Annotated in this window: 51 protein-coding genes and 2 pseudogenes; 29 read left to right on the top strand and 24 right to left on the bottom strand. The window is 63.9% G+C overall.

From position 1 onward, the window contains the following. Positions 1–68: 68 nt before the first annotated feature. The 8 genes from PKKP23_RS19815 to flhD form a co-directional block, all read right to left on the bottom strand. Entirely contained in the window at positions 69–2108 is a 2040-nt protein-coding gene (locus PKKP23_RS19815; protein WP_126878127.1) for a methyl-accepting chemotaxis protein, read from the bottom strand. A gap of 242 nt (positions 2109–2350) precedes the next feature. After that, on the bottom strand, positions 2351–2887 hold the full coding sequence (locus tag PKKP23_RS19810) for a chemotaxis protein CheW (protein ID WP_017772156.1): 537 nt from the start codon (positions 2885–2887) through the stop codon (positions 2351–2353). Positions 2888–2932: 45 nt separating this feature from the next. Beyond that, positions 2933–5257, bottom strand: coding sequence for a chemotaxis protein CheA (cheA, locus tag PKKP23_RS19805; RefSeq protein WP_126878126.1), 2325 nt, complete (start codon positions 5255–5257; stop codon positions 2933–2935). A gap of 117 nt (positions 5258–5374) precedes the next feature. Next, complete coding sequence (locus PKKP23_RS19800) at positions 5375–5752, bottom strand: response regulator (RefSeq protein ID WP_017772158.1); 378 nt, start codon at positions 5750–5752, stop codon at positions 5375–5377. Between the two features lie 88 nt (positions 5753–5840). Beyond that, a complete protein-coding gene (gene motB / locus PKKP23_RS19795) occupies positions 5841–6875 on the bottom strand; it encodes a flagellar motor protein MotB (protein ID WP_126878125.1) in 1035 nt (344 codons plus the stop codon). Positions 6876–6897: 22 nt separating this feature from the next. Beyond that, the gene (gene motA, locus PKKP23_RS19790) at positions 6898–7758 is read right to left on the bottom strand and encodes a flagellar motor stator protein MotA (protein ID WP_017772160.1); all 861 of its coding nucleotides are present in this window, start codon (positions 7756–7758) and stop codon (positions 6898–6900) included. 308 nt (positions 7759–8066) lie between these two features. Further along, the gene (gene flhC / locus PKKP23_RS19785) at positions 8067–8618 is read right to left on the bottom strand and encodes a flagellar transcriptional regulator FlhC (RefSeq protein WP_017772161.1); all 552 of its coding nucleotides are present in this window, start codon (positions 8616–8618) and stop codon (positions 8067–8069) included. 45 nt (positions 8619–8663) lie between these two features. Next, on the bottom strand, positions 8664–8990 hold the full coding sequence (flhD, locus tag PKKP23_RS19780; protein WP_026120916.1) for a flagellar transcriptional regulator FlhD: 327 nt from the start codon (positions 8988–8990) through the stop codon (positions 8664–8666). A 693-nt stretch (positions 8991–9683) separates the two neighbouring features. Between flhD and PKKP23_RS19775 the strand changes: the two genes are divergently transcribed. Beyond that, positions 9684–10748 carry a glycosyltransferase family 4 protein gene (locus PKKP23_RS19775; RefSeq protein ID WP_126878124.1) on the top strand — a complete coding sequence of 355 codons (1065 nt, stop codon included), beginning with the start codon at positions 9684–9686 and terminating at the stop codon, positions 10746–10748. A gap of 336 nt (positions 10749–11084) precedes the next feature. On the opposite strand, the gene PKKP23_RS19770 is transcribed toward PKKP23_RS19775, so the two are convergent. Further along, positions 11085–11384 (bottom strand): H-NS histone family protein, encoded by a 300-nt coding sequence (locus PKKP23_RS19770; RefSeq protein WP_026120917.1) that lies wholly within the window; start codon positions 11382–11384, stop codon positions 11085–11087. A gap of 283 nt (positions 11385–11667) precedes the next feature. Here PKKP23_RS19770 and aqpZ point away from each other — a divergent pair, with 283 nt between their 5' ends. From aqpZ to PKKP23_RS19755, 3 genes are all read left to right on the top strand, one after another. Next, the gene (aqpZ, locus tag PKKP23_RS19765; RefSeq protein WP_017772165.1) at positions 11668–12414 is read left to right on the top strand and encodes an aquaporin Z; all 747 of its coding nucleotides are present in this window, start codon (positions 11668–11670) and stop codon (positions 12412–12414) included. A 249-nt stretch (positions 12415–12663) separates the two neighbouring features. Further along, a complete protein-coding gene (locus PKKP23_RS19760) occupies positions 12664–13371 on the top strand; it encodes a histidine phosphatase family protein (RefSeq protein WP_233411858.1) in 708 nt (235 codons plus the stop codon). Positions 13372–13725: 354 nt separating this feature from the next. Beyond that, positions 13726–14055, top strand: coding sequence for a PXPV repeat protein (locus PKKP23_RS19755; protein ID WP_126878123.1), 330 nt, complete (start codon positions 13726–13728; stop codon positions 14053–14055). 171 nt (positions 14056–14226) lie between these two features. Here the strand turns inward: PKKP23_RS19755 and PKKP23_RS19750 are convergent, their stop codons facing one another. Together PKKP23_RS19750 and PKKP23_RS19745 are read right to left on the bottom strand one after the other, a co-directional pair. Continuing rightward, entirely contained in the window at positions 14227–15048 is an 822-nt protein-coding gene (locus tag PKKP23_RS19750; protein ID WP_126878201.1) for a Cof-type HAD-IIB family hydrolase, read from the bottom strand. A gap of 116 nt (positions 15049–15164) precedes the next feature. Beyond that, entirely contained in the window at positions 15165–16049 is an 885-nt protein-coding gene (locus tag PKKP23_RS19745) for a glucosamine kinase nucleotide-binding domain-containing protein (RefSeq protein WP_126878122.1), read from the bottom strand. A 191-nt stretch (positions 16050–16240) separates the two neighbouring features. Here PKKP23_RS19745 and PKKP23_RS19740 point away from each other — a divergent pair, with 191 nt between their 5' ends. Both PKKP23_RS19740 and PKKP23_RS19735 read left to right on the top strand, forming a co-directional pair. Then, on the top strand, positions 16241–16837 hold the full coding sequence (locus PKKP23_RS19740; RefSeq protein ID WP_017772170.1) for a DNA-3-methyladenine glycosylase I: 597 nt from the start codon (positions 16241–16243) through the stop codon (positions 16835–16837). A 475-nt stretch (positions 16838–17312) separates the two neighbouring features. Continuing rightward, positions 17313–17738: a hypothetical protein gene (locus tag PKKP23_RS19735; RefSeq protein ID WP_017772171.1), complete on the top strand. Its 426-nt coding sequence runs from the start codon at positions 17313–17315 to the stop codon at positions 17736–17738. 190 nt (positions 17739–17928) lie between these two features. Here PKKP23_RS19735 and rpsU read toward each other — a convergent pair whose 3' ends face one another. Further along, positions 17929–18141: a 30S ribosomal protein S21 gene (gene rpsU / locus PKKP23_RS19730; protein ID WP_017772172.1), complete on the bottom strand. Its 213-nt coding sequence runs from the start codon at positions 18139–18141 to the stop codon at positions 17929–17931. Between the two features lie 369 nt (positions 18142–18510). Further along, on the bottom strand, positions 18511–19452 hold the full coding sequence (locus PKKP23_RS19725; RefSeq protein WP_126878121.1) for an aldo/keto reductase: 942 nt from the start codon (positions 19450–19452) through the stop codon (positions 18511–18513). A gap of 292 nt (positions 19453–19744) precedes the next feature. Between PKKP23_RS19725 and PKKP23_RS19720 the strand changes: the two genes are divergently transcribed. From PKKP23_RS19720 to fliT, 3 genes are all read left to right on the top strand, one after another. After that, complete coding sequence (locus tag PKKP23_RS19720) at positions 19745–20563, top strand: flagellin domain-containing protein (RefSeq protein WP_017772174.1); 819 nt, start codon at positions 19745–19747, stop codon at positions 20561–20563. 260 nt (positions 20564–20823) lie between these two features. Further along, positions 20824–22260 carry a flagellar filament capping protein FliD gene (gene fliD, locus PKKP23_RS19715; RefSeq protein WP_126878120.1) on the top strand — a complete coding sequence of 479 codons (1437 nt, stop codon included), beginning with the start codon at positions 20824–20826 and terminating at the stop codon, positions 22258–22260. Between the two features lie 45 nt (positions 22261–22305). Beyond that, entirely contained in the window at positions 22306–22602 is a 297-nt protein-coding gene (gene fliT, locus PKKP23_RS19710) for a flagellar protein FliT (protein WP_017772176.1), read from the top strand. Between the two features lie 167 nt (positions 22603–22769). Here the strand turns inward: fliT and PKKP23_RS19705 are convergent, their stop codons facing one another. From PKKP23_RS19705 to PKKP23_RS19690, 4 genes are read right to left on the bottom strand one after another with little or no spacing between them, the layout of a single operon-like run. Then, positions 22770–24752 (bottom strand): O-linked N-acetylglucosamine transferase, SPINDLY family protein, encoded by a 1983-nt coding sequence (locus PKKP23_RS19705; RefSeq protein ID WP_126878119.1) that lies wholly within the window; start codon positions 24750–24752, stop codon positions 22770–22772. Further along, positions 24749–27055 (bottom strand): tetratricopeptide repeat protein, encoded by a 2307-nt coding sequence (locus PKKP23_RS19700; protein WP_126878118.1) that lies wholly within the window; start codon positions 27053–27055, stop codon positions 24749–24751. The genes PKKP23_RS19705 and PKKP23_RS19700 overlap by 4 nt, the downstream gene beginning before the upstream one ends. Before the next feature lie 13 nt (positions 27056–27068). Continuing rightward, complete coding sequence (locus PKKP23_RS19695) at positions 27069–28937, bottom strand: O-linked N-acetylglucosamine transferase, SPINDLY family protein (RefSeq protein WP_240659070.1); 1869 nt, start codon at positions 28935–28937, stop codon at positions 27069–27071. After that, on the bottom strand, positions 28934–29620 hold the full coding sequence (locus PKKP23_RS19690) for a glycosyltransferase family protein (protein ID WP_126878117.1): 687 nt from the start codon (positions 29618–29620) through the stop codon (positions 28934–28936). The genes PKKP23_RS19695 and PKKP23_RS19690 overlap by 4 nt, the downstream gene beginning before the upstream one ends. Before the next feature lie 373 nt (positions 29621–29993). Between PKKP23_RS19690 and PKKP23_RS19685 the strand changes: the two genes are divergently transcribed. From PKKP23_RS19685 to PKKP23_RS19645, 9 genes are all read left to right on the top strand, one after another. Next, the gene (locus PKKP23_RS19685) at positions 29994–30857 is read left to right on the top strand and encodes a hypothetical protein (protein WP_126878116.1); all 864 of its coding nucleotides are present in this window, start codon (positions 29994–29996) and stop codon (positions 30855–30857) included. Positions 30858–31024: 167 nt separating this feature from the next. After that, the gene (locus PKKP23_RS19680) at positions 31025–31450 is read left to right on the top strand and encodes a sugar 3,4-ketoisomerase (protein ID WP_126878115.1); all 426 of its coding nucleotides are present in this window, start codon (positions 31025–31027) and stop codon (positions 31448–31450) included. Between the two features lie 49 nt (positions 31451–31499). After that, a complete protein-coding gene (locus tag PKKP23_RS19675; protein WP_240659069.1) occupies positions 31500–32609 on the top strand; it encodes a DegT/DnrJ/EryC1/StrS family aminotransferase in 1110 nt (369 codons plus the stop codon). A gap of 17 nt (positions 32610–32626) precedes the next feature. Beyond that, on the top strand, positions 32627–33577 hold the full coding sequence (locus PKKP23_RS19670) for a glycosyltransferase family A protein (RefSeq protein ID WP_017772184.1): 951 nt from the start codon (positions 32627–32629) through the stop codon (positions 33575–33577). An 81-nt stretch (positions 33578–33658) separates the two neighbouring features. Beyond that, positions 33659–34324 carry an acetyltransferase gene (locus tag PKKP23_RS19665; protein WP_126878113.1) on the top strand — a complete coding sequence of 222 codons (666 nt, stop codon included), beginning with the start codon at positions 33659–33661 and terminating at the stop codon, positions 34322–34324. 18 nt (positions 34325–34342) lie between these two features. Next, the gene (locus tag PKKP23_RS19660; RefSeq protein WP_017772186.1) at positions 34343–35293 is read left to right on the top strand and encodes a polysaccharide deacetylase family protein; all 951 of its coding nucleotides are present in this window, start codon (positions 34343–34345) and stop codon (positions 35291–35293) included. A gap of 15 nt (positions 35294–35308) precedes the next feature. Continuing rightward, entirely contained in the window at positions 35309–36247 is a 939-nt protein-coding gene (locus tag PKKP23_RS19655) for a GNAT family N-acetyltransferase (RefSeq protein WP_126878112.1), read from the top strand. Positions 36248–36276: 29 nt separating this feature from the next. Next, positions 36277–37098, top strand: a complete 822-nt coding sequence (locus PKKP23_RS19650; RefSeq protein ID WP_017772188.1) for a phytanoyl-CoA dioxygenase family protein — start codon at positions 36277–36279, stop codon at positions 37096–37098. Then, positions 37095–38189 (top strand): FkbM family methyltransferase, encoded by a 1095-nt coding sequence (locus tag PKKP23_RS19645; protein ID WP_161978122.1) that lies wholly within the window; start codon positions 37095–37097, stop codon positions 38187–38189. The genes PKKP23_RS19650 and PKKP23_RS19645 overlap by 4 nt, the downstream gene beginning before the upstream one ends. Before the next feature lie 31 nt (positions 38190–38220). Here PKKP23_RS19645 and PKKP23_RS19640 read toward each other — a convergent pair whose 3' ends face one another. Continuing rightward, a complete protein-coding gene (locus PKKP23_RS19640) occupies positions 38221–39252 on the bottom strand; it encodes an aldo/keto reductase (RefSeq protein ID WP_126878200.1) in 1032 nt (343 codons plus the stop codon). 123 nt (positions 39253–39375) lie between these two features. On the opposite strand from PKKP23_RS19640, the gene PKKP23_RS19635 reads away from it, so the two are divergent. From PKKP23_RS19635 to PKKP23_RS19615, 5 genes and pseudogenes are all read left to right on the top strand, one after another. Beyond that, a complete protein-coding gene (locus PKKP23_RS19635; protein WP_126878110.1) occupies positions 39376–40284 on the top strand; it encodes a LysR family transcriptional regulator in 909 nt (302 codons plus the stop codon). Between the two features lie 304 nt (positions 40285–40588). Next, positions 40589–42880, top strand: coding sequence for a nitric-oxide reductase large subunit (locus tag PKKP23_RS19630; protein WP_042302097.1), 2292 nt, complete (start codon positions 40589–40591; stop codon positions 42878–42880). 66 nt (positions 42881–42946) lie between these two features. Beyond that, the gene (locus tag PKKP23_RS19625; RefSeq protein WP_017772193.1) at positions 42947–43258 is read left to right on the top strand and encodes a metal-sulfur cluster assembly factor; all 312 of its coding nucleotides are present in this window, start codon (positions 42947–42949) and stop codon (positions 43256–43258) included. Between the two features lie 4 nt (positions 43259–43262). Next, positions 43263–44468 (top strand): hypothetical protein, encoded by a 1206-nt coding sequence (locus tag PKKP23_RS19620; protein ID WP_240659068.1) that lies wholly within the window; start codon positions 43263–43265, stop codon positions 44466–44468. A gap of 42 nt (positions 44469–44510) precedes the next feature. Then, positions 44511–44750 (top strand): annotated as a pseudogene (locus PKKP23_RS19615) (DUF2249 domain-containing protein); the annotation flags it as partial. 287 nt (positions 44751–45037) lie between these two features. Here PKKP23_RS19615 and PKKP23_RS19610 read toward each other — a convergent pair. After that, on the bottom strand, positions 45038–45445 hold the full coding sequence (locus tag PKKP23_RS19610) for a putative zinc-binding protein (RefSeq protein ID WP_126878108.1): 408 nt from the start codon (positions 45443–45445) through the stop codon (positions 45038–45040). Between the two features lie 251 nt (positions 45446–45696). On the opposite strand from PKKP23_RS19610, the gene PKKP23_RS19605 reads away from it, so the two are divergent. From PKKP23_RS19605 to PKKP23_RS19595, 3 genes are all read left to right on the top strand, one after another. Continuing rightward, positions 45697–46167 carry an Rrf2 family transcriptional regulator gene (locus PKKP23_RS19605; protein WP_026120924.1) on the top strand — a complete coding sequence of 157 codons (471 nt, stop codon included), beginning with the start codon at positions 45697–45699 and terminating at the stop codon, positions 46165–46167. A gap of 69 nt (positions 46168–46236) precedes the next feature. Continuing rightward, complete coding sequence (locus PKKP23_RS19600; protein WP_126878107.1) at positions 46237–46653, top strand: PAS domain S-box protein; 417 nt, start codon at positions 46237–46239, stop codon at positions 46651–46653. Between the two features lie 64 nt (positions 46654–46717). Beyond that, complete coding sequence (locus tag PKKP23_RS19595) at positions 46718–47920, top strand: NnrS family protein (protein ID WP_420873240.1); 1203 nt, start codon at positions 46718–46720, stop codon at positions 47918–47920. Between the two features lie 70 nt (positions 47921–47990). On the opposite strand, the gene PKKP23_RS19590 is transcribed toward PKKP23_RS19595, so the two are convergent. Together PKKP23_RS19590 and PKKP23_RS19585 are read right to left on the bottom strand one after the other, a co-directional pair. After that, positions 47991–49766 carry a methyl-accepting chemotaxis protein gene (locus PKKP23_RS19590; RefSeq protein ID WP_126878106.1) on the bottom strand — a complete coding sequence of 592 codons (1776 nt, stop codon included), beginning with the start codon at positions 49764–49766 and terminating at the stop codon, positions 47991–47993. A 608-nt stretch (positions 49767–50374) separates the two neighbouring features. Beyond that, complete coding sequence (locus tag PKKP23_RS19585; protein WP_126878105.1) at positions 50375–50848, bottom strand: hypothetical protein; 474 nt, start codon at positions 50846–50848, stop codon at positions 50375–50377. A gap of 814 nt (positions 50849–51662) precedes the next feature. On the opposite strand from PKKP23_RS19585, the gene PKKP23_RS19580 reads away from it, so the two are divergent. Together PKKP23_RS19580 and PKKP23_RS34580 are read left to right on the top strand one after the other, a co-directional pair. Beyond that, entirely contained in the window at positions 51663–52394 is a 732-nt protein-coding gene (locus PKKP23_RS19580; protein WP_126878104.1) for a DsbA family protein, read from the top strand. A gap of 222 nt (positions 52395–52616) precedes the next feature. Beyond that, a pseudogene (locus PKKP23_RS34580) lies at positions 52617–52763 on the top strand (sugar ABC transporter ATP-binding protein); the annotation flags it as partial. Between the two features lie 424 nt (positions 52764–53187). On the opposite strand, the gene PKKP23_RS19575 reads toward PKKP23_RS34580, so the two are convergent. Continuing rightward, the gene (locus PKKP23_RS19575) at positions 53188–54177 is read right to left on the bottom strand and encodes a sulfotransferase family 2 domain-containing protein (protein ID WP_126878103.1); all 990 of its coding nucleotides are present in this window, start codon (positions 54175–54177) and stop codon (positions 53188–53190) included. A gap of 19 nt (positions 54178–54196) precedes the next feature. Here PKKP23_RS19575 and PKKP23_RS19570 point away from each other — a divergent pair, with 19 nt between their 5' ends. Next, the gene (locus PKKP23_RS19570; RefSeq protein WP_126878102.1) at positions 54197–54469 is read left to right on the top strand and encodes a hypothetical protein; all 273 of its coding nucleotides are present in this window, start codon (positions 54197–54199) and stop codon (positions 54467–54469) included. Positions 54470–54613: 144 nt separating this feature from the next. Here the strand turns inward: PKKP23_RS19570 and PKKP23_RS19565 are convergent, their stop codons facing one another. Further along, positions 54614–55654: an acyltransferase family protein gene (locus tag PKKP23_RS19565; RefSeq protein ID WP_240659067.1), complete on the bottom strand. Its 1041-nt coding sequence runs from the start codon at positions 55652–55654 to the stop codon at positions 54614–54616. A 557-nt stretch (positions 55655–56211) separates the two neighbouring features. Next, on the bottom strand, positions 56212–56619 hold the full coding sequence (locus PKKP23_RS19560; protein WP_126878100.1) for a hypothetical protein: 408 nt from the start codon (positions 56617–56619) through the stop codon (positions 56212–56214). Positions 56620–56972: the final 353 nt, after the last annotated feature.

The raw sequence follows: 56972 nt of genomic DNA, 5'->3' as shown, positions 1-56972 counted from the left end.
CGTTCGTGGGGACATGCCTTGCAGTTGCCTGCAACTACTTGTGAATTGCCTGCAACGCAGCATGCCTGCTAGAAAGTTTCCCAATCCGCATCCGAGGCGCTCGTCTCGCTTGCGCGCGACGCGGCGGCGGATGCACCTGTCTTCGGTCTCAAGAGCGGCTCGGCGCGAGGCGCCAGCGCCGCTTTGGCGGCCGGTGCGGCGGCTGCGCGGGTAGCGCGGGCCGGGGCGGCGCGGGTCGCGCTGCCGGCTGCGCTGCTCCGGGCTTCAGTCGCCGCCTCGGCTGCGGCCTCGGTTGCGACTTCGCCTGCCGCGGCTGCGCCATGCGCTTCGACCGCTGCGGGCTTGTCTGCTGCCTTATCCGCCGCCAATGCCGGCGCGCTACGTTTGCTCGTCGCCGGGCGCGACGTCGTCGCCGTCGCGGCCGTCGTCACAGCCTTTGCCTTCGTCGATACAGCCTTCGCCGACGTCGCCAGCGCGCCGCTCGTGTTCGAACCCTTCGCCGACGTCACGGCCGCTGCCGGCCGCGCGCTGTACGACGCCTGCTGGCGCTGGCCGCCCGTCACGCGCCAGCCGCCCACTACGGTCTGAAGCTGGCGCGTCTGCTCTTCGAGCGATGCCGCCGCAGCGGCGGCCTGCTCCACGAGCGCCGCGTTCTGCTGTGTGACCGTATCCATCTGCACGACGGCGCGGTTCACCTGTTCGATGCCGCTCGACTGCTCTTCGGACGCGGCGCTGATCTCGCCCATGATGTCCGTCACGCGGCGCACGGCCTGCAGGATTTCGTCCATCGTGGTGCCCGCGCGGCCCACCAGTTCAGAGCCGCTGTCCACCTTGCCGGCCGCGTCGCTGATGAGTTCCTTGATTTCCTTGGCGGCACTCGCGCTGCGCTGCGCGAGGCTGCGCACTTCGCCCGCCACCACGGCGAAGCCGCGGCCCTGCTCGCCGGCGCGTGCGGCTTCCACCGCCGCGTTCAACGCGAGTATGTTGGTCTGGAACGCAATGCCTTCGATCACGCCGATGATGTCCACCACCTTGCTCGAACTCGTCGCGATGTCCTGCATGGTGTGAACCACCTGGCTCACCACTTCGCCGCCGCGCGTGGCGATGTCCGACGCGTTCACGGCAAGCTGGCTCGCCTGGCGCGCGTTCTCGGCGTTCTGCTTCACCGTGCCGGTGAGCTGTTCCATGCTGGAGGCCGTTTCCTGCAGTGAGGCCGCCTGCTGCTCGGTGCGCTGCGAGAGGTCCGTGTTGCCCATCGCGATTTCGCGCGCGCCGGTGTCGATGGATTCGGTGCTCGTATGCACAGACTTCACCATCGTCGTGAGGCTGTGCTGCATGCGGCGAATGCTGCCGAAGAGCCGGCCGATTTCGTTGTCGCTGCGCACTTCAACGGGCTGCGTGAGGTCGCCCGAGGCCATGCGCTCGAAGCAGTTCACGGCGTCGGCGAGCGGCTGCACGATGAGGCCGCGCAGCATCAGGCGAATCGCCACCACCATCACGAGCGCCACCGCGATTACCGCGCCGATCAGCGTCTGCATCAGGCTGATCTGCGATTGCGCACCCGCCTGCTGGTTCTCGGCGTGGTCCTGAAGCGCCTTCACGATCTGCGCGGCCGTGTTGTCGTAGGAGACGAACATCGGGCTGATCTTCGTGTCCGCAATGGCGTGGTACGCGTTGAGGTCGCTTGCGCGCAGCGCGGCGAGTTCGGCGTCCACGCCGTCGCGCAGCAGCGCCGTGCGCTTCGTGCCGAGTTCGTCGAGCGTTGCCTGTTCGATGCCGGCCTTCGGCGTATCGAGGAATGTCTTCCAGTTTTCGTTGGACTTGCCGTACAGCTCCTGGGCACGGTCCAGCACCTTCTTCGCTTCGTCCGTGTTGCCGCCCGCCGTCAGCGTGCTAACGCGGTCGATCGCCACGCGCGTGCGCAGCATCAATGAAGACGCATCGTTCAGCGCGCGAATGGCCACGAGGTCGCCGTGCGCGATCGTTTCGATGGAGCCGTTCGCGCGCGAAAGCGCGACGAGCCCCAGCGCGCCCACCACCAGGGTCAGCGCGACCAGAATGAGTCCGACCACCGTCAAGGTCGTGCGGATCGACCACTTCTGCAACATCGTCATACTCCTTGCCTGAGCTGCAGTTGCCCTGCCTGAAAACCGTGCGCGCACGTGCGCGTGTCCATACCCCGTTCATTCCATGTGGGCGTTGCGCCGCTTCTCATCAACTGCGTTCTGGCGGCTTGCACCCTTTTTCACTGCTTTTCCCCGGTCAGGCAACGAACGCCCGCCTGCTGCGAGCCCGCAGGCATCCGTCACCGCCGACTGCACCCCCCGGCGTAACTTTTAATGCGCCCGGCTTATACGCCCAGCGCTTCGATGAGCGCCATTTCGCGGCTCGTCATCAGCTTTTCGATGTCCATCAGGATCAGCATGCGGCCGTCCACGGTACCGAGGCCCGTGAGGTACTCGGTGGTGAGCGTCGCGCCGAATTCCGGCGCCGGCATGATCTGGTCGGTCTGGAGCGTGAGCACGTCGGAGACGCCGTCCACCACCATGCCCACCACGCGATGCGCGACGTTCAGGATGATCACCACGGTCTGGTGGTCGTACTCGACGCGGCCCAGGTGGAACTTGATGCGCATGTCCACGATCGGCACGATGATGCCGCGCAAGTTAATGACGCCCTTGATGAAGTCGGGCGCGTTCGCGATGCGCGTCACGCTTTCGTAGCCGCGAATTTCCTGCACCTTCAGGATGTCGATGCCGTACTCTTCCGCGCCCAGCGTGAAGACGAGGAATTCCTGACCGCCCGCCTCGGCCTGCTGCGCGTCGCGGCGATGCGCGAGGGCGCCGCCGCCCGCGCCGCTGTTCTGGATGGATTGGACTTCTGCCACGTTAGCCCCCAAACGGTTGGGAAAAGGTTCAGTTAATAGGTCTGCTTATGCGAGCGCCGCGAGCGAACCGTGCGCGGCGCGCGTCTCGCGGTTCAATGCCGCCACGTCCACGATCAGGGCGACACTGCCGTCGCCGAGAATGGTCGCGGCGGAAATGCCGTGCACCTTGCGGTAGTTCGTTTCGAGGTTCTTCACCACCACCTGCTGCTGGCCGACCAGTTCGTCGATCAGCATCGCGAAGCGCCGGCCTTCCGTCTCCAGAATGGTGACGATGCCCTGCGTCGGATCCGTACGCGCGCCTTCCACCGAGAACACTTCGTGCAGCGCCACGAGCGGCAGGTACTCGCCGCGCACGCGCACCACGCGCTCGCCGTTGGCGACCGTGTAGATGTCTTCGTTGCGCGGCTGGAGCGACTCCATCACGAAGTTGAGCGGCAGGATGAAGATCTCGTTGCCCACCTTCACCGACATGCCGTCGAGAATGGCGAGCGTGAGCGGCAGCACGATGCGTGTGGTCGTGCCCTTGCCCGCGTGCGAGGTGATCTCGACGTGGCCGCCCATGGCCTGGATGTTTCGCTTCACGACGTCCATGCCCACGCCGCGGCCCGAGACATCGGTGACTTGCTCGGCGGTGGAGAAGCCCGGCATGAAGATGAGTTGCCAGACTTCGTCGTCGCTCATCGTGTCGGAGACGGGCAGGCCTTGCTTGACCGCCTTCGCGAGAATCTTGTCGCGGCGCAGGCCGGCGCCGTCGTCGCTCACCTCGATCACGATGTTGCCGCCGTGGTGCGCGGCTGAGAGCACGAGCTGGCCCGTGCCGTCCTTGCCCGCGGCGCGGCGCGCTTCCACCGTTTCGATGCCGTGGTCGAGGCTGTTGCGCACGAGGTGCGTGAGCGGGTCGATGATGCGCTCGATCAGGCTCTTGTCGAGTTCCGTGGCCTGACCGAACGTGACCAGTTCCACTTCCTTGCCGAGCTTCGAGGCGAGGTCGCGCACGAGACGCGGGAAGCGGCTGAACACGTAGTCCATCGGCATCATGCGGATGGACATCACCGCTTCCTGCAGGTCGCGCGCATTGCGTTCGAGCTGCGCCATGCCGTTGAAGAGCCGGTCGTGCAGCGCCGGGTCGAACGTGCTGGTGGTTTCGGCCAGCATGGCCTGCGTAATGACGAGTTCGCCGACGAGGTTGATGAGCTGGTCGACCTTCTCGACGCCCACGCGGATGGAGCTGCCTTCGCTGCCCGCTGCTGCGGCGGCGGGGCGCGCCTTGCGCTCTTCGGCCGTGGCGGCGGCAGGCTTGGCCGCCGCAGCGTGCTCGGCCGGCGCGGCGGCCGGTGCCGGCGCGGGAACAGCAGCGGGTGCCGATGCTGCGGGCGCGGCCGGCTGGCTCGCCGGCGCGCTCGCTGCGGCATCGGTTTGATTCGAAGAAGTGGCGGGCGGCGGCGCAACGGGTTGCGTGGCGGCCGCCGCCGGCAACGCCGGTTCATGAGCGGCAGCGGCAGGCGTTCCAGGTTCGCCCTGCTGTTCGCCCTGTCCCGGCGCGGAGCCGCGGCCAATCGAGATCTGACTTTCGTCGATCACGAAACAGCACACGGCAACGATGTCGTCGGACGGTACGTCGGTGTCGACCCACAGTGTGAGGTCGTTTCCTTCTTTTACCTGTCCGGCAATGTGACCGAGGTTGCCCAGTTCTTCGACGAGCAGTTCCTGGTCCTTTTCCCCTACGCCCCGTAGCGTAATTTTCAGGTGGGGTCCTTCTGCCGCGTCGGCGCCGGCGGCTGCGCCTGCGCTCGACGGTGCGGCTTGAATGGCTTCATCGACAACGTGGTCGGGCACGCCGTTGGCCGACCCCGGTCCGCTCGCGGCCGGTTCGGCCGCCGCGGCTTGCGGTGCGGGTGCGGGTGCGGGTGCTGCCGGCGCAGGTGCCGGTGTCGGTGCCGCTGCGGCAGGCTGAGCCGCTTCGGGCGCGGGCGTGCCGCGGCTTTCGGCGTAGAGCCGCTCCAGCTTCGCGCGCACAGCGGCTGCCGCGGCGGCGTCCGGTTCGGCGCTCGCGCGGTAGTCGGCGAGCTGGCCCGAGAGCACGTCCTTCGTTTCGAGGAACGTGTCGATCATGTCCTTGCGCAGCACGAGTTCGTTGTTGCGGGCGCGGTCCAGCAGCGATTCGAGAATGTGCGTGGTTTCGGTGAGCGCCGTGAAACCGAACGTGGCCGCACCGCCCTTGATGGAGTGCGCCGCGCGGAAAATCGCTGCGAGGTCTTCGGGGTCGGGCCGGCCGATGTCCAGATTGAGCAACAGCTGCTCCATCTGCGCGAGCAGTTCGTCCGCTTCGTCGAAGAACGTCTGATAGAACTGTGTGATGTCGAGTGTCATGCCTGGGTCACCGCGAAATATCTGGTCTGTGCTTCGTATGCCGTCTGTTGCTGTCTGTTGCTGTCTGTCGCCGCCTGCGAGCCTGGCCGGGCCGTTCCTGGCCGGACCTTTCGCGTGTCAGGACGCTTCCTGCTCCGACAGCGACGCGACGAGGTCCGTCAGCAGGTCCGGGTCCACGGGCTTTTCGATCCAGCCCGTCGCGCCCGCCGCGCGCGCCGCGTCTTTGAACGGCTCGCTGTCTTCGGTCGTCAGCAGCAGGATCGGCGTGGTCTGATACGCCGGATTCCTGCGTAGCCGCCCGATCAGATCGAGACCGCTCACGCGCGGCATGTGCTGGTCCGTGAGCACGAGGTCGAACTGGACCGCCAGCGCGTTTTCGAGCCCTTCTTCACCATCCGACGCCACCGTGACCTCATAGCCGGCCGCCGTCAGCGTGGCGGAGATGATTTGCCGCATCGCGGCCGAATCGTCGATCGCCAGAATGTTCCTGATCATGAAGTCCTCACTGCCCTGCCTGTTCGTGTTGCTGCGCTTGTTCCTGCTTGTTCCTGCTTGTTCCTGCCTGTTCCTGCGTCTGCGTCCGTTACTGCTGCGCCGGTTGCTGCCCCTGTATCAGCGGCGGCGGCGGCCGCGCCTGCACCGGTGCCGGCGCCGCATCCGGCGCGATCTTCGGAATCAGCTGCCGGCCTGAGCCCGCGGCGTCGTCCGAGAGCGTCGTCGTGGTCGTGTCGTCGCGCATCAGCGCCTCTTCCGACTTCTTGTTGAGCACGATGATGCTGATACGGCGGTTTTCCGGCGCGAGCGGATCGTCCTTCACGAGGTTCTGCGTGGAGGCAAGGCCCAGCACGCGCAGCACCTTCGATTCGTCCATGCCGCCTGCAATCAGCTCGCGGCGCGACGCGTTCGCGCGGTCCGCCGAAAGCTCCCAGTTGCTGTAGCCCTTCTCGCCGCCCGCGTACGGCACGGCGTCGGTGTGGCCCTGCACGACGAGGCGGTTCGGCACGTCGTTCAAGGTCTTGCCGATTTCGCGCAGGATGTCGCGCATGTACGGCTCGACCTCGTCGCTCGCGGTCGCGAACATCGGCCGCTTCTGGGTATCCACGATCTCGATGCGCAGGCCCGTGAGCGTCGAGTCGATGCGAATCTGCTGCTTGAACTGGCGCAGCACCGGGTTCGCCTCGATGGCGGCCATCAGCTTCACCTGCAGGTCATGCAGACGAGCCTGCTCGCGGCGCTCCAGCTCGCCTTGCAGCTGCTTCATGGTCTGGTCTTCGGCGTGCGGCTGGCTATGCTGCGCGCGCGACGTCGAGCCGTCGCTCATGCGCGTAATGCCTTGCTGGTCCGTCGAGATGTCGCGGCCGCCGCCGCGCAGGATGCTCGAGTCCTCCGCGCTGCGGTCACCGCCCCAGAGCGTGATCTTGAGCGGCTGGTTGAAATACTCGGCAATGCCCTTCAGCTGCGTGGTGGACGCCGAACTCAGCAGCCACATCAGCAGGAAGAACGCCATCATCGCGGTCATGAAGTCCGCGTAGGCGAGCTTCCACGCGCCGCCGTGATGCCCCTTCTTCGCGGGGGCAGCACGCTTGACGACGATGGCGCGGTCCTTGTCCTTGCTCATTGGATGCTCCGGCGCGCCTTGGTTACTTCGCCTTCACGCGACGCACGTGCTCTTCGAGCTCGGCGAACGAGGGACGCTCGGTGGAGAAAAGCACCTTGCGGCCGAACTCCACGGCAATGGCCGGGGCGTAGCCGTTCAGGCTCGCGAGAATCGTCACCTTGATGCACTGGAACATCTTCGTAGACTCGGTCACGCGCTGCTCCGCGAGGCTCGCGAGCGGGCCGATCAGACCGTACGAAAGCAGAATGCCGAGGAACGTACCGACAAGCGCCTGCGCGATCATCTCGCCCAGCACCGCAGGCGGCTTGTCGGCGGAGGCCATGGTGTGCACCACGCCCATCACCGCGGCCACGATACCGAACGCGGGCATGGCGTCGCCCACCTTCGCGAGCGCATGCGCGGGCGCCTCGCCTTCGGAGTGATGCGTTTCGATCTCCTCGTCCATGAGGCTTTCGATCTCGAAAGCGTTCATGTTGCCGCCCACCATGAGGCGCAGGTAATCGGTCAGGAATTCCACGATGTGGCGGTCGGCCAGGATCTTCGGGTATTGCGTGAAGATCGGGCTCTTGTCCGGATCGTCGATGTCGGCTTCGAGCGTGAGCGTGCCTTCCTTGCGCGCCTTGGCGAGCAGGACGTAAAGCAGGCCCATCAGCTCCATGTACACGTCTTTGTTGTATTTCGACCCTTTGAAAAGGGTCGGAATAACGCGTGCCGTTGCCTTGATGGTCTTGATGCCGTTGCCGAGGATGAACGCGCCGAAACCGGCGCCCGCGATCATCAGTACTTCGACCGGCTGCACCAGCGCGGCCAGATGACCGCCCTCCAGCGCGTAGCCGCCGAAGACGGACAACAGCGTTACGAGTGTTCCCACGAAAATCAGCACTGCCGAGCCCTCACAAGAATCGACCGAGGCCGTCGTTGGCCGCGTCGTTTACCCGGTTTACGGCAGTGCAGCGGAAAACTTTGGTGGAAAAGGGGACCGTCGCGCCGGTGTAAACCCAGAGGCGGCGGCGGCTTCCGGGCGATCCGGGCGCGCCGCCAGTCAAGGCTGACCTGCCGATGCACTTGACCGGTGCATCGGCCCGCCCGTCGGGGGCGACAGGCGGTATCTGCTTTACGGCTTCACTGGGCGCGAACTTGAGGCGCCGTGGCGCGAAAGCCTTACCGGCGTAAGGACTGGTGGGCTTTGGCTCAGGAGGCAAGCAGCGGGGTTTCGGCCGCCATGGCCGGCTTTTTCGTCTTGCCCGCGCGTGAAGGCGGCTGGCACAGGCCGCAGACGAAGCCCTGCTGGGGATCGTGCGCATGCGCGACGAAATGCCCGCCGCAGCGCACGCAACCGGTTGTCTGGAGCATGCCCGAGTCGAAGAAGCGCACGAGTGTCCACGCCCGCGTGAGGCTCAGCACCGGCTCTTCGCCCTGTAACTGCACGTGCTCGAGGTAGAGCCGGTAGCTCTTCACGATGGACTGGATGGTCTCGCAGCCGCCGTGGTCGATCATGAACCGGTAGATGTTGTAGAACAGCGACGAGTGGATGTTGGGCTGCCAGGTCATGAACCAGTCCGTCGAGAACGGCAGCATGCCCTTGGGGGGCGAAACGCCCTTCAGCTCCTTGTAGAGCTTGATGAGCCGGTCGCGCGACAGGCCTGTCTCGGCTTCGAGCAACTGAAGGCGTGCGCCCAGCTCGATCAGCTCGATCGCGAGCGTGATCTCGCGAACCTCGAGTACCACACTCTTATAGGCCATGCGCCTCGTGTCCCGTATGCGGGTGGTGCGCGCGTGGAGCGCGCATCAACCGATCTGCTCGACCGGCTGGCCCGCCATCAGAATGGCGGAATGCGTTTGCGCGTGCGCAAGCGTTTTGCCCTTGTCGGCGAGCGAGGAAAGAATGGCGTGGTCGTCGAAGCGGAAGCGGCACAGCATCTGGTTCGAGGCCGCCAGCCGCACCGTCTGCGCGAGCGAGAGGTTGGCCAGAACGTCGGCGAGCTGCTCGGAGATGCCCATGCGGAACATGCCCATCGGTTTGTCCTCGCGCAACAGGCGCTGGGCGAGCAACAGGTACGACAGATTCACTTCCTTGATCTCAGTGAGCATGTCACTGGTCGTGGTGGCGCTCATGGTTCCCCCGAAATCGAAGCTGGCTGGTCAGGCCTCTAGCGGAAACGTTTGCTCGCCCGCTTCTGCGCAATACAGAGCGAACGGCCCGTTTATGGTCGTGGGAGCATTGTGGCCAAAGGGAAATGGATCGGAAATCGGACAGACGCCCCGGCGCTTTGCCGGAAAACTCCATAAATGCTGTCAGATTTTTTCCTACACGCGGGCTGGAAGGTAATGCCAGGAAAGGATTGGGGAGTCAGGCGAAGATAAAGCAGATGCAAAAGGCATTTTTGGCCGAATTTGCGTTGGAATTTCGGCGCGCGGCGCGCGAATTATAGAGATTTTTCATGGGCCGGACATCCGTCTGTTGTAACAGCGGCCGGCCAGGACGCGAGCGCTCCGGCGCCTTGTCGGGTGCCCCTTCGTGCCTTGTTGTGCGTGCGTTTGCCGACGTCGCGCGGGGTTGGCCGGGGCGCCATTTCGCGCTGTAACAACATTAAGCGAATGCAAAATACCTCGAATTGGGCGGCTCAATCCCGATAATGAGCCTTAAGGGATAACCCGACATTGCATCGGACACGGGCTGGCCTGCGCCAGCAACCGCGGCAAGCTTTTTGCTCCGTGTCGCCTGCGTTGTATCCCCTTTTATCCGGTTGCTTTGCCGTGCGAACGCACACTGTCGCGGCACAATCGCCCTCTCAAGGAGATCACAGAATGCGAATCGCACAAATCGCGCCGCTATATGAAGCCGTTCCGCCGAAGCTCTATGGCGGCACCGAGCGTGTCGTGTCCTATCTGACCGAAGCCCTGGTGGAACTGGGTCACGACGTGACGCTTTTTGCGAGCGGCGATTCGGTGACTTCCGCGAAGCTGGAAGCGGCGTGGCCGCGCGCCCTGCGGCTCGACCCGACCATTCGCGACGCCATGGCGCCGCATGTGCTGCTGCTCGAGCAGGTGCGCCGCGTCGCACACGAGTTCGACGTGCTGCACTTTCACCTCGACTACCTGCCGTTCCCGCTGTTCTCGTCGCTCGATACGCCGTTCGTGACCACGCTGCACGGACGGCTCGATCTGCCGGAATTGCAGCCCGTTTTCGACGCCTTTTCCGAAGCGCCCGTCGTTTCGATTTCGGATTCGCAGCGCCAGCCGCTCAAGCAGGCGAACTGGCTGAACACGGTCTATCACGGCCTGCCATCGCAGCTGCTGACGCCGCAGGCACATCGCAAGCCGGAGTACCTCGCGTTTCTCGGGCGCATCTGCCCGGAAAAGCGCGTCGACACGGCCATCAAGATTGCGGCCCAAAGCGGCCTGCCCTTGAAGATTGCGGCGAAAGTCGACAAGGTCGACGAGGAATATTTCAAGCGCGATATCGAGCCGCTGCTTTCGCAGGCGCACGTGGAGTTCGTCGGTGAGATCAACGAGGCGCAGAAGCCGGAGTTTCTCTCCGGCGCGAAGGCGCTGCTGTTCCCGATCGACTGGTCGGAGCCGTTCGGCCTCGTGATGATCGAGTCGATGGCCTGCGGGACGCCCGTGATCGCCTTCAACCGCGGGTCGGTGCCCGAAGTGATCGACCAGGGACTGACGGGCTATATCGTCGAGGACGTGCAGGGCGCCGTGGCGGCGTTGACGCATATCGACGAGCTTTCGCGTGATGCCATCCGCGCACAGTTCGAGCGCCGGTTCACGTCGAAGACGATGGCGCAGAACTACCTGGATAGCTACGCTACTTTGCTCGAGGCTACGCGCCGGCCGGTGTTGCGGCGGGTGGCGGCAGGTTGAGGGGACGGGCCGGCGTGACCGCCGGCATACCCAAATGCAGCCGCGCGCTCCCGTCTTTTAGCTTGCGGCATATTACGGTTCAAAAAGAAGTCTTGCGGGCGGCGCAATGCTGCCGCCCCTCGCCGTCTTGGGCTGTCATGTAAATACCGGGCGATTGCCGCAGTGAATCGTTTGCCTGGCGTTAAATGACAAAGATTGTCGATATTTCATGAAAAGCCGTCCATCAAGGACGGCTTTTTTCATTGCCGCGGTTGCATGACAACATGAAAAAGCCGCTCCGCCCGAAGAGGCGGAGCGGCCTGGATGCCATCCGCTGCGTGCGCAGCCGCACACTAATTACTGGGTAATCAGGAAGCGCTCGCGATTTTTGCCGGCAATCCACTTCGGCGGCTTGCCCCGGCCGCTCCACGTGCTGCCCGTCTTCGGATCCTGGTACCGCGGCGGCAGGGGTGCCTTCTTCGGCGGGCGGCCACGGCGGGCGCCCGTGGGGAACCCCAGGTCCTGCGCGGTCAGGCCGTATTCCGTGATTTTCTGGCGAATCGACGCAATCACGTCCGCCACTTCAGTTCGCCGTGCCTCGTCGGCCTGAGCCTGGAGCTGGGCGATCTGAGCCTTGAGTTCTGCGTACTGCGACATTTCCATTCTCCCTTTTCTTTGAAACAGGTTGGCGGCAGATTAACCGCAAATAAGGGAATTCGCAATGCACGATAATACCGCACCGCCGATATCGTCAGATAATTTATTGGTTATCGGCAAGTGTTAAATTTACTGAAGGGCATCCGCAAAATAGTAAACGCTTTCTCTCTGGAATTTACAATCCTTGACATCCCGCAGCGTGCAATCTCCGTAGAATCCCCTGCGCACTTGGCATTGGCATTTTGCGATGCCGTCATATCGACCTTACTTGAGATCACGCACCATGCACCTCTCCAAACGACTCGCGGCCGAACTCATTGGCACCTTCTGGCTGGTCTTCGGCGGCTGCGGCAGCGCTGTGCTCGCCGCCAATTTCGCAGGTCCGGTTCATGGCCTTGGCATCGGTTTCGTTGGCGTTTCGCTCGCCTTCGGCCTCACCGTACTGACCATGGCCTACGCTATCGGGCATATTTCGGGATGCCATCTGAACCCGGCCGTGAGCGTCGGCCTTGCCGTCGCCGGGCGCTTCCCCGCCAAGGACGTGATTCCCTACATCGCGGCACAGGTGGTGGGCGCCGTGCTGGCCGCATTCGTGTTGTCGCAAATCGCGCTGGGCAAGCCGGGCTTCGACCTTGTCGCAAGCGGCTTCGCGACCAACGGCTACGGCGAGCACTCGCCGGGCCATTACACGCTCGCTGCCGCGTTTCTCTGTGAAGTGGTGATGACGGCGTTTTTCCTCTTCGTGATTCTGGGTGCTACGGACACGCGCGCGCCGGCCGGTTTCGCCCCGATCGCGATTGGCCTGTGCCTCACGCTCATTCACCTTGTTTCCATTCCGGTCACCAATACGTCGGTGAATCCGGCACGCTCGACCGGTCCCGCGCTGTTCGTCGGCGGTGATGCCATCGGCCAGCTTTGGCTGTTCTGGGTGGCGCCGATCATCGGCGCCGTGATTGCCGGCGTGATTTATCCGCTCGTGGCCGGCAAGAAGCCGGAAAGCCAGGCAGTGTCCGCTGCTTCGGCTGCGTGACCAAGCCATGTGAGCCGCGACTCGAGGCGGCTTTAGCGAGGCGCCAAGTGGCTCTCGCGGCAGATTGAACTTATGTGTATGAATGGGCGCTTCGGCGCCCGTTTGTTTTTTCGCCGCTCTTCCGCTCCGGTTGGCAGCGCTCGTCGTGGTCGCGAATACACAGGCGCTGACGGGCACCAATAGGCCGAAAGAAGTGCCGAATCGCGCTGCTAGAATCGTTCGACCTTGATCCGACCTCTGGTGCCCACCATGCCCCGTTCGACCGCCTTTCTGCCCGCTATGGCGTTATGCCTTGCCGTCGCCGCTGGCGCGGCAATAGTGCCTGTCGCAGCATGGGCCGCGTCGGGCGATGTAGAGACGCTCGTGTTCGTGCGCCACGGCGAAAAGCCTGCGGAAGGACTCGGACAACTCGATTGCCAGGGCCTCAACCGCGCGCTCGCGCTACCCGCCGTCATTGCGGCGAAGTTCGGCAAACCGGACGCCATCTACGCGCCCGATCCCGGCGAAAAGAAAGACGACAACGGACGCGCATGGAATTACGTGCGCCCGCTCGCCACCATCGAGCCCACCGCAATCGCCTTCGGCATGCCGGTTCAAACGCCCTACGGTTATTCGCAGATCGAGCAGCTTGGCAACACGCTGGTGGATCCCTCGTGGCGCAACAAGACCGTTGTTGTGGCGTGGGAACACCGCCTCATCGAACAGCTCGTGCGTCGGATGGTGACGGCGCATGGCGGCAATCCCGACGACGTGCCGAAGTGGGCGAGCAACGATTTCGACAGCATCTACGTTCTCAAACTCGACTGGCGCAATGGCTCACCACAGGCGTCTTTCAAGCATGACCACGAGGGACTGGACGGCAGGGCGACCGACTGCCCCTGTGCGGCGCTGCCAGGCGGTGATGCGGTTCAGTCGTCCGCGTCGGGTTCTGCGGCGGCATCGGCACCGGCACCATGAGGACGCCTTGGCCCGGTATCCGCGCTGCTTTTCGGGCGCACCAGCAAGCCCACATCCGATCGCATTTAAAGAATTGGTACAGATGTAAGGCCGGTTTACGGCAGCCGTAGGCAATGTGAGTTACGGCCCGATCGCCGGCGCGTCACCACATCGCCACGCCCCCGCGCTGCGCCGCGGAGCGCGGCACTTTCGCCCCTACCCCGCACGCCCGGAACATCGTCGGTTCGATATAGACCTGCTATTCGACACCGCGACGTACGCTTGCACCCCGTAACATCTCGTCGCAGAACGCCCTGCTCGCCGCGCGTAGATTGAACCTGTGCGACAGACACGTCGCGTCACAGGAGAACAATCATGAAGCGCATCGTCACTCAAGTGCTTGTTGCAGCAGGTCTCGCGGCTGGAGCGTGCGGTGTCGCCGAAGCGCACACGGATCTCAGCATCGGCCTTTCCCTGGGCGCACCGGCGCCCGTCTATGTGCAGCCTGCGCCTGCCTATGTGGAACCGGCACCGGTTTATAGCGCGCCACAGCCTGTCTATTACGGACGCCCGCGCTGGCACGACGACTGGGACCATCGCGGCGGGGATCGCCGGGGCTGGGATCGCGACGGCCACGGCTGGCGTGGCGGCGATCGCGGCGGCTGGGATCACGACCGCGGCCGTGGATGGGGCTGGCGCGGGTAAGCGGTGCAGAGCGGTCCCGAACAGGACGGTGCAGTGTGGGCACGTGCGATGCGCTCTCGCGCTCGCGGCAGCTTGAGCTGTGCCCCGTCCTGCTGTTCGGTCCTCTCCGCAACTGATGGCTGTCCGCTGCTAACCCCCTTTCCGCTGCGGACGCCTCAGCCGGCCGCTTCCCTACGACGCCAGTTCGTCATCCAGTTCGAAGAGCTTGCGTAAATGGTGTGCAACGCCAGCTTCGAAGTTGTTGCCGATACGCGGTACGTGTGGCAGACGGGCAATCAGCTTCGGGTTGGCGTTGTTCATCATGAACGGATGCCCCGCGGTCTCTAGCAAATCGATGTCGTTCAGGTTGTCGCCGAACGCGACACAACGCGATGCATCCACGGTGAGGCGAGCCAGCACCGCCTGAAGCGCGCGCCCTTTGGATACGCCGGCTGCCATGACTTCCAGGCAATCGGGCAGCGAATAGGTGATGTACGCGGCGTCGCCAAATTCACGTTCGATGCGCGCGGCGATTTCGGCCAGATCCGCCGGCTCGCCGACATAAAGTACCTTGGCGATGTCCTCGCCGCTGTGGCCCGTCAGGTCCATCACCTGATACGTGAAACCGGAGTCCTGGTGAAAAGCCAGAAGCTGCGGCGCTTCGCGGTCGATCAACCACGCGTCGTCGGCGAAAAGACTCACGATCACACGTCCATGCTTGCCCACGATTTCGGGCTGCACGATGCGTCGCACTGTGCCGGCATCCAGATCGCGTGCGTGAATCACCGTATCGTCGGGTGCGTGCACGCGCGCGCCGTTGGAGGTAATGAGATAGGAGCGGATGCCGAGCACATCGCGGATACCCGCCACGTCGGCATAGTGCCGGCCGGTCGCGATCACGAACTGCAATCCTTTCGCCTCCAGCCGGTTCACGGTTTCCACGGTAAAAGGGTCCACCTGGTGATCGGCGTTGAGCAGGGTTCCGTCGAGATCGGTGGCGATAACCTGATACATGAAAAACGTCCGGCAGTTTGGAAAGCAAAAATGGTAGCACCGAGGGGCGGCGTTCTCAGCGCGCGGCGCCGGTCGCTCGCCGCTCAGCGTCGCGATCTGCGCCGGCGTCTCCGGGCTCACGCCATACCGAGCCTTGCCGCCTCCTGCTGTGCGAGGCGCAGCGCACCACGGGCCGAATCGGCAAACGGCGCGCGCAAGCGCATGCCAAACGCTTTGGGCACCCATTGCGCGAGCGGCCCGGCCAGTCCACCGGATAGGGCCACCGGCAGACTGCCCGACGGATCGAGCGCCGCAATGAGCTTGCCGATTTCCTCGCCCGCCTGCGCAAGCAGACTCGCAGCAAAGGGATGCGCGCGATGCGCAAGCACGATGGGCGCGAGACGCGCATAGGCTGTCTGGTTGGCCTCGCACAGCCATACGATCAGACTGTCGCGATCGTGCGCACCCACCTTTTCGAGCAATGCGGCAGCGAATGCGTCGGCAGGCGCGCGCCCATCAAGTGCGTGCTGCGCGTAACCGATCGCGTGCAGACCCAGCCATGCGCCGCCCGCCTCGTCCCCGGAAGGAAACCCATAACCGCCGGCCATACGGCACGCGCCCGCCTCGTCCAGTACAGCCGCGATACTGCCGGTGCCCAGCGCCACCACTACCCCGGGCGCGCCACCGTGGGCACCAAGCAACGTGGTGTACGCATCGCTTTCTACCGCGAGTGCCGCCACCTGCGGCGCCTGCGCACGAAACGCGGCAAGCCAGTCGCGATTGTTGACGCCGGCCAGACCGCAGCCCAGCACGCAACGCGACCAATCGAGCGGATGGTTCGCCGCCGCGAAGGCATCGCGGCAGCCGGCCTCGATGGCTTGCCACGCGAGCCCAATGCCCAGCCCGAGACCTGACGGTCCGCTGGACGCCTGCGCGAGCTCGACGCCCTGCGCGTTCCCGAGCACGACGCGCGTGCCTGTACCGCCGCCGTCGACGCCAACCAGATAGAGAGTGGATTCCATGTTCATCGCGAGAGCCGCTCGCCAAAGCCAGGTTGAGCCCGATATCGAGCCGTGCCGCAGAGACTATCTGCTCCGAAACGTCCCGGCAATCGGCCGAACGGCCGGGTTGCGCTGCGGGCTCGATCCGCTATGCTTGGTTCGCCCGACCCGCAAACCCCGCGAGATCGGCGCAGACGGACGGAGGCCGCCACGTGACACAGCGATGCAACTGGGCAACAAGCGATGCGCTCGCGCATTACCACGACACCGAATGGGGCGTGCCGTCCCAGGACGACCGCCATCTCTTTGAAATGCTCGTGCTGGAGGGCGCGCAGGCAGGGCTGTCGTGGTCGACGATTTTGAACAAACGCGAAGGCTACCGCCAGGCGTTTGCGCAGTTCGACGTGGATGCGGTGGCGCGCTTTACGCCGAAGCAGATCGAGACGCTGATCGCCAACCCCGAGATCGTGCGCAATCGCGCCAAGATCGAATCGGTCGTGGTCAATGCGCGAGCCGTACAACAGATTCGCGCCGAGCACGGCTCGCTCGCGAACTTCGTGTGGTCGTTCGTCGATCACACTCCGGTTCAGAACGACTGGGAGACCTATGGCCACGCGCCGGCTTCCACCGATATCTCCGATGCGCTCAGCAAGGCGCTCAAACGCTACGGCTGCAAGTTCGTCGGCACCACCATCTGCTATGCGTTCATGCAGGCCGTGGGCATGGTGAACGACCATCAGCGGAACTGTGCGTGCCGCGCGTCCTGCGCCGCGCTCGGCAAGAAAATGCGCGCGAAGAAGGCGGGGTGAACGCGAGCAAGCCCACGGGACTGTATCCGGATCGCGCCGCCGCTCGTGCACTTGAAGAGAACCGCGGATAGGCGTGTGTGCCTCACATGCAGCGCCAAGGCCTTTGGTGTTTGCGCAACACTCTCGCCCGATGAACGCCCACACTCGGGAAAGTCCTCACAGGCGCTCCGTCGATGCTGGCAAATGCCTGCGCCGCAAGGCTTTGCAGGCAGCGGCGACGCATCTGTACTGCCGCAACGTCACATAGCAGGTGATTGCCGCCTCACCGAACGCTTCATCTGCGGTACCACAACTCGCTATAACTACGACCGTCGCGACGGTGTGCGCCGCGTAATCGGAGGCTCGTCATCCAAGCGTCGAACTAAGGGACTTTTGTCCGTTTCGTCGAAGCTTTGCGCGGCGTCGATCGCGGGATACTGACCACATCCCGTTACACTCAAACAATGGCCAGGCGCACGGCGCAGGGAACAAGCAAATGACAAATCTGAACTTCCTGACGCACCAGGAAATTTTCAATCAGGCTGTTGGCCATCTATTCGGCCAGGGCCGCGCTGCGCTGCTGCCCCGTGGAGGCGGCGCCTATCGGGGCTACTGCGGAGGCTGTCCTGTGGGCAGTTTCATCAAGCCGCGCGATTACATGACGGCCATGGAAGGTATTCCCGTGCGCTACATCGGAAAGTCGTCCGACGAAACGCCCGCCTACATGGATGTCGGCGTCGCCGCGTTGAAACGCGCACTGCTGCGTGCACGCATCAACGTCTACGATCCCACGACGGTCGAACTGCTCAGTTGCCTGCAGAACGTGCACGACGTCTTCGGCACATGGGAATGGCAGGAGCGATTCACCTCCATCGCGCGCCAGTTCGGGCTCTCGCCGGACCGCGTGAAAAGCGCCGCGTAATCGCGCTTCGCGCGCCGGCCCGTCCATGGCGAGCCACGCCGACACACCAGCGCGAATCCGCCCTTCGCGGCACACCAGAAGACACCAGGCAACAAACACCAAGAGAGAAGCAATAAAAAACGGCGGTGCGAGCTACAGAGCTCGCACCGCCGTTTTCGTCCCGCCTGCCGGCGTGGCCGGCGAAGACTGCTTAGTGCAGCTTCTTCGGCAGCATCTGGCTGCGCAGACGCTTGTGCAGACGCTTCACCGCAGCCGCCTTCTTGCGCTTGCGCACAGCGGTCGGCTTTTCGTAAGACTGGCGCTCGCGCAGTTCGGCGATCAAGCCATTCTTTTCGATGGTGCGGCGGAAGCGGCGCATTGCCACTTCGAACGGTTCGTTTTCCTTCAAAACAATCGTCGTCATGTCATTCCTGAGTCAATTTACGGTTCAAGGCGTGGCGGCAAAGCCGCCCACGCACCGGCCCTCCGGTCGCTCCAGCGCGGTGTTCCACATTGAAGCGAAAGGCAAGGCGGCCACGGAGGCCGGAATAGAGAAGTGGGGGAGTTCACTGCGGAACACGGTCAGACGCGTCTTGCAACTACACGTAACTCCACGCCTGACCGCCGGTTTGGCTGGCAAAACTGGCCGGCAAAACATATAACAGCGGGCCACCAAACCGGGCAAGGATCTCAATTCGCCGGGTAGGATAGCAGAAAAACCCAGCCCCGGCCACACTTTCGTCAGTCGGCTCAGGCACTTGCGTCGCGCCTGGGCCGATGTCGGGTACGGAAGTCACGCGCTCGCGTCATTCAGCGCCTGGATATCGGCGGGATCGAGTTTCAGGTGAACGGCCGCCACCAGGCTCTCGAGCTGCCCCAGCGAGGTCGCGCTCGCAATGGGGGCCGTAACGCTGGGCCGCGCCATCAGCCACGCGAGCGCCACTGCAGCGGGCGTCGCGCCCCGGCGCTCGGCCACATTGTCGAGCGCGCCGAGAATGCGCATGCCGCGGTGGTCCAGATACCGTTCCACCCGTCCGCCACGCGCACTTTTCGCGAGATCCGCGCGGGACCGGTACTTGCCTGTCAGAAACCCGCTCGCGAGGCTGTAGTACGGCACCACGCCCAGCCGTTGCGCCAGCGCGACAGGCTCGATGTCGGCCTCGTAGCCCGCCCGGTCGTACAGGTTGTATTCGGGCTGAACCAGCTGATACTGCGGCAGGCCGTTGCGCCGCGACACATCGAGCGCCTCTTCCAGGCGCGCCCCGCTGTAATTGGAGGCGCCGATCACACGCACCTTGCCCGCCTCGATCAGCCGCTGGTAGGCCCCGAGCGTCTCTGCGAGCGGCGTCTCGCCATCGTCTTCGTGGGAAAAATAGACGTCGAGATAGTCCGTCTGCAGGCGCCGCAACGAATCTTCGGCCGCCAGAAGGATGTTGCCGGCCGAAAGTCCGCGCCGCTTCGCGTGCTTGCCCACCTTGGTCGCGAGCACAACCTTGTCGCGCTTGCCGCTCTTCGCGAGCCACTTGCCGATGATCGTTTCCGACTCCCCGCCTTCGTTGCCCGGCACCCAGGCCGAATAGACGTCGGCGGTGTCGATGAAGTCGAGCCCCGCGTCCACGAAGGCGTCGAGAATCGAGAACGAGGTCGCCTCGTCGATCGTCCAGCCGAACACGTTGCCGCCGAACATCAGCGGCGCGACCTGCAGCGACGACGTACCAATGGTGCGTTTCTGCATGACACAACTCCACGAGTCCCGTTGACAGAACGTTCAGCATACGCCGCCTCGCCAAGCCTCACAGCCGCGCCAGCAGTGGGCGAGAGGCGCGTCGAGTGAGGCTGCGCGCGCCCAGGCGGCCCACCTCGCTGCAAGCAAGGCGTAAGTTCCCGCCCCGATTTGCGAAGCACGTCCCTAAAGTTTTCCGCAACCGCCGCCGACAACCAGGAAAGACGGTCAGCGCCAGCCAAGAAGCGCATCGTCTACAACCGAACCAGCCTACATCCGAGGCACATACCAAACGAGGAAGCAAATGCTGAACATCAACACCAACATTCTGTCGTTGACGACGCAGACGAACCTCTCGGGCTCGCAAAGCGCCCTGTCGCAAGCCATTACGCGTCTGTCGTCGGGCAAGCGCGTGAACACCGCCGCTGACGACGCCGCCGGCCTCGCGATCGCGACCAGCCAGACCGCCGCCATCAACGCACTGAATCAAGGCGTGATGAACGCGAACAACGGCATTTCGATGGTGCAGACCGCTTCGGGCGCGATCTCGTCGACCGTGGCCAACCTGCAGCGTATCCGCCAGCTGGCCGTGGAATCGGGCGACGGCTCGCTCGGCTCGGCAGCGCAAGCGAACCTGCAGACTGAAGTCACGACGCGTCTGACGGAAATCAACCGCGTTGAAACGCAAACGACGTTCAACGGCCAGAGCGTGCTGGGTGGCCTCGGCAGCGTGAACTTCCAGATCGGCGCATCGGCCAACCAGACGATCACGGCGAACTTCGGTTCGACGACGTGGAACGCGTCGGGCCTCGGCGTTTCGGGCATCGACATCTCGACCACCTCGGGTGCCCAGAACGCGATCACGGCAATCGACGCCGCGCTGGCGCAAGTCAACAACTTCCAGGCAACGCTGGGTGCAACGCAGAACACGTTCCAGTCGGCCATCACGAACACGCAGACGGAATCGACCAACCTGAGCGCCGCCCAGTCGCAGATCGTCGACGCGGACTTCGCTTCGGAAACGGCGAACCTCTCGAAGGCGCAAGTGCTGCAACAAGCCGGTATCTCGGTGCTCGCGCAAGCGAACTCGCTGCCGCAGCAAGTGCTGAAGCTCCTGCAGTAAGCATGACCTGCCGGGCGCGCGCCGCTTGCGGGCGCGCCCGGCGCCGCGCCTGCTGCAGCATGCAGGGCGCGGCGGCGTGGAAAGAACCACACGCAACACAACACGAAGAACAACGCGGAGAGCGGCATCGGGAGGCACGGCCTCCCGATGTGCATTGTCCGCATGACAGCAACCCGCTGGCACTCGACCGGAAACGGGCACGCTCCCGCTTACATCCGGGCGCCGCGACCTGACCCCGCTCGTTACGAACGGAGCTACGCATGACCACGACCACCTCGACGACGTCCTCCACCGATGTAAGCGCGCTGCTCGCGCAAGCGGCGCAGTCCGTCATCAGCGGCGCGACCAAGTCGACGCTCGACGTGAACTCGCTCGTCTCGGCCCTCGTAACCGCGAAGACCGCGGGCCAGGCCGCGACCCTTACGAGCGCGCAGACGAGCGACAACACCGAACTCTCGGCCATCGGCCAGATCCAGTCGTCGCTTGCCGCGCTGCAAACCAAGCTTTCCGGCCTCTCGGACGGCACCTCGCTCACGCAGCTGACGGCGACCCTCTCGGGTACCGGCATCACCGCGACGCCCAAGAACGGCGTCGCTGTGCCCGGCTCGTACTCGATCAACGTGCAGCAGATCGCGACGGCCAACAAGATTTCGTCGGGCGCCTATGCGAGCAGCGCGACGCTTGGCACCGGCACGGTGACCATCGGCGTGGGCAGCAGCTCGATGACGGTGAATCTCACGTCGGCGAACAACACGTTGAGCGGCCTCGCCTCGACGATCAACAACGCATCGAACAACCCCGGCGTCACCGCCACCGTCATCACCGCGGCAGACGGCCAGCACCTCGTGCTCACGTCCAACGCCACGGGCGCGGCGAACACGGTGTCCATTTCGGCGGGCAGCGGTGTGGACACGGGGCTCAACACGGCGAGCTTCACGCAGGTCACAGCCGCTCAGGACGCGAAGTACACCATCGACGGCAACGCTGTCACGAGCGCAAGCAACACCGACACCACGGCACTCACCGGCGTCACGCTGAACCTCACGAGCGCGGCGGTGGGCACGACCCAGACGCTGACGGTCGCAAACGACACGAACGCCTCTGTCACCGCGATCACCGACTTCGTCAACGCCTATAACTCGTGGGTCTCCACCACGTCGTCGCTTACGTCCTACAGCGCCGCTTCGTCCACGAGCAGCGCAACCGCGGGTCCGCTGCTGGGCGACGCCATGACGAACTCGGCCGTGAACGGCCTCGCGAGCATCATCAGCGGCGGCGTCACGACGGGCGGCTCGACCTACAGCCTCGCCTCGATCGGTCTCGATCTTCAGCCCGACGGCACGATCAGCATCGACAGCTCGAAGTTGCAGGCCGCCGTCACCAGCAGCCCGACCACGGTGTCGGCGCTGTTCAACACGACCAACGGCATCGGCACCACGCTCAACACCTACGCGAACCAGTACACGCAGGCTGGCGGCATGATCAGCCAGCGCACGTCGGCGCTCAATTCGGACCTCTCGAACCTGACGCAACAGCAGAGCGATCTGACGGCTTACCAGGCCACGCTCACCAGCCAGTACAACGCGCAGTTCACGGCGCTGAACACGCTGATGACGACCATGCAGAGCAACACGACGTACCTGAACCAGCTGTTCGGCGGCAACGGCAGCGCCGGCACGCTGAACAAGACGGCATAAACGCTTTACCCGCCTCACTGACGCACTTGCCGAGGATCGAAACAGATGTCACAGCACACGCTTGATCGCGCCTACGAACTGACCGAGGCCATGAGCGCCGCGGCGTCGGCCGGAGACTGGCTGCGCGCGGCCCAACTCGCCGAGGAACGTTCGCCCTTCATCATGTCGCTCACGGCGAACCAGCCGCCCGAGGCAATGGCGAAGATCCGCGCGATCCAGCAATTCGACGCCGCTATCACCGGGCACGCAACGGCCGGCCGCGACGTCATGACGAACCAGCTGGGCGACGCGTTGACGCGCATCGCCGCAGCGGGCTTCTATCAGCAGACGGGAAAGCTTTGAGGTGATGTCGGGGCGAACATGCCCGACACGCCAAAACACGTACAACCAGCACAACCGCATACGAAATGCGGGAACGTCGATTCACCCTGAAAGCCGCAGCGATGCGGCTTTTTTCTTTTTGGCTTTTTCTCGAGCGGCGTAGCAGGCGTCAGCTACAGCAAACGCGCCTACGCACCCTGCGCGCCGCCGCCTGAGCGCGCCTGCCACATCGCGTCGAACGCGGCCTCCAGCGTGCGCGCAAAGTGCGGCGCGTCGCAGAGCGGCGAAGCCAGCACGCGCGCCGCAAGTCCCGCCCGCAACGCAGCGAGCCGTTCGCGGTCGTGGGCGAGAGCGACAGCCTTCGCGACGTAGTCTTCGTCGTCGGCCGCAATCCAGTCTTCGAGTCCCGCGCTCGTCACCACCGTCTCGCACAGATGCGCAAGGAACCGGTCGCCGCGACGGCAGAGCACGGGCACGCCCATCGCAAGGCTTTCGGCCGTCGTCGTGCCGCCCGGATACGGGAACGTGCTCAGCGTGATGTCGACGCGCCGGTACGCCGCGAGATAACTGGCGCGCGGCGAAGCACCTTCCATCACGATGCGTGTGCTATCGATGCCGTGCGCCGCGAAGCGCGCCAGCGTGGCACGCCGTTCGATTTCGTCGCCGAGTTGCTTCGCCTTCAGGAAAAGACGCGCGTCCGGCACCTCGCGCAGAATCCGCGCCCAGACCGCCGTCACGCGATCGTTCACCTTCACGAGGTCGCCGAAGCTGCCGAAGGTGAGGGGGCGGGCGCTCTCCGCGGCCGCGTCGCTCGCCACATCGGCCGGCGGCGTGAAGCACAGATACCCGCGTGGCAGCCGCCAGGGGCGCTCGATGAAGTGATGCGCCTCGTTCGCGGGCAGTACGCAATCGTCGCCGATCACGTAGTCGATGGCGGTAAGCCCCGTCGATGCGAAATAGCCGATCCAGCTCGCCTGCACCGGCGCCGGCTTCCAGGCGAACACCGAGACGCGGCTGCCGTCGGTATGCCCTGCCAGATCGAGCAGGATATGGATGCCGTCGTCGCGAATGGTGCGTGCGGCGGCTTCGTCGGTGAGTCCGGTCAGGCTGCGCCAGCCGTTGAAAAGCGGCTTGATGCGCGCCGTGAGGTCGTCTTCCTTGGGTTTCGTCGTGTAGGCGAACAGCTCCACGCGTGTTCGATCGAGTTGCCCCAGCACGCCTTCCAGGAAGAAGCCGACAGGATGCGTTCTGAGGTCGCCCGAAACGAAACCGATGCGCAGCGGCCCCGCGTCGGCACTGCGCGTGAGCCAGTCCGTGTAGGGCCGCGCCTGCGCGGCGGTGCGCAAGCCGTACTCGATGGCCGTGGCGAGGTATTGTTCGGGCGACGCCCCTTCGGCAAAGCTCAGGCTGAAGAGCAGATTCCCCCACGCGTTTTGCCACGTGGGCTGCAACGTCAGCGCCTGCTTGAAGCATTCGATGGCGGCCTCATGCCGGCCCTGCTCGCGCAACACGATGCCGAGGTTGAGCGGAACCTGCGCGTCGTGCGGAATCAACGCAAGCGCCTGCCGATAGCACGCTGCGGCCTCGGCCAGCTTGCCCTGCTCTTTGAGCGCGTTACCCAGGTTGTTGTGCGCTTCACCCAGCGTCGGCTTCAGCGCAATCGCCGTGCGGCAGTGCTCCGCGGCACGCTCGAAGTCGCCCATCTCGCGCAACACGTTGCCGAGATTGCAATGCGCGTCCGCGAAGTTGGGCCGGCATTCCACGGCACGCCGAAAACTCGCCGCCGCTGCGGCCGGCAGCCGCATCTGCAACAGCACGAGCCCGAGGTTGTTGTGCGCGCTCGCGCTGCCGGGGTCGAGCGCAATTGCCTGCTGATGACTCTCCGCCGCTGCTTCCAGCTTGCCCCAGCCGCGCAGCGAACAACCCAGGTTGTCGTAGTACATCGCCTGCGGGCTGATTTCGATGGCGCGCGCAATCAGGTCGAGCGCGTCGGCGTAGCGCGCCTGCTGCATCGCGATCACGCCGAGCAGATGCAGCGCGTCGGCATGCCGCGGCATCTGTTGAAGCGCGCGCGCGTAGAGTGCGCGCGCCTCGTCGAGCCGGCCCGCCTGGTGGAGCGCGAGGCCCGCTTCGACCCATTGCGCAGGCGTATCGGTCACACCCGGGGTCATTGCGCGCCCTCCGTGTCTTGCGCGAGCCGACGTTCCCACATCTGGGCGAACGCGGCTTCGAGGTTTCTCGCGAAGCGCGGCGCGTCGCAGAGCGGCGAGCCGACAATGCGTTCGCGCAAGCCCGCGCGCAGCGCCGCGAGCGCCGGCAGATCGCGCGCGAAGGCCACGGCGCGGGCGACGTAGTCGTCATCGTCGGTGGCGATCCATTCGGGCAGGCCCGCTGTGTGCAGCACCGTCTCGCCCAGATGCGAGAGGAAGCGGTCGCCACGACGGCTCAGCACGGGCACGCCCATCCAGAGTCCTTCCACGCTCGTCGTGCCGCCTGGGTAAGGAAACGGATCGAGCGCGATGTCCACGCGATTGAACGCGGCGAAATACGCGTCGCGCGCCGACGGCCCTTCGAGCAGCAGCCGGTCTGCGCCCACGCCATGCGCCGCGAAGCGTTCCAGCGTCTGCTCGCGCAGCTTCGGTTCGGCAAGCTGGTGGTTCTTCAACAGCCACCGCGAGCCCGGCACCGCATGCAGCACGCGCGACCACAGTGCCACCACGCCGTCGTTGAGCTTCTTGTGATTGTTGAAGCAGCCGAACGTGACGCCACCCGCAGGCGCCGAGAGCGCGGGCAACGGCCCCACCGGCACGTCGCCGGCGGGCAGCGTGAAGCAGAGGTAGCTGTCCGGCAGCCGCCAGACGCGCTCCACGAAGTGCGATTCCTCTTCGGGCGGCGACACGTAGCGGTCGCCCACGATGTAGTCGATCTGCGTGAGCCCCGTGGTCGCGAAATAGCCGAGCCAGCTCACCTGGAGCGGCGCGGGGCGCCACGTGAAAACGGGCAAGCGATTGCGTCCGGTATGGCCGGAGAGATCGACGAGGATATCGATGCGGTCGTCGTGAACGAGGCGCGCGACAGCTTCGTCGCTCATCTCGTTGATGGCTTGCCATGCCGCGAATTGCGGCTTCAGGCGCGCCGTGAGTTCGTCGTACTGCAAGCCGTTGGAATAGGCGAACGGCTCGATGCGCGTGCGGTCCAGGTGCCGCAGCACGCTTTCCAGGAAGTAGCCGACCGGATGCTTGCGATAGTCCGCGGAGACGAAGCCGATGCGCAGCGGACGTCTGCCCTGCACCGCATCCGCGCCGTCCTCGAGCGCCGGCCACGCGTCGAAAGGCTTCGCCCGCGCCGTCATGCGTTCGCCGAAATAGCGTGCGTCCGCGAGATGCGCAGCCGCCGACCATCCCGCGCAATACGACTGCCCGAACAGCACGCAGGTGTGCGACTCCGCGAAATCGGGGTTCAGCGCGAGCGCTTTGCGGTAGCTCTCGACAGCGGCATCGAAGGCATTGAGGTCCGCGAGAATCGTGCCCAGGTTGTTATGGAACGACGGCGAATCATGGCGCAGCGCAATGGCGCGCTGTGCGTACTGCAGCGCCTGTTCCGGCCGCCCCACGCGCTTGAGCGCATTCGCGAGGTTGTGATACGGATCGGGAAAGTCCGGCTGCAGCGCGATGGCCCGCTCGTAGCACGGCACCGCCTCGCCCACGCGACCCGCCGCGTTCAGCGCATTGCCGAGCGTGTTGTGCGCCGCGGCCACCTGCGGCTGAAGCGTCGCCACATGCCGGTAACTTTCGATGGCGCCGTCGATATCGCCCTGATGCATGAGCGCGCCGGCGAGACTATCGTGGGCCACGGCCAGTTGAGGCGAGAGCGCAATCGCCGCCCGATAGCACGCGATCGCCGCTTCGATCTGCCCTTGCGCCTTCAGCACGTTGCCCAGGTTGTTGTGCGCTTCGCTGAAATCGCGCTTCGCCGCAATCGCCTTGCGATAACTCGCCGCTGCGGCGTCCAGCTGCCCCATGTCCTTCAGCGCGTTGCCGAGGTTGCTGTAGGCCTCGGCGTAGCCGGGCCGCAGCTCGATGGCCTGTGCGCAGCTTTGCATCGCGCCGGCCGCGTCGCCCGACTCGCGCAGTGCATTGCCCAGGTTGTTGTGCGCTTCCGCGTAGTCGCGCTTGCGCGCAATGGCTTGCCGATAGGCGTTAATGGCATCGGGCAATTGACCATGCTCGCGCAGCATGTTGCCGAGGTTGTTGTAGTAGATCGGGCTCGGGTTCGCAGCAATCGATTCGCGGATCAGCACGATGCCCGCCTCGTGCTGCGCCAGCTGGCACGCGAGCAGGCCCATGAAGTGCAGCGCGTCGGGGTGCTTCGGCTGCACGCGAAGAATCTGCTGATAGAGGCTGTGGGCGTCGCCGAGGCGCCCGGCCTGGTGGTGCGCGAGCGCCGTGTTCAGCAGCCGGCCGATGTCATGCATGGGTGTCCGTGTATCAAGTAGCGCTGCGGTTCGTCAGATGAGGCTCGCGATCAGGCGCTGGGGTCACGAAGCGCTCGCCACGCGCCTGCCACATGCCTTCGAACGCGGCTTCCAGGTTGCGCGCGAAGCGCGCCGCATCGCACAGCGGCGAGGCCAGCATGGACGCACGCAACGCGCCGCGCAGCGCAGCCAGCCGTTCGCGGTCGCGCGCAAATGCCACGGCCTTCGCGACATAGTCGTCGTTGTCTTCGGCGATCCACTCGGGCAGCCCCGCCGAATGCAGCATGCTCGTGCAGATGTTCGAGAGGAAACGGTCGCCGCGACGGCACAGCACCGGCACGCCCATCCACAGCCCTTCGACGCTCGTCGTGCCGCCCGGATAAGGGAACGGGCTCAGCGCGATATCTACGCGGTTGTAGGCCGCGAAGTATTCGTTGCGCGGCGAGCGGCCTTCCAGAATCAACCGTTGCGCGCCGATGCCGTGCGCCGCGAAACGGCGCAGCGTGGTCTCGCGCGCGAACGCGGCGTCCAGTTGCGCCGCCTTGAGGAAGAGCCGCGAGCCCGGCACCGCGTGCAGCACGCGCGCCCATACGGCCACCACCGCGTCGTTCATCTTCATCAGATGGTTAAAGCAGCCGAAGGTGACGTGCTGCTGCGCAAGCATCGGCAGCGGGCCGACGGCCACCTGGTCGGCGGGCGGCGTGAAGCAGAGATAGCTGTCGGGCAGACGCCAGAGCGTCTCGACGAACTGCGCCTCGCTGCCCGCAGGCAACACGTGCGGGTCGCCCAGCACGTAATCGATCGACGCCAACCCCGTGCTCGCGAAATAGCCGAGCCAGCTCGCCTGCACCGGCGCGGGCCGCCACGCGAACACGGGCAGCCGGTTGAAGTTCATGTGGCCCGAGAGGTCCACGAGAATGTCGATGCGGTCGTCGCGAATACGCTGCGCCGCGGCCTCGTCGGAAAGGGCGGCGAGATTCGTCCATGCGGCGAAGCGCGGTTTGATGCGTGCGGTGAGCGCGTCTTCGAGCCGGCGCGTGGGGTATGCCACGAGTTCGAGCCGGCGCGGATCGATATGCGCGAGGATGCTCTCCAGAAAGTGCCCCGTCGGGTGCACCTTGAAGTCGCCGGAAACGAGGCCCACGCGCAACGGCCGGCCGTCACGATGCGGCGTGAGCAGCACGTTCCAGCTCGTCCATGCACGCGCCCGTGCACTCACCTCTTCGCCGAACGCCCGAGCCTCCTCCAGATACGCGGCCGGGCTCAAGTCCTCGCGATAGCTCAAGATGAACAGCAGATTGCTGCGCGCCGACGCCAGATCGGGCCGCAACGCAATGGCGCGGCGATAGCTCGCAATCGCGCCGTCCAGGTCGCCCAGATCCACCTGCGCGTTGGCGAGGTTGTTGTAGGCCTCCGCGTGATCGGGCTTGAGCGCGATCACCGTCTTGAAGCACTGCACGGCCTCGGCAAACTTCCCGTCGTCGCGCAGCATGTTGCCGAGGTTGTTGTGCGCGTGGATGTAGTCGGGCTTGAGCGCAATGGCCTGGCGATAGCTTTCCATCGCCGCCGCGCGCTTGCCCATGGCCCCCAGCGCGTTGCCCAGGTTGCTGTAGTAGATCTCGCTCGCGCGATGCGTGAGCGCGGCCATGATGAGCTCCATCGAGCCCGCGTAGTTGCCTTCGTGATACGCGATAAGCCCGAGCAGATGCAACGCGTCCGGGTGAGTCGGCTGCACCGAGAGAATCTGCCGATAGACGGCCGCCGCTTCCGCGAAGCGCCCCGCGTGCTGAAGCGCGAGGCCGCTTTCGATGGGCGGCACGGCACCTGCCGGGCCCGACGCTGGCGCGCCCTGAGGAAACGAAGCGGCAGGTAGCGTGCTCATTCGCCGTATTTGCGCAGATAGCGTTCGTAACCGGCGCGCCACGACGGCGTGCCGAACGCGCCGCCGCTCTCGTGCACGACGCTGATTGGCCAGGTGCCCATGCGCAGGCCCTTGAGTTCGGCCTGGCGGCAGAAGTCCATGTCGTAGAAGTGGAAGTCGAACTGCTCGTCGAAGCGCACGCCGCTTTGCACGAGGCGCTCGCTGTCGGCAATCAGCATGAGTCCGTCCAGCAGCTTGCATTCCAGGCCCGCCGGACCGAAGCGCGACACGTTCGTGCACGGAAAGCCCTTACCGTGCCCCACCACGCCGCTCAGGTACTCGCGCGCGTCCCACTGGAAGTCGGGTGTGACGAAAGCCCAGGCCGGCTGGCGCGGCACGCGGCGCGTGTTGCCCGCAAGGCCCGCCACGTCGAAATGCTGGACCGCTTCGTAGATGCGCTCCAGCCAGAAGAAGTCGCACAGCGAGATGTCGTCGTGGATGAAGACGAGAATCGCGGGGTTCTGCGCGGCGTGGTCGATGGCGCGGTTGTAAATGGTGGACAGGCCCGTCGTGTTGTTGTCGAACAGCAGCAACTGCGCGGGCGGCGTGTGGTGATAGAGCTTCAGCGAGCGACCGAGCGCGGAGTTCGCGACGAAGTCGGCTTCGTTGTGGCGGGTGCCGCAGACGAGGCGGATGGGCTTCATGGGAGACAGACAAGAAATGGAGACGGCCCGGCCCGGCGCGTACTGGCGGCCTTCCGGCGGATAAAGGAGCTTAGCGCTGACGCCCGGCTTTCAATCGACGGAAAAGCACCTTGTTTTCAGTCCATTTTGGACAGCAACGCGAGAGCGTGAAGGCCGGCTGCCGTGCGTTTGCGGCACCGCGCCTCGCGCGCTGCGGCGCCGCAAGCCGTGCGCCCCGCCACCGCCTTGGCCCCGAAATAGGCGGGAATTGGCTTGCTGTTCCAGCGATAAGAATCGGCGCCCGGCAGTCAAACTGCTGCCTTGTGTGGCCCTATGGGCCCTCTCGCACGGACTCGACACGAGCAAACCCGCGAGCAACTTTCAGAGGCAGATCATGCTTGAACCCTCACGGCAGGCGGCCGGCAACCGGCGCATCGAGATCCACCAGATTTTTTACTCGGACGAAACGCGCCTGCTGCTCGACCCCGGCTTCATTCCGCTCGACAACCGCGACGGCCGTGCGGACTGGCGTGAATACTGGCCCATTCGCACGTTCCTGTTCTCGCGTCCGCTGAAGGAAAACACGCTCTACGGCTTCCTTTCGCCGCGCTTCGCGCAAAAGACGCTGCTCGACTCCAACGTCGTCAACGCGTTCATTGCGAGCGTGCCGGCCAATACGGACATCATCAGCTTCTCGCCCTACTTCGATCAGGGCGCGTTCCATCTGAACACCTTCGAGCAGGCGGCCACCAATCACCCCGACATCTGGCGCGTGTTCGAAAGCGCGGTGCCCTATGTCGCGCCCGGGTTCGACCCGCACACGCTCGCCATGGACTCGCGCTCGAGCATCTTCTGCAACTACTTCGTGGCCACGCCCGCGTTCTGGCGCCGCTGGCTGCTTGCCTGCGAAATGCTCCTTGGCGTGGCGGAAGGCGGCAACGGCGAGCTTGCCGCGCTGCTCAACGGGCCGGTGGCCTACGGCAGCACGATGGTGCCGGCCAAGGTGTTCGTGATCGAGCGCATCGCGTCTTTGCTGCTGGCCACCGAGCCGCACTGGCGCGCCGCGCGTTTCGATCCATTGAGTCTGCCGATGTCCGGCTCGATCGTGTGCCCTTATCCGGGCGAACTCGCCATGCTGGATGCGCTCAAGCTCGCGGCCATCGAAACCGGCGACGCCGGCTACCTGGAAGTTTTCGAACGCACGCGCGGCGCATTGGTGGATGCCGCTATCGAAGCGAAGCGCGCGGTCACGCAGTAAGCGCGCTGGAGAGCCCGCCCATGGAATTGGGGCAAAACGCCCATTCTGTTTGGCGGATTGAAAGGCGGCCCACAGGGCTAAGCTTTATCCAGTCATAAAGCCGTGCGCGGCGGCTCCCGCGCGACGCGCGCTCAATGTCAATGGATAGAGCCAGGAGGAACGTGGTCATGCCACTCAACGACTGCCGGATCATCGAGTTGCCCAAGATTACCGACCCGCGCGGCAATCTCACGTTCGTTGAAGGCGACAACCACGTCCCGTTTGATATCAAGCGGGTCTACTACCTCTACGACGTGCCGGGTGGCTCGGACCGCGGCTCGCACGCGCACCGCAACCTGCATCAGTTCGTGATCGCGATGTCGGGCAGCTTCGACATCGTGCTCGACGACGGCGACCGGCAGCGGCGCTTTCATCTGAACCGCTCGTATTACGGCCTCTACATCTGCCCGATGATGTGGCGCACGCTCGACAACTTCTCGTCGGGCGGCGTCTGCATGGTGCTCGCCTCGGCAGCATTCGATCCCGCGGACTACATCCGTGACCACGACGAATTCCTGCGTCTTGCGCGCAACCCCGAAGCCGCCACGGCCTGAAGCGAACCGTCCGGGCACATTCTGGCTGCCGGCGCACCGGCAACGACGCATGAAAATCGATTTCCTGAATCTCAAGCTGGCCAACGCGCGCTACGAAGACGAGATACGCAGCGCGGTGGGCCGCGTCATCGACTCCGGCCGTTACGTGCTGGGCGAAGAAACGCTCGCCTTCGAACGCGAATTCGCCGCGTATTGCGGCGTGGAGCACTGCATCGGCGTGGCGAACGGGCTCGATGCGCTGCATCTGATTCTGCGCGCCTACGGCATTGGCCCCGGCGACGAAGTGATCGTGCCGTCGAACACGTTCATCGCGACGTGGCTCGCCGTGAGCCAGGCCGGTGCGCGCATCGTCCCTGTCGAACCAGACCCGACGACCTGCAACCTCGACCCGCAGCGCGTCGAAGCCGCCATCACGCCGCACACGCGCGCCATCATGCCGGTGCACCTGTACGGCCAGCCGGCGGACATGGACCCCATCAACGCGATTGCGCGCAAGCACGGCCTGCGCGTGATCGAAGACGCCGCGCAGGCGCACGGTGCCCGTTATCGCGGCCGCCGTGCAGGCGGTCTGGGCGACGCCGCGGGATTCAGCTTCTACCCCGGCAAGAACCTGGGCGCACTGGGCGACGGCGGTGCCGTGACGACGAACGACCCCGAACTCGCCGCCACGTTGCGCAAGCTGCGCAACTATGGTTCCGAGGTGAAGTACCGGCACGATCTGGCCGGCGTCAATTCGCGTCTGGACGAGATACAGTCGGCCGTGCTGCGCGTGAAGCTGCGCTATCTCGACGAGGACAACGCGCGCCGCACCGCGCTGGCAAGCGCCTATGCCGAAGCGCTCGGCCAGGCGCCGCTGCAATTGCCGGTCGCGCTGCCGCATGTGGAGCCGGTCTGGCATCTCTTCGTCATCCAGACGCCGCATCGCGATGCGCTGCAGGCGCACCTGACCGAACGCGGCATCGGCACGCTCGTCCACTACCCGATTGCGAGCCACCATCAGCGCGCTTACGCGAACGAGACGTGGCCCGATCTGCCCATCGCCACGCGTTTGCAGTCTGAAGTGCTGAGCCTTCCCTTTGCCACGTATTTGCAGGCCGAGCACGTGCATACCGTCGCGCAGGCCGTGATGGACTACTTCGACGGCGTTCCGGCCCATTAAGCCGCGCCCATAAACTCATGACCATCACGACGCTCATTCCGGCTTACAAGCCGAAGTACCTCAACGAACTGCTCATCGCGCTCAAGCACCAAACGCTGAAGCCGGCGCGCATCATCGTTTCCGACGACAGTCCCGACGGCGCGTTTCTCGCCGCGCTGCAAAGCGAACCGCTCAAAAGCGCGACGGCGGACATGAACATCGAAGTGATCCAGGGTCCGCGCGCGGGCGGGATCGAAAACTGCCGGCATTTGCTGAGGACGTGGAATGGCGCAACACCGCTGGCCCATCTGCTCTTCGACGACGACGTCATCTATCCCGAGTTCTACGCGTTCCACGCCGCGGTACACGCGGGCGGCTCGTTCGACTGCTCGGTGAGCCGCCGGTGGACCGCGCTCGAGTCCGGCCAGCCCGTGAGTCAGTTGCCGCGTCCGGACGCAGTCGTCCAGCATCAGCAGCGCGTGTTTTCGCTGCCGCCCGAGCTTGCCTTCGCGTTGACGGTGCCGGCGTGCAACAACTGGCTCGGTGAATTTTCGAACGCGGTATTCACGCGCGACGCTGCGAACCTGCTGCTCGACACGACGCTTGCCGGCATTTCGTACGTCGGTCTCGCGGACATCGGGCTCTTTCTCACGGCGAGCCTGCGCAAGCCGCTGTGCGTGATCAACGACCCGCTCGGCTACTTTCGCCTGAGCCCGCAACAGATCACGCAGCAGACGACGAGCCACGCGTACAAGCTCGCCGTTCTCGCGTGGGCCGCGCTGGGCGTGGCAGGACAGCGCCTCGGCAAGCTGCAGCACGAGCAGGCCGCGCAGTGCTACCGGACCGTGGACGCCCTGATCGCGACCCGCATGGCGGATGTGGCAGACATGGCGCCCTTCAGCGCGTTGATGCGGGAACTGGCGGCGGGCGTGCCGGGTGCCGACGACCGCTTCCTCGGGCAATGGCACGCATTCATTCCCGCAGGCTGAGATACAAGTAACGCGGCACAGGCAGTCGCGGTATGAGCAGACCCGGTTATCCATAGCCGGGGCTTTGAAGGAGGAGCAAAGATGACCAGGAAACTCGTATTGATCGGCGCCGGCGAAATGGCCGAGATCGCAGACGAATACTTCACGCACGATTCCGACTATAAGGTCGTGGCGTTCTCGGTGGAGCGCGACTACATCCGCCAGCCGGAACTCAACGGCAAACCCGTGGTTGCATACGAAGAGCTCGAAACGCTCTACCCGCCGTCGGAATACACCGTGTTCGTGGCGATTCCGTCGTCGCAGCTCAACGCGCTGCGAACGCGTTTCTACCTGGACGCCAAGAAGAAGGGCTACCGCTTCGCCACTTACATCAGCTCGCGCGCGTTCGTGTGGCGCAACGCGGTGGTCGGCGAAAACACGTTCATCTTCGAGAACAACGTGATTCAGCCGTTTGTCACGATCGGCAACAACTGCATTCTGTGGAGCGGCAACCACGTGGGCCACCGCAGCGTTGTCAAAGACCACACGTTCATTTCGTCGCACGTGGTGATCTCGGGCTACTGCGAGATTGGCGAATACTGCTTTCTCGGCGTGAACAGCACGTTCAACGACCATGTGAAGGTGGGCGATCAATGCGTGATCGGCTCGGGCGCCCTCATCACCAAAGACACCGAAGCCAACCGCGTCTACGTTGCCACCGGCGCGAAGCAGGTGCCGGGCAAGCTCGCCACCGAAGTGGACCTGTAAGACCTCTGCCGCACGCACATGACGACGATTCATTGGGAAAAACTGGGCGCCGTTTTTCATACCGCGACGCAGGGCAAGCCGTGGATGAAGAACTCGGCGCTCACACCCACGCCCTTCAGGCTCGATGACCGCACGATTCGCGTGTATGCGGGCTTTCGCGACGAAGCGGGCGTGAGCCGCATCGGCTACGTGGATGTGGACGCCGAAGACCCTCGACGCGTCGTTCATGTGTCGGATGCCCCCGTGCTCGACATCGGCCGCAACGGCTGCTTCGACGACAACGGCGTCATTCTGGGCGACGTCGTGCGCGGCCCGCGCGGCGTGTACCTGTTCTACGTGGGCTTTCAGCTCGTGGCGAAGGCCAAGTTCCTCGCCTTCAGCGGTGTCGCGCTTTCCACCGACGGCGGCCATTCGTTTGCGCGTATCAGCGAATCGCCGATTCTCGATCGCGCAGCGGGCCAGTCCACCATCGGCGCGATCCACACGGCGCGCTTCGAAAACGGCCGCTGGCGGCTCTGGTACGCATCCGGCGACGATTGGGAAATCATCGACGGCAAGCCGTTTCCGCAATATCACATTCGCTACGTCGAAGCCGACGACCTGCTCGACGTGCCGCGGCAAGGCGATCTCTGCGTCGACGTGCGCGGCAGCGAGTACCGCATCGGCCGGCCGCGCGTCTACGTGATGGGCGGCGAGCACGTCATGTATTACACGAAGGGCACGCGCGAGGGCGACTACTTCCCCGGGCTCGCGCGCTCGCCCGATGGCAGGCGCTGGACGCGGCACGACGATCAGCTGGGCATCGCGCTCTCGGCAACCGGCTGGGACGCGCAAACGCTCTGCTACCCCGCGTTGATTACCGTGCGCGACGACACCTACATGTTCTACAACGGCAACAACATGGGCTACGACGGCTTCGGCTGCGCAAAGGCGACGGGCGTAACGCTCGACGAGATCGAACCACGCTGAACCTCGACACCGGCCGTGGACACGACAATCTCGCTCAAGCCCTATTCGACGGAAGACGCTGCCCTCTGGGACCAGACGGTGCGGCAGTCGTGCAACGGCAATCTGCTGCATCTGCGCGGCTACATGGATTACCACCGGGACCGGTTCGATGACTGCTCGCTGATCCTGTTGCGCAACCAGAAACCCGTGGCCGTGTTTCCTGCGAGCCGCAGCAGCGACACGGTGAGTTCGCACGGCGGGCTCACCTACGGCGGACTGCTTCACACCGAAGACCTGGGCACGCACGACACCTTGCTCGCCTTCGCCGCGATTCGGGAACACTACCGCACGCTCGGCATCCAGACGATCGTCTACAAGGCGATTCCCACGGTATTTCACCGCCTGCCTTGCCAGAACGATCTCTATGCGTTGACCTGCGCCGGCGCGAAGCTGATTCGGCGCGACGCGTCGTCGGTGATTCATCTGCAAGAGCCGTTTTCGTTTTCGAAGGGCCGCAAGTGGGCCATCAACAAGGCGAAGAAATGCGGCCTCACGGTTCAGCAGTCGCAGGACTTCGAGGGCTTTCACGCGCTGCTTTCGCAGGTGCTCGGGAAGTTCGGCGCGAAGCCCACGCACTCTTGCGCTGAACTGAAGTTGCTGTCGGGACGTTTTCCCGATGCCATCACGCTGCACGTCGCGCAACGGGAAGAAGCGCTGCTCGCCGGTGTCGTCGTGTACGACTTCGGGCACGTCGTCCACACGCAATACATGGCGAATTCCGATGACGGCCGCGAAATCGGCGCACTGGACCTGCTGGTGGCCGAACTGATCGCGAAGTATCGCGACCGCAAGTTTTTCAGCTTCGGCATTTCGACCGAAGAGCAGGGATTGAAACTGAACGCGGGGCTCATCGCCCAGAAAGAGGCGTTCGGCGCGCGCACCGTCGTGCACGATTTCTATTCGTGGCCGCTTTGAATCCGATCGCTTGATATCTCACCCAGACAATGAGCACGCTCGACCAACACGTTATCTGCCACGGCATCACCGAACGGCACACATCGGCCACGGACATCGACTTCTGCGTCGAAGAGATTTTCACGAAGGGCTATAGCATCATTCCAGGCAGCTTCGATGCCGCCACGATCGCGCTTGTCTCGGAGTATTCGGACAAGTCGTACCAGAAGCAGTGCGAGATTCTGGGCGGCGAGCAAAACCTGGCTCGAATCAACGACGCGAACATCGCGAGAGCGCCCTGCGCCGATTTCGACCTGTTCGTCGATGTCGCGATGGACCCCAAGGTGCACGCCGTGGCAAACGCGCTACTGGGCAGGAACTACATCCTGTATTCCCAGAACGCGATCATCAACGTGCCCACGACGAACCACTATCAGTTCTCGTGGCATCGCGACCTGAACTACCAACACTGGACTTCGTCGCGCTGTCTCGCACTGAGCGCGCTGCTTTGCGTGGATCCGTTCGACGACGTCACGGGCGGCACTTATGTGCTGCCCGCCACGCACAAGGTCGAGCAATTTCCGTCGGACCGCTACGTGCTGGAAAACCAGTTGTGCGTGCACGCGCAGCCCGGCGACTGGATTCTATTCGACAGCATGCTGTTTCACCGCACCGGAAAGAATTCGTCGAACGCGAAGCGGCGCGCCGTCAATCACATCATCGTGCCGCCGTTCATGGCCCAGCAATACGACTTCATGGGCATGCTGGGCGACCGCCTGAAAACGAACGAAGAGCGCGTGTTCTTCGGCCAGGGCCGAAAGACGGCACCGTCTGCCATCGAATGGCGGCAAAGCAGGATCAACAGGCTATGACATCCCTCCACGAAACCATCGATGCGCTGTTCGACCGCGCGGCCCGCGAACTCGAAGCGAAGACGGCCGCTTTCGATCCGAACAACTTCTGCCTGCTCGGCGCAGGCAACATGGGACGCGCGGCGCTCGCGCAGTTCAGGCAGATCGGTGTCGAGCCGCGTGGATTCATCGACGACACGCCCGGCAAGCGGGGCACGACGATCGAAGGGTTGCCGGTGTTCGGCGAGCGGCCCGACCCTTCGACCACGGTGATCGTGTGCATCCACAATCCGCGCCACGACTACCTCAAGACGCTGCAGCGATTCGGTCCGAACACGCTGTCGTTCATGCATATACCGTGGCTCTTTCCGCAACTGACGTTTGCACACGCCGCGCATCCGGACGTCTATCGCCGCTATCGGGACGACATCGTGGCGCTGTACGAAGCGCTGGCCGATGAAACCTCGCGCCGCACGTTCCTGGAACAGCTCACGTTTCGCCTCACGCTCGAATGGAATTTCGAGGAGCATTCGGCCACGCCGTATTTCCCGGACGGCATCGGCTTACCGTTCGAGGAGAAAGTCAGTTTCATCGACGCCGGCGCCTTCGACGGCGACACGGTGAAGCTCTTCGTCGAGCACTTTCCGCGTCCGGGCAAGATCATCGCGATCGAAGCAGACCCGCAGAATTTCGCGAAGCTGCGAGCGTATCTCGCGGCGCTTGGCATCGATCACGTCGCGCACCACGCGGCGGTGGACGGCAAAGAAGGCGAACTCCGGTTCGATGCGACCGGCGACATGGCGGCGCGGCTGTCCGAAAACGGCCAGGTCGTGGTGCGCTGCCATACGCTCGAACATTTCATGAAGGACGTGGACGGCCCGTGCTACGTCAAGTTCGACGTGGAAGGCGCGGAGTCGGCCATCATCACCGAATCGCTGGAGCTTCTTCGCGAGAAGAAGCCCATGCTCGCCGTGAGCATCTATCACCACGCGCCGGACATGATCGAGATTCCCTTGCGGTTGCATCGGCTCGGGTACCGGCTGTCGATGCGCTATCACGGCATCGACGGCGCTGATCTGGTCTTGTACGCAATGCCGGGCGAACCTCATTAAGGCATTTCGCCCTCTCACCCGCATCGGCACATTAAATCGGCGCATTAAGCCGCGCAAACGCCTCCTGCCGCCGATACGGAAAGTACGGATAAGGCGGCGTAACGGCGCTGGCCGCATCCAGCCGCGCCACCTGTTCGGCAGTAAGCGCCCAGCCCACGGCGCCCAAGTTCTGCCGCAGTTGCGCCTCGTTGCGCGCCCCGATGATCACCGACGACACCGTGGGCCGTTGCAGCAGCCAGTTCAACGCGACCTGCGGCACCGTCTTGCCGGTCTCGGCGGCCACTTCGTCCAGCGCATCGACCACGCGGTAGAGATGCTCGTCGTCCACCGGCGGCCCGTAGCTTGCCGTTTCGTGTAGCCGGCTGCGTTCGGGCAGCGGCGCGCCGCGCCGGATCTTGCCCGTCAGGCGTCCCCAGCCCAGCGGGCTCCACACCAGCGCGCCCAGCCCCTGGTCCGCGCCGAGCGGCATCAGGTCCCACTCGTAGTCGCGGCCGATCAGCGAGTAGTAGACCTGGTTGGCCACATAACGCGGCCAGCCGTGCAGCTCGGCCACGGCGAGCGACTTCATGATCTGCCAGCCCGCGAAGTTCGACACGCCCACGTAACGCAGCTTGCCGGCGCGCACGAGGCTGTCGAGCGTGGCCAGCACTTCTTCGATGGGCGTGGCCGCGTCGAAGGCGTGCAGTTGCAGCAGGTCGATGTAGTCGGTGCCGAGCCGGCGCAGCGCGTCGTCCACCGCGCGGACAAGACGAAAGCGCGAGGTGCCGGCGTCGTTCGGGCCGTCGCCCGTCGGCAGGCCGGTCTTGGTCGAGATCAGCACGCGGTCGCGGCGGCCCTTGATGGCGGCACCCAGCACTTCCTCGGAGGCGCCGTTCGAGTACACGTCCGCGGTATCGAAGAGATTCACACCTGCGTCCAGACAGATGTCGATCAGACGGCGCGCCTCGGCGGCGTCCGTATTGCCCCACGCTCCGAAGAGCGGCCCGGCGCCGCCGAACGTGCCAGCCCCGAAGCTCAGCACGGGCACCTTGAGTCCCGAACGTCCCAGCGCGCGATATTCCATGTCCATGGCGGATTCCTTTCCCTGTTGAGTCCGTTGATGGCAGTTGCGCGCCAGACTGTAGCCCTTGCGGCTTTTCCTGATAATCGGGTAGGTTTCGAAAAAATATTTCGGGAGTGCCGAAAAGTGATTCTGGAAAATCTCGCGCTGTTCCTGCGCATCGTGGAGAAAGGCGGCCTCGCGGCGGCGGGGCGGGACTTCGGGCTTTCGCCGGCCACGGTCTCCGAGCGGCTGGCTTCGCTGGAGAAGTACTACGGGGCGGCGCTCCTCGTGCGCACCACACGCGCCATCAGCCTCACCGACGAGGGGCGCATGCTCGTGGCCGGCGCGCGGCGGCTGCTGGCCGAGGCGGAGGAAGTGGAAAGCACCATCAAGCTGGGCATGCACACGCTGTCCGGGCCCATTCGCCTGAGCGCGCCGCTCGACATGGGCCGACGCCGCATCGTGCCGATTCTCGACGCCTTCATGGCCGACCATCCCGGCGTCACCGTGGACCTGCACCTGAGCGACGGTTACGTCGACCTCGTGGGCCAGGGGCTCGACTTCGCCATCCGCCACGGCATGCTTGCCGACAGCTCGCTGCGCAGCCGGTCGCTGGGCGGGTATCGGCGGCTTGTGTGCGCTTCGCCGGCATACCTCGCTGCACACGGCACGCCGCAGCATCCCAACGACCTCACGGCGCACGACTGCATCGTGGTGCGCTTCGGCCAGGATCTCTACGGCGAATGGCCGTTCCGCATCGACGGCACCATCCAGCGCGTGATGGTGCGCGGCCGCCGCGTGGCCAACGACGGCGGGCTCGCGCGCCAATGGTGCCTGGACGGCCACGGCATTGGGCTGAAGTCGCTGTTCGACGTGGAGGCGGACCTCGCCTCGGGCGCGCTCGTGGAGCTACTCAGCGACTATTCGGCGGGCGACATCGATCTGCGCATCGTCTACCCGGCAAGCGCCGTGCAGCCGCGGCGCGTGCGTACGCTGATCGACTGCATCGCGAAAACGTTCGAGCCCGCGGCCTCCGTCACGTCCTCTATATAAGAGCGCCCAGGCGCCGCCTTCCGCTGTTTCTTCACCACGCGCGTCGCTTCAAGAGGCTGCGGCCAAACAGCGCAGCCCACCTGCGGCGCTGTGCCGGCCAACGCGCCTAAATACATATTTTCAATATATTTTTCCTTCGGCACCGCTCCGGCCATGCCGTCGCGACGCTTGCTTTTCGCGCTTTACATCCCTTTTGAGCGCGACCTATGATGCCGATAACATTTACGAGAAATGAATGTTTAACGCCTGCGAGCCCAACGCGATCGCAGACACATTTGCGGCATCCGCTGGGAAGGAGAAGAAAGTGCAATCTACGCGTCGTTTATGGACATGGCTCGGGCTCGTCTGCCTGCTGTCATTTGGGGCCCTGCTGTGGTTGGGCAGGGAAATCTATCTGTCGGCACCGCCGATTCCGAACGAAGTGGTGACCGAAAGCGGCCAGCCGCTCTTCACGGGCGACCAGATCCGCCGCGGCCAGCAGGTATGGCTCGCGGCGGGCGGCCAGCAGGTGGGCACGGTGTGGGGCCACGGCAGCTATGTGGCGCCCGACTGGTCCGCCGACTGGCTGCACCGCGAAGCGCTGCGGCTGCGCGACGTCTGGGCCCAACAGCAGTTCGGCAAAACCTGGCAGGCGCTGCCCGCCGACCAGCAAGGCTTGCTCGACGCACGGCTGCAGCGCGAAATGCGCGCCAACCGGTACGACGCCGCCTCGGGCCGGCTCACGGTATCCGACGCGCGGGCGGTCGCCATTCGCGAGGTCGCCGCGCACTACGAAGGCCTGTTCGGCACGGACGCCTCGCTCGACACGCTGCGCGACCAATACGCGATGACCGCCGGCTCCGTTCCGAATGCCGCGGACCGCACCGCGCTCGCCTCGTTCGTGTTCTGGTCGGCGTGGTCGGCCACCACGAACCGGCCCGGGCAATCGGACATCACGTACACCAACAACTGGCCGCATGAGCCGCTCGTCGGCAATACGCCCACGGTGGCCAACGGCATGTGGTCGATTGCGAGCGTGATCCTGCTGCTGGGCGGCATCGCCGGCATGATCTGGTACCACACGGCGCACAACAGCGACGAAACGCCGGCGCAAACGCCCGCTACGGACCCGCTCTTCAGCGTGGAACCCACGCCTTCCATGCGTGCGACGAAGAAGTACTTCTATGTGGTCATCGCGCTATTGCTCACGCAGGTCGGCATGGGCGCCATCACCGCACACTACGCGGTGGAAGGACACAGCTTCTTCGGCTTGCCGCTTGCAGAAGTGCTGCCCTGGGTGGTGAGCCGCACGATTCACACGCAGCTCGGCGTGCTGTGGATCGCCACGGCCTGGCTCGCTACCGGTCTCTACATTGCGCCGCTGCTCTCGGGGCGCGAGCCGAAGCTGCAAAAGCTCGGCGTCGACGTGCTGTTCTGGGCGCTGATCTTCATCGTGGCCGGGTCCACGGCGCTGGGCTGGATCGGCTCTTTGCAGCATCTCGGCACGAACTTCAGCTTCTGGCTCGGTAATCAAGGGCTCGCCTATACGAGCATGGGCCGCGTGTGGCAACTGCTGCTGTTCGTCGGCCTGCTGTTCTGGCTGTTCCTGCTGGGCCGCGCGCTGCTGCCCGCACTCAAGGACCGCAACACGAGCGGACGCGGCTTGATCGCCATGGTGTTCCTCTCCGCGACCTGCATCGGGCTCTTCTACGCGTCGTCGCTTGCGTGGGGTCAACACACGCACTACTCGATGATCGAGTACTGGAGATGGTGGCTCGTGCACCTCTGGGTGGAAGGCTTCTTTGAAGTGTTCGCCACGGCAGTAATCGCGCTGATTTTCTCGAGGCTCGGGCTGATTCGCATCGAAAGCGCCAATCGCGCCATCGTGCTCGAAACCATCGTGTTCCTCTCGGGCGGCATTCTCGGCACGCTGCACCACCTGTACTTCACCGGCGCCTCGACTGCCGTGATCGCCGTGGGTGCGGTGTTCTCCGCGTGCGAAGTGGTGCCGCTCGCGCTGATTGGCCTGGAAGGCTGGCACACGTATCGCAGAACGGAAGCCGCGCCGTGGGTGCAAACCTACAAGTGGGTGATTCTCTGCTTCGTGGCCGTGGGCGTGTGGAACACGGTGGGCGCGGGCCTGCTCGGCTTCGCGATCAATCCGCCCATCTCGCTCTACTACGTGCAGGGCCTCAACATGACGCCGGCCCACGGCCATGCCGCGCTCTTCGGTGTGTACGGCATGCTCGGCATCGGTCTGATGCTGTTCTGCCTGCGTGGCCTCTCGCCGCGCGCCGCGTGGGACGACACGCTGCTCAAGCCCGCCTTCTGGCTGCTCAACGTGGGTCTCTTCATGATGGTGTTCCTCTCGATTCTGCCCTCGGGTATCTACGAAGCCTGGGCGAGCGTCAGCAAGGGACTCTGGTACGCGCGTTCGCCTGAGATCGTGCACGCGCCCATCATGCAGGCGCTCGTGTGGATGCGTGTGCCGGGCGACGTGCTGTTCGCCGCGGGCGTGCTCTACCTGGGCTGGTTCGCGCTGCGCCTGCTGCGCCGTGTGGAGCCTACGCGACTGCAACCGGTCGCAACGGCGAAGCGGGTTACGCAACGCGTTTGAGTAGCACGGCGCGGGCTGTGCGCGGCCCGCGCCACGCGCTCGCATTGCATCGCATTTAGGATTGCCATGAACACGATCATTGCCGGGATGCGCGAAGCGCTGCGCACCGTGGTAGACCCCGAGGTGGGCGTGAACGTTGTCGACCTCGGGCTCGTCTACGACATCGTTCCTGCGGACGGCCGCATCAGAGTCGACCTCACGATGACGTCGCCCGCCTGCCCGATGGGCGAAATGATGCTCGAAGAGGTCAAGGCCGCCGCCGAGGCAGCCGCGCCCGCCGGCGTACAGGTGGACGTGGAGTTGGTGTGGGAACCCGCATGGGACCCGTCCATGATGAGCGACGCGGCGCGTGACGCGCTGGGCTGGCTCGAGAGTTGACACCATGAACGTCGCGCGTTTGCTCTTTCGCTGTGCCAAGGTACTTGCTGCCGTCGTGATCGCGCTGACGCTCGCGTGCGCACTGCTGGCCGGCCTCGCGCGGCTCGGTGTGAGCGTGCCCGCGCACGCGGCGGCGAATGCGGCCTGGCACGGCGTGCTCATACTGCCCGTGTTCTTCGGCGGACTCGTGAGTCTCGAGCGGGCCGTCGCGCTGCAACGGCGCCTCTATTTCGTGGCGCCTGCTGCGGCGATTCTCGCGGGCGTCATGCTGGTCGCGGGCGCGTCGCCTGTGGTTGCTCAAGTGTTGCTCGTGATGGCTGCCACCGTCGCGCTCGCGGCGAATGTTCGCGTCCTGCAACGCCAGCGCGCGTTTCATCTCTACGTGCTCGCGCTAGCCGGGCTGTGCGGATGGCTCGGCAACGTCGTCTGGTTCGCTACAGGCGACGTGCCGGACGCGGTGCCCGCATGGCTCGCCTTTCTCGTGCTCACCATCGCGGCTGAGCGCCTCGAACTCACGCGCATGCTGCGTCTGCCGCGTTTCGCGCGGCACAGCTTCTGCATGCCGGTGGCGGGACTACTCGCGAGCCTTCCGTGGTCACTGTGGCAGCCCGCGAACGGCATGCGGCTCTTCGCTGCGAGCCTCGTGTTGCTTGCCGCGTGGCTCGCGCGATATGACATTGCGCGCTACACCGTACGTCAACGCGGGCTCACGCGGTTCATCGCGGTGTGTCTTTTGAGCGGCTACGGATGGCTCGCGGTGAGCGGCGCGCTCGGCTTCAGCGGCGCGCTGTTGCCGGGCCACCCGTGGCACGACGCAGCGCTGCACGCGCTCACACTCGGCTTCGTGTTTTCGATGGTGTTTGGCCACGCACCCATCATCTTGCCGGCGCTTACGCGACTGCCGGTGAAGTACCACCCCGTGTTCTATCTGCCCCTCGTCGCGCTTCACGGCGCACTCGCGCTGCGCGTAACGGGCGGGCTCACCGATGTATTCGCACTGCGTCAGGCAGGCGGCGCAGCGAGCGGCGCGGCCATTGCTGCCTTTGCGCTGACCTTGCTGGCGGCGGTGGTGTCGGCGCAGCGCACCCGCGGCCGAGGCGGCCCGGATGGTCCGCATCGCAAGCGCGGTCCGCACGACTCCCACGGTCCGCACGACGGTGAACAACGCGCGTTCGCGCTGCGTCCCTCGCGCCGCGCGAACGCGTCCTGATCTTTCCCGATCCTAACTTTTTCCTTCTCAAAGGAGCTTTTCATGACCGACAGTTCGAGCCTCAACACATTCATCTTCGACGCACGCGGCATTGCGAAGCGTCTGCGGCATGGCGCCATATTCGGCGCCATCGAATCGCTCGCGGATGGCGAGCGCATGCGCTTCGTCAACGACCACGATCCGCTCCCGCTGCTGTACCAGATCGAGCAACGCTACGGCGGACAGGTGCGCATCGAGTACGTGGAGCGCCGGCCGCAGCAGATCGTGATCGACTTCGTGGTCGCGCTGGATGCCGCACAGGCCGCAAACGATGCGGGCGAAACGGCGGGTTGTGCCGGCGGAGCCGGAGGCGGCGGCTGCGGGTGCAGCAGCTGAGATTTGTGGCGCGGCTGAGCGCGGCGATCGTCGCGAATACATGCGAAGCGGCGAACGCCGCTGGCTCAGTCGCATCGCGGCACTAAAGCGCAGTTGAAGGCCGCTGCCAGGCGACGCAGATGAAGCGCAAAGCGGCTGAGAGGCCTCGTTAAAGACCCCTCAGCCGCTTACGTTTTTCGGAGGGCGCTGATCAATCAGGCGACGTCGTGCTCCTGCACAACCGACGCATCTACCGCAAGCTCGAGCGCCACGTCCTCCGCTGCGGCGAGTACACGTTCGGCGTCGGCGGGATCGAAGTCCATGTGGAAGCGCTTTCTCACGCCCTGCTGATCAAGCTGGAGATGCTTCGCCGGCGTGATGCCATGACGGGCCAGCGCGCTCTTCACGCAAACGAGGGGGCAACCGTCGATTGCGAGAATGGGCCGTCCCGAATGGGCAACTTTCAGCAGCGAGGGAACATCCCCGCCTACGCCCGCGATACACGACATCTCGGCCTTGCCGCGGCGGTCCAGCTGCAGCGCCACATGGTTGGCCAGTTGCGCGGCGCTCGAACAGCCCGAGCACGAGTACACAAGCGGTAACGCTTTTCTTTCGTTGCCCATCTGGTTACTTCTCCCTGTTACGTTGAGACGCTGCCTCCTGCTCCATATGATTTCTCACCGTTAGAACATTTAGCGTTGCGCGGCACGCGGGCTGCACTTGGGTGATTGTCTCGCTACAGGGTTGCAACGGCTTGATATCGATCAGTATGGTGGCGCGTTTCTCTGCGAGAGTTCGTTATGGCGACTTACCACGCAGACTGGCGCGACGGCGGCTTAAAAGATATAGTATTCGCATATCTTAAAGGTGTTCCATGAGACTTACGGACTTTACGGACTACAGCTTGCGCGTGCTGATCTACGTGGCGGTACGCGACGACGAGCTGGTGACGATCCAGGAAATTTCGGACACGCTCGGCATTGCGCGCGGCCATCTCGTCAAGATCGTTCACGCGCTGGGGCGCGCCGGCTACCTGAACACGATTCGGGGCCGCACCGGCGGGCTGCGCCTTGGCCGGCCCGCGAATCGCGTCACGGTGGGCGACGTGGTGCGCACCACGGAGCCCGATTTCCGCATGGTCGAATGCTTCGACACCGAGGGCAACAAGTGCGTGATTACCGCGGCATGCGGCCTGCGTGGCGTCCTCGGGCGTGCGTTGCGCGCCTATATGGAAGAGCTGGACAAGTACACGCTTGCCGACATCGCCGCGGAACGCAGCACGCTCGCGCGGCTGCTGGGAAGCGCGGCAACGGTTCAGCCACTTGTCAGGATGGCGAAGCAGTAGCCGCTTCTTCGCGAAGCAACGTAAGCCATGACAGAGGCAACGGCGCGAAACCGATCCGGGAGCAGCACGATGGAAGAGGCAACTGCATTGAGCGAGCGAATCATCGACGACATGGCCGACGCCATGATCTACGCGAACCGGTCGGGTGCGATAGCGCGCTGGAACCGCGCCGCCGAGGCGCTGTTCGGCTTTACCGCTGCCGAGGCGCTGGGCAGCCGGCTCGACCTGATCATTCCCGAGCATTTGCGCGCTGCCCACTGGCGCGGCTTCGACGCAGCCATGGCAAGCGGCACGACGCGTCTGCATGGCCGCGCCACGGTCACGCGTGCCGTGGACAAGTCGGGACGCAAGCTTTACGTCGAAATGAGTTTTGCACTGGTGCACGACCGGCAAGGAGCGGTCTGCGGAACAGTGGCGGTCGCGCGCGACGTCACCGCGCGCGTGGAACAGGAACGGATGATGGCGCGTCACGGCGGTGCCGTGTAGTCGTCGCGTGGGTGGGTGCACCTGGGGTGGAGCAGGATCGCGCCCGCGAATCAGGAGAAGCAACATGATGAAAATCAGCGAGCCCTTTTCGGGTCACCCGCATCGGCCTGGAACAGCACTGCCTGTTCTGCGCCTCGGCTTTCGGCCGTTTTATCTGGGCGGTGCCGTGTTCGGCGCGGTCGCAATCGCACTGTGGCTGCTCGGGCTACACGGCACCGCGGTGGCGGGCCGTTCGTCGGCGATCAGCGGCGTGATCTGGCATGCGCACGAGATGATTTTCGGGTTCGTCGCGGCAATCGTCGTGGGCTTTCTGCTCACGGCCGTGCGCGCATGGACGCAGCTCGATACGCCGCGCGGCGCTTCCCTTGCCGCGCTCTGGCTGCTGTGGGCAGCGGGGCGCGTGTTGGTGTGGTCGGGACCGGAACCCGTGGCCGCGGTGGTCGATTCCCTCTTTCTTCCGGTGGTGGCCGTGGTGCTGCTGCGCGTGCTCAAGGCGGCCGGCAATCGACGCAACATGTTCCTCGCCGTGGCGCTCGCGCTGCTCGGCACACTGAATGCGCTCTTTCACTGGTGGGCGTGGGACGGTCGCGCCGACCTCGCCTTGCGCGCCGCCTATGCGGCCACCGGGCTCGCCGTGATGTTCGTGGCCGTGATAGCGGGCCGCGTGGTGCCGATGTTCACGACAAACGCCATCCCCGGTTTCACGGTGCGCCGCTTCAAGCCCGTCGAAACGCTTGCTGCGCCCCTCGTGGTCGTGACGCTCGCTGCGGACGCAGCCGGTGCGCCGGCATGGCTCGTGGGCGCGTGCGCCGCGGCAGCGGCCGTGGTCCACGCCGTACGGATGTACGGCTGGCGCTCGTGGCGCGTGGGTGCGCGGCCCATTCTCTGGATCCTGCACGTTGCTTACTTCTGGCTGCCCATCGGCTTTGCGATGCTTGCGCTTGCCGCGTTCGACGTGCTGCCCCATTCGCTCGCCATCCACGCGTTGACAGTGGGCGCGATGGGCTGCGCGATCATCGCCATGATTACGCGTACGGCGTTGGGTCACACGGGGCGCAGGCTCGTCGCGGGACCGTACGAGATCACGGCTTACTGGCTCATGATCGCCGCTGCCGTGGTGCGCGTATTTGGCCCGCTGCTTGTGCCCGCGATGACGGGCGCCTGGATCGATGGGGCCGCTGGATGCTGGTGTGCGGCGCTGGTGGTCTACCTGCTCAGGTACGCGGGTTATCTGACGTCGGCGCGCGCCGATGGTAAGGATGGCTGAGAAAGCGACGGAAGCGCACTGAGGTCGCGCGTTGTTGCGCCCCTTCAGCGCGCTTCTGCGAAGTCCGGAATCAGAACGTCTCCCAGTCCTGATTCGATTGCGTCGATGCCACTGTTGCCGCCACGGCAACGGGCACGGGTGCGGGTGCGGCTGCCGCACTGGCAGCAACAACCGGTCGCTTCTCGACGGGCCTGCTCGCCCGTGCGACTGCTGCTGACTTGTGCGCCGTGGTCTTCGGCGCGGAAGCCTGAACGCGCGGCTTGCTATATGCCGCGACCGCAGACGTGGAAGCCGCGCCCGAATTGGCGAGCTTGAAAACGGCAACCGTGCCGGTCAGATTGACTGACTGCTCTTCGAGCGAATGCGCGGCCGCTGCGGCCTCTTCCACGAGCGCCGCGTTCTGCTGGGTTACTTCGTCCATTTGCATGACCGCTTGATTGACCTGTTCGATGCCGCGGCTCTGTTCTTCAGAGGCCGCCGCGATTTCGCCGACGATATCGGACACCTGTTTGATGGCCTGTTTGACGTCGGCCATCGTGGTGCCCACGTCGCCTGCCTGCTTCGCGCCGTCGTGGATCATCGAGACCGAGGTCCCGATCAGCTCCTTGATTTCCTTCGCCGCCGAAGCAGAGCGCTGCGCCAGGCTGCGGACTTCGCTCGCCACCACGGCGAAGCCGCGGCCTTGCTCGCCCGCGCGTGCGGCTTCCACTGCCGCGTTGAGCGCAAGAATGTTGGTCTGGAACGCGATGCCTTCGATCACGCCCGTGATGTCGGAAATCTTCGTCGAGCTGCTGCTGATGCGTTCGATCGTGCCCACCATCGATTGCACCGCGTCGTTGCCTGCGTCGGCCATATCGGTGGCGCGCGTGGCGAGTCCGTTGGCTTGCCTCGCGTTGTCGGCGTTCTGCTTCACGGTTTCGGTGAGCTCCGTCATGCTGGACGCCGTTTCTTCGAGCGATGCGGCCTGCTCTTCGGTGCGCGCGGAAAGATCCGTATTGCCTGCGGAGATCTGGCGTGCCGCGACTGTCACGGACTCCGCGCTCGACTTGATGCCACGCACGGTCTCGCTCAACTGCTGGTCCATCGTCTTCAGCGCTTCGAGCAACTGGCCGAATTCGTCGCGCGAATGCACGGTGATGCGGTTCTCGAGCTGGCCGCCGGCGATGCGGTTCGCCACGCCCACGGCTTCGCCCAGCGGCTTCGTGATGGCGCGCGAGAGGTAGAGCATTGCGCCCGTTGCGCCCACAATTCCAAAGCCAATCAGTGCGACGGATATCCAACGGATGGTGCCGAAGGTTGATTCGCTGTCCGTAACGGCTTCCTTGGTCTCGTGCTCGTTTTCGACGAAGTCCTCGTCGATCGATTTGGCGAGCGCCGCGTTCAACTGCCCATTCCGGGTGATGAGTTCCGCGACCGCGTCGTAGTTGCCGGCCTCGAGCCCGGAGACCTGTTCGGCGGTACTGGCCTTGAACTGCGAGAGCGCGTTGTTCAAGTGGTCCGCAATTTCATGTTCCTTCGCGCTGGTGACGCGAGCCGGGTAGTAGTCGTGCCAGCTCTTGTCGATTTGCTCCAGATCCGCACGCATGAGATCGATGGCCGACTTCGTCGCCGTGGCGTCGCGAAAGGACACGGCGCGACGGACCTGCAGACGGACGTCGAGTTGCGCTGCGCGCACATCCGAGAGATCGATGATCGGGATGAGATTGCCCGTGTACGTATCGTTGACGTTCGCGTTCAGCCGCGAGAGGCCGATTTGTCCGAACACGCCAACCGCGATGATGAGCCCGATGCAGACGGTGAAGGCGAGAACGATCTTGAACTTGATGCTGTGCGCGAGAGTGTGCATGTTGCGTCCGTGCTGAGCCGGGTTGTTATGTTGGGCGCTGCCGCGCGCCATTCTTGTGGCTGATATTTTGTGGCTGATAGCCAGCATGTTTTACGGCCGTTTTCACAAGGACTTGAGCGCGGTGGACGTCCTGCATTCCTGAACGTTTTTGCCGGGTAAGGACGTGGTGCGCAGCGTATGCGGACAAATTACACATTCACTTCATCAGTATGCACATAGCCTTTCACTGCAAGTGCTGCGGCGTGTGTTGCCGTCGGCGTCGGCGGCCGGTCCGCGACGTGCTCAGCGCGGGCGAGCAAAGCAAGGCGGCGTATGAATTACCGCTTGCGACGAATCCTTGCAATGTGTAGGCTATGCCGCGCTATAAAACAACTACAAATAAAGGCTCGGTATGCGACGGCGTTCGGGGTTGCTACAAGCGGATCTACGTCCTCTTCTTGATCGAGGAGGCCCGGCAGGGCAGCCGGATAACACTCAAGAATGCGGGTTGGCCATATGAGATGGGCGACCCGCATTGCACGCGGGCTACTCGCCTGCGGTTTCGTCTCGCTTGCAGCGGGCTGTGGCGGAAACGGAAGCTCGAGCACCACGACTTCGCAGGGAAGCGGCTACTCGATTGGCGGCTCTGTGACAGGCTTGTCCGGATCGTTGGTGATGCAAAACAACGGCGGTGACAACCTCACCGTCAATGCCAACGGCGTGTTCACCTTCGCAACCCGTGAGCCAAACGGCGCAGCGTACAAGGTGTCGGTGTTGACGGCGCCGGCCAGGCAGACGTGTACCGTGGCCAACGGCGCAGGTTCCGTATCCGGGTCCAATGTCACCAGCGTATCCGTCGTCTGTTCTGCCAACGCGTATAAGGTGAGCGGCGCTATCACCGGCTTGAACGGCACTGTCGTGTTGCAGAACAACGGCACCGACAACCTTGCAAGGTCTGCGAACGGCGCATTCGTATTCGCGTCGCCCGTTGCACAGGGCGGCAGTTTTTCGGTCAGCGTGCAGGCCAATCCGGCGGGACAAAGCTGTAGCGTGGCGAATGGCTCGGGCGTGATGGGAACGGCCGATATCACCAGCGTTGCCATCACGTGCACCACGAACGCCTACACGGTAGGCGGCAATTTGACGGGCCTCTCCAGCGGCACCGTGGTATTGCAGAACAACGGCGGCGACAGTCTTTCTGTGGGCGCAAACGGCGGGTTCACCTTCCCCTCCGCTGTTGCCTACGGCAATCCGTATAACGTCACGGTGTCCAGCGAGCCCGCTAACCTCAGTTGCCCCGTGAGCCATTCCTCGGGCACCGTGAGCACCAATGTGACGGACGTGTCCGTGAGTTGCTCGTGCGCCTCGGGCTACAACCTGTGCTCGGGTGCATGCGTCAACACTTCCAGCGACGCGTCGAATTGCGGTGGGTGCGGTGTTGTCTGCGCGGCTAACCAGGCGTGCAGTTCAGGGTCGTGCGTGGCGGCGCCGTGTTCCACCAACGCCAATTGCACGGGCGGCGATGTCTGCCTGGGAGGCACCTGCCAGGCGCCCACCTGCAGCGACGGCGTGAAGGACGGCAATGAAACAGCTACGGATTGCGGAGGAGGCACCTGCTCGACGTGTTCCGCGGGCAGCAGCTGTCTTGTACCGAGCGACTGTCAATCAGGCGTGTGCACTTCGGGAACGTGCCAGGCGGCCACCTGCACGGACGGCGTAAAAAACGGCTCAGAAACCGGCGTGGACTGCGGCGGCGGCGCATGTGGCGCCTGTAGCGCGGGTAACGCTTGTCTGGTATCGACCGACTGCCTGTCAGGCGTCTGTTCAGGCGGCATCTGTCATTAGCCGGCTCGCTCTCAATGCGCAGATGGGCGCTGCCGCCCGTCTGCGATTCAATCGTTATAAGCAGGGAATTGCATGAAGTTCTGGACCACCACGTTGTTGTGCCTGTGCGGCGCTCTGCTTTGCGCCAAAGCATTTGCAGACGAACCCATGACGAAGCAGCAAGGCGAAGCCATTCTCAGCGAGCTGCGCGAGATCCGGCAATTACTGGCAAAGCAGGCCGCCCCCACGGCGGCGGCGAGGCGAGCACCGCGCACGTTGGCGGTGAAAGCTACGGCCGCGCACGTGCTCGGCAAGCCCGATGCACCCGTGACGCTGGTGGCGTTCACGGATTTCCAGTGCCCGTATTGCGCGCGAATCGAATCCACTACCTTTCCCGAACTCAAACGAAAATACATCGATACCGGCAAGCTGCGTTATATCTTGCGCGACGTGCCGCTCGATTTTCACCCTCTGGCCATCAACGCTGCTCAGTCGGTGCGCTGTGCCGGCGATCAGCACAAGTTCTGGGAAATGAAGGAGCTGGTCTTCAAGAATCAGAACAAGATCGACACCGATTCGCTCGCATCGTATGCGCACAGTCTCGGTCTGAACGATGAGCAGTATCGCGAGTGCATGGCCGACAACAAGTATCTGGCCGACATCACCGCAGACAGCAAATACGCCCAATCGCTGGGTATTTCCGGCACGCCCTCTTTCGTGGTGGGTGCTCAAAAGAACGGAAGCGTGCAAGGCGTTCTGATCGTGGGCGCACAACCGTCGGGCGTATTTGAAGACGCAATCGAGAAGGTCTTGGCGAAGCGGTGAAGCCGCGCGAAGCCACAGAAATCCAGCTCTGGCGACGCGGGTCGAGAACCCGGTCGCGCCCCCCTCATCACCGGGTCATGCCGCACATACACGGGTAACGCGGCCTTCACGTTGAGCCCGATAGCGGCGTAGCGTCTGCCCTCCAAAGGCGCGTGGCAACGGGCATTCGCCTCTGCTCACGCGCGGAGCTTGCGCTGGCCGCTCAGCCGGGCCATCGCGTGATCGTCCCTCTACGTGACGCACGACCAGACCGAAGCAATGGGAATGGCCAACCGCATCGTGCTGATGCAAGGCGGACGCATCGAACAGGTCGGCACACCGGAGACTATCTATCGGGAGCCCGCCAACACCTTCGTCGCCGGGTTCGTCGATGAGCGGCGTGGCCGCAACGCCGGAGGACGTGAACAACCTCGACCACAGCTCACGTGTGAATAACGCGATCAAGTACAGGTCGCCGACCTTTAGCGGTTGGACTGGCGAGGCGCTTTACGCGCTCGGCGTGGCGGGGAGCTTCACGCAGCAGGGCTCGCTCGGCTTGGGCATCCGCAACGTACCACCAAGGCAACCTGGCTGCGTTCTACGATCTCCCGAAGCGCACGGAACTGTATGCGCTCGTGGGTTATCAGCGTGCAAGCGGCACGACGCTCGATGCCTACGGGAACGTGATTGCCGCCACCGCCTCGGTCGGCGATGCGGGGAATGGCCTGTCATCGCCGTCAGAGGCCATCGCGCGGCCAGACGCTTGTGCGCCCTGGAATGAGCCACTCGTTCTGATCGGACGCCCGGTTGCCGCTTAGCGTGGGGTCACCTGCGCCGGCTGGCGACCTGTGTATTCAAGGCTACTGCCGAACTGACGGTCGAGTTCACCGGCATTTGTTCTGGCCGCTTCGTACAGATTGCGGTCGATCCAGTAGTACTCCTCGATCGCGTCGCGCAGTTCCTGGTTCATGGCGTCGCGCGAGCCGTCGCGAGTCCCTCGCGCGTTGCGCGACTCGATGTGCAAACGCTTACCGCTCCGAGCCGCGACGATCTTCTCCAGGATGTCGAGTCGTTCAATTGGCACGATATGATCGATTCGCAAGCCCTTGATATATTCGTATTGCGGCGCCCAGTGCGGATCGTGCTCAATATGCCGGTTTAACGCCAGAAACTTTATTAGTCTTCGCAGCCAGAATTCGCACGGATTGCTTATCGTGTGCGTATCGGGCGCGTGCTCGAAGGCGTTCACCACCTGCGCCGCGTGCTGCTGAGCAAGCGGATTTTTCGCCTCCTGAACGAAGAAGTGATTACATGCGCTGACGATTCGATCCAATGGATCGCGGAATACCGTCACGCGGAGGTATTCGGGATCTCTGAGAATTTTGTCGATTTGATCTGGCGATAAATCCTTGAGCAGCAGTCCCGTGTCATGACTGGCCAGTACCGCGTGGACCTTGTCATCATCGGTTCCAAATCGGGCGCATAACTCGTCGTGGATGGGAAAGGCTCGCCAGTCAATGCCTCTAAGTTTCAGCAGTGCCGACAAGATAGAAGTGTGCGCATTCTTGGCGATCGGCACGAATATCAGCTTCGCCTCTTCCAGGATGCAGATTTTCCAGGCCACCGGCGTGCCCGGAAACCGGACAAGCCGGTCGTTCCGCCTGAACTCGTCGGAACCAATGATGGCACGCTCGACATCGATCGGCACATCGTACTGCTGGAAGTGCTCCAGCCCCGGTATATCTGGCTGCCGACCCAAATACCTTTCGTAGAAGCTTCCAATACGTTCCTTATCCACAGGCATGGCGAAATGAAATCAAAAATTGGATGGCATGAAAGCTTATATGAAAATAAAAATGTCCGCAGAGACGCCTTCTGAACAAGCAGCCAAACTCTTTGATGATGTGGAATTTCCGGAAATTACTATTAATTACATTCGCCCGGTGGGACTCCCGCTTCCAAAACCGCAGTTCGCGGAAAGCGGAGAACCTTTTCTGGCAAGACTTGCGGTCGGCCTGCAAACCCGCTTGCAGCGTATCAACCTCGTTGCGCACAAACCCATGCGCCGCAGTGTTGGTCGCGACGTAACCAGATAGGAGTGGTCCACAAGCCCCCGCAAAAGGGCGACAACATATCCGGCAAAAGGCTGCGGAAAGAAATGCCCGTCCAAACCCGAACATTCCACAAGAAGAAAGACCTCGCCGCGTGAGTATGGGCGAAGTCATGCGAGAGAAACTCCGTCAGGTAGCGATCGTTCCCTCCACCTTGTTCGCATCAGCGGGTCGCGCCAACCAACGCCCCGCCACTCGCGTCAATGGACGTTCCAACAGGCGGTAGCAGGCGAACGCCGCGACAATCGAGCAGGCGACCACAAGTAGACAAACCAGGTCGCCCGGGAGCCGGTGCTGCCTGTCCGCCATCTGGATCACCTTCAGGGCAAACGGCAGCGACAGCACGTGGGTCAGATAGAGCGAATAAGAGGCATCGCCGAGTTTGCCGAGAAAACTGCTCCAACGGATGCGTGCCTCCAGTGCCAATGCAGCGAACACAATCCCGAATGCAGGCACGCCAAACACGATAAACCGGTTATCGTCAGTGAGCGTGGGCGCGTACAGCTTCCTAAGCACCAGAACGCCCAGCAACACGACGAATGCCGCGCCAGGCAGAATTGGCTTTCCGCGCGCACAGTAGGTGCCAATGCAGCAGCCCGCGACAAACTCAAGCACGATGGGGTCTGTGTACACGAGAAACGGAACGCCAGAACCGTGCGCCAGCCGAAGGAGCGAAGTGATGCCGAGAAACGTCGCAACCACGATCAACGGGCGACTGGTGATACACATGGCAGCGGCAAACACGACGTAAAACCACGCTTCGTAGTTGAGCGTCCATCCCACGTTTATGACCGGCGCGATAACTCCGGACCAATTGATCGACGGCAGGAACAGGAACGACGTGACGACATGCCAGACATTGAGCCGGGGATGACCGAAGGCGGACGGCACGATGGCGAGAAGCGCGAGGAACAGCAAGGTGAGGGCCCAATACAGTGGCACAATGCGCGTGATCCGGGCCGCAAGAAATTTGCGTGCTGCCTGAAAGCCTGGCGGTTCCTCGTAGCTGACCAGAGCAATGACGAACCCCGAGATCACGAAGAACATATCAACGCCAAGTTCGCCGTATCGGGAAAAATGCGGGAATACGCGGGGCGCCCATCCGTACGCACCGACGTTCCCTTCCGTGTGAAACGCCACAACCCCGAGTGCCGCAAGTGCGCGGAGCACTTGAATTGACTTATACCGTTTTATTGTCGTTATTCTTTCCGCGCGAAATATTTGGAAAGGATGAATCTTACCTGAACGAGCAGTCCAGACGACGAATCTCGGCTCGTCAGTAGCGGCCCCATTTCCAGATTTCTGCCATCCCTGTTCCAGACATTAAATAATGTCTGTTGAGTCTGGATTATTCTTAATTCCGCCGCTATTCCGCCACGTGACGCAGAAAGTGGAATTTCTGACGGCGCCGGAAATGAAAAAGGCCCCTCGGCATTTGCCTTAGGGGCCTTGATTTCGACAGGTCAGGTTTCATCTGTGCTTTTACGCTACTGATGTCACGCTTTTTACCCCACCCGTGTCGCTCAACGCTACCCGAAGGTCAGATTCAGTGGTTTTGTGTGTGCGTCCCTGGGGCTGGTAACGCCAATTCCCAAGCGGTCAAAGCCCGAATTACCCTACAGATGTCGCATGCCGGTTTGCTGCACCCCACAGTTGACGCATCTAAACATTTGATTATATTGAGATTTAATGCGACAGCAAGTTCAAACAACGCTTATCGCTTCCAGTTAGTCGTCACGCCGCAAGGCAGATGCTACTGTCGCAACATCGTGAGCCGCTGGCACGTTGCTTCGAACGGTATCCGCGCTTGAGCCTGCAAGCAGCAGCCATTCAACAGCGTCAGCCGGATAGTCCTGCGGCCACTTCGCTGCCAACTCTTCTACTACAGCACTCGTCACCGCCTGAACCGCGTCGACCGCCTCATCACCCTCGCGCGGCGCCGAGCGCATTGCCTGCAGGAGACCCTCCACGCACTGCAGCCGGTCGAGCGCTCGCCGCAGCCGTTCGCTCATGGCGCCAGTCAGCCCAAGTTCTCGGCTTACAACCTCAACATCGACCGCGACGCCGGCCACCAAAAGGCTTAGAAGTTCTCGCATCCATCCCGGTGCGAGTGAAGCGGTTGAAGGCTGTTTCATCTCCTATATAGAGAGGCCTTCTTATACGTCGCGAAAACCATGATGGCATAAATCGACGATACTGTATATATATACAGTATCGCGGTCATTTCTGCGTGAGCCCTTCAAGCAATACAACTGTCCGCTTTGCATTATCCAGCGCGCCTTCAAGGCTCGCTTCAGTATGTGGGTGCTCACTCACATAATCGGCAAGACGCGCGAGACAGAAGTTTATGAGGTGCGTGGGTGTTGATTTGCACGGAAGCCTGACCCACGATTTGCATTGAATTCTGACCCACCCGTTGGACCAGCTTTGCGGGTTATTCGGTGGGTATCTGGGTCTTCTTTCGCTCCTTCTTTGGCTGTGTCGTGCT

This window comes from Paraburkholderia kururiensis JCM 10599 = LMG 19447, assembly GCF_003986935.1.
Taxonomy (GTDB): domain Bacteria; phylum Pseudomonadota; class Gammaproteobacteria; order Burkholderiales; family Burkholderiaceae; genus Paraburkholderia; species Paraburkholderia kururiensis.
The sequence above is the reverse complement of the archived record's forward strand: the minus strand, read 5'-3'. Positions and strand labels throughout refer to the sequence as shown.

Excerpts from the sequence above, each read along its gene's own strand:
- PKKP23_RS19815 (WP_126878127.1), bottom strand. The coding sequence starts at position 2,108 with ATGTTGCAGAAGTGGTCGATCCGCACGACCTTGACGGTGGTCGGACTC.
- cheA (WP_126878126.1), bottom strand. The coding sequence starts at position 5,257 with ATGACACTCGACATCACACAGTTCTATCAGACGTTCTTCGACGAAGCG.
- PKKP23_RS19800 (WP_017772158.1), bottom strand. The coding sequence starts at position 5,752 with ATGATCAGGAACATTCTGGCGATCGACGATTCGGCCGCGATGCGGCAA.
- motB (WP_126878125.1), bottom strand. The coding sequence starts at position 6,875 with ATGAGCAAGGACAAGGACCGCGCCATCGTCGTCAAGCGTGCTGCCCCC.
- flhC (WP_017772161.1), bottom strand. The coding sequence starts at position 8,618 with ATGGCCTATAAGAGTGTGGTACTCGAGGTTCGCGAGATCACGCTCGCG.
- flhD (WP_026120916.1), bottom strand. The coding sequence starts at position 8,990 with ATGAGCGCCACCACGACCAGTGACATGCTCACTGAGATCAAGGAAGTG.
- PKKP23_RS19775 (WP_126878124.1), top strand. The coding sequence starts at position 9,684 with ATGCGAATCGCACAAATCGCGCCGCTATATGAAGCCGTTCCGCCGAAG.
- PKKP23_RS19770 (WP_026120917.1), bottom strand. The coding sequence starts at position 11,384 with ATGTCGCAGTACGCAGAACTCAAGGCTCAGATCGCCCAGCTCCAGGCT.
- aqpZ (WP_017772165.1), top strand. The coding sequence starts at position 11,668 with ATGCACCTCTCCAAACGACTCGCGGCCGAACTCATTGGCACCTTCTGG.
- PKKP23_RS19760 (WP_233411858.1), top strand. The coding sequence starts at position 12,664 with ATGCCCCGTTCGACCGCCTTTCTGCCCGCTATGGCGTTATGCCTTGCC.
- PKKP23_RS19755 (WP_126878123.1), top strand. The coding sequence starts at position 13,726 with ATGAAGCGCATCGTCACTCAAGTGCTTGTTGCAGCAGGTCTCGCGGCT.
- PKKP23_RS19750 (WP_126878201.1), bottom strand. The coding sequence starts at position 15,048 with ATGTATCAGGTTATCGCCACCGATCTCGACGGAACCCTGCTCAACGCC.
- PKKP23_RS19745 (WP_126878122.1), bottom strand. The coding sequence starts at position 16,049 with ATGGAATCCACTCTCTATCTGGTTGGCGTCGACGGCGGCGGTACAGGC.
- PKKP23_RS19735 (WP_017772171.1), top strand. The coding sequence starts at position 17,313 with ATGACAAATCTGAACTTCCTGACGCACCAGGAAATTTTCAATCAGGCT.
- rpsU (WP_017772172.1), bottom strand. The coding sequence starts at position 18,141 with ATGACGACGATTGTTTTGAAGGAAAACGAACCGTTCGAAGTGGCAATG.
- PKKP23_RS19725 (WP_126878121.1), bottom strand. The coding sequence starts at position 19,452 with ATGCAGAAACGCACCATTGGTACGTCGTCGCTGCAGGTCGCGCCGCTG.
- PKKP23_RS19720 (WP_017772174.1), top strand. The coding sequence starts at position 19,745 with ATGCTGAACATCAACACCAACATTCTGTCGTTGACGACGCAGACGAAC.
- fliD (WP_126878120.1), top strand. The coding sequence starts at position 20,824 with ATGACCACGACCACCTCGACGACGTCCTCCACCGATGTAAGCGCGCTG.
- fliT (WP_017772176.1), top strand. The coding sequence starts at position 22,306 with ATGTCACAGCACACGCTTGATCGCGCCTACGAACTGACCGAGGCCATG.
- PKKP23_RS19705 (WP_126878119.1), bottom strand. The coding sequence starts at position 24,752 with ATGACCCCGGGTGTGACCGATACGCCTGCGCAATGGGTCGAAGCGGGC.
- PKKP23_RS19700 (WP_126878118.1), bottom strand. The coding sequence starts at position 27,055 with ATGCATGACATCGGCCGGCTGCTGAACACGGCGCTCGCGCACCACCAG.
- PKKP23_RS19695 (WP_240659070.1), bottom strand. The coding sequence starts at position 28,937 with ATGAGCACGCTACCTGCCGCTTCGTTTCCTCAGGGCGCGCCAGCGTCG.
- PKKP23_RS19690 (WP_126878117.1), bottom strand. The coding sequence starts at position 29,620 with ATGAAGCCCATCCGCCTCGTCTGCGGCACCCGCCACAACGAAGCCGAC.
- PKKP23_RS19685 (WP_126878116.1), top strand. The coding sequence starts at position 29,994 with ATGCTTGAACCCTCACGGCAGGCGGCCGGCAACCGGCGCATCGAGATC.
- PKKP23_RS19680 (WP_126878115.1), top strand. The coding sequence starts at position 31,025 with ATGCCACTCAACGACTGCCGGATCATCGAGTTGCCCAAGATTACCGAC.
- PKKP23_RS19675 (WP_240659069.1), top strand. The coding sequence starts at position 31,500 with ATGAAAATCGATTTCCTGAATCTCAAGCTGGCCAACGCGCGCTACGAA.
- PKKP23_RS19670 (WP_017772184.1), top strand. The coding sequence starts at position 32,627 with ATGACCATCACGACGCTCATTCCGGCTTACAAGCCGAAGTACCTCAAC.
- PKKP23_RS19665 (WP_126878113.1), top strand. The coding sequence starts at position 33,659 with ATGACCAGGAAACTCGTATTGATCGGCGCCGGCGAAATGGCCGAGATC.
- PKKP23_RS19660 (WP_017772186.1), top strand. The coding sequence starts at position 34,343 with ATGACGACGATTCATTGGGAAAAACTGGGCGCCGTTTTTCATACCGCG.
- PKKP23_RS19650 (WP_017772188.1), top strand. The coding sequence starts at position 36,277 with ATGAGCACGCTCGACCAACACGTTATCTGCCACGGCATCACCGAACGG.
- PKKP23_RS19645 (WP_161978122.1), top strand. The coding sequence starts at position 37,095 with ATGACATCCCTCCACGAAACCATCGATGCGCTGTTCGACCGCGCGGCC.
- PKKP23_RS19640 (WP_126878200.1), bottom strand. The coding sequence starts at position 39,252 with ATGGAATATCGCGCGCTGGGACGTTCGGGACTCAAGGTGCCCGTGCTG.
- PKKP23_RS19625 (WP_017772193.1), top strand. The coding sequence starts at position 42,947 with ATGAACACGATCATTGCCGGGATGCGCGAAGCGCTGCGCACCGTGGTA.
- PKKP23_RS19620 (WP_240659068.1), top strand. The coding sequence starts at position 43,263 with ATGAACGTCGCGCGTTTGCTCTTTCGCTGTGCCAAGGTACTTGCTGCC.
- PKKP23_RS19610 (WP_126878108.1), bottom strand. The coding sequence starts at position 45,445 with ATGGGCAACGAAAGAAAAGCGTTACCGCTTGTGTACTCGTGCTCGGGC.
- PKKP23_RS19605 (WP_026120924.1), top strand. The coding sequence starts at position 45,697 with ATGAGACTTACGGACTTTACGGACTACAGCTTGCGCGTGCTGATCTAC.
- PKKP23_RS19600 (WP_126878107.1), top strand. The coding sequence starts at position 46,237 with ATGGAAGAGGCAACTGCATTGAGCGAGCGAATCATCGACGACATGGCC.
- PKKP23_RS19595 (WP_420873240.1), top strand. The coding sequence starts at position 46,718 with ATGATGAAAATCAGCGAGCCCTTTTCGGGTCACCCGCATCGGCCTGGA.
- PKKP23_RS19590 (WP_126878106.1), bottom strand. The coding sequence starts at position 49,766 with ATGCACACTCTCGCGCACAGCATCAAGTTCAAGATCGTTCTCGCCTTC.
- PKKP23_RS19585 (WP_126878105.1), bottom strand. The coding sequence starts at position 50,848 with ATGGCAACGCTGGTGATATCGGCCGTTCCCATCACGCCCGAGCCATTC.
- PKKP23_RS19580 (WP_126878104.1), top strand. The coding sequence starts at position 51,663 with ATGAAGTTCTGGACCACCACGTTGTTGTGCCTGTGCGGCGCTCTGCTT.
- PKKP23_RS19575 (WP_126878103.1), bottom strand. The coding sequence starts at position 54,177 with ATGCCTGTGGATAAGGAACGTATTGGAAGCTTCTACGAAAGGTATTTG.
- PKKP23_RS19560 (WP_126878100.1), bottom strand. The coding sequence starts at position 56,619 with ATGAAACAGCCTTCAACCGCTTCACTCGCACCGGGATGGATGCGAGAA.